Below are 53596 nucleotides of genomic sequence, written 5' to 3' on the forward strand. Positions count from 1 at the left end.
TTTGTTTAGTTCATCTGCTGCAATATTTCCACGGTATCCAGTACCACAATAGGTACAAATTTTCTTATCTCTCAAATCCTCGATCTGCTTCTTTTTTGCATTTCTTATTGCCAATCCAAGCGGCATGTGAACAGAACCATCGACTTTTCCCGAGGCAAGCTCGTCAAGCTCCCTCACATCAATAATTACAAAATCATCTTTTTTTGATTTTAGTTCGCTTGCAGTAATTTTATCAGCCATGAGTTTTCAATGAACATTTTCCTATTTATTCTAATTCTATTTTGTAATTTTAATCCGAATCAAGGCATACCGCAAGTTGCAGTATATTTTGATATAACACATTTGCCATACTGCATCTGGCGAAAACGTAAGAGGCTGACATATCACAGGGATACCCTCGAATCCAGATAGTTGCCTCATTGCGTTTCACCAAAAAGTGATTAAAAATGAAAAAAATGAATTTGAAAAATAAATCGCTTGGAATTCCCTTAGTAGCATTACTGTTTGTGTCTGTTTTTTCAACAGCAGCATATGCTGAAGATGCAAAGGATGTTTACGACCAAGCAAAACTGGCTGCAGAATTAGAGTTCAGTGAAACCATTCTAAAAGCAAAAGAAGAACTAAAAGCAATATCTGAACAATCATCTACTGATCCTGAAATTAAAAAGCAAGCTGAGAAAAATTATGACAAAATAGTTGCAGAGGCTAAGAGCATAAGAGATGAAAAAATTGCTCAAGCTTGGAAGACATACAAGGAAGAATCATCTACTGAAGTCAAGGATTCAAAACAAGCAAGAGATGAATTTACTAAAAAAATCAATGACGCAAAAATAGAATATGAGAAACAACTTGAAGACGCAAAAATTGCACATGAAAAATCCTTGTCTGATGCAACAAATGACCAAGACATCAAAGTGCTAGAAGAAGAATACGAAAAAATACTCGATGAGATAAAACAAGCATACAACAACGCAATAGCTACTGCAAATGAAGAATATCACAAAGCCAAAGAATCTCTAAAAAGCAGCACAAAGAATTCCTGATGATTTAATGATGCACTATCGATTTGATAGTGCATTAAAATCATCTAGAAAACTCAGTTAATTCAGCAATAACACAAGTTTTATTTTTTATTGAAATCCTGCATAATTTTTGGTAATTTATCATCAGGGTTTTTTTGTATGTTGTATTTTTTGCAAAACTCAAAATGATTTGGCCAGTTTGCTTTGGCAATTCTTCCAAAATCAGCACTGACCATTTTATCATACCAATCAATTATGATTATACCATACCCAAAGAAACGGCGAAGATACGTTCCAATCTCAGTTGGGATTTTGTTATTCAGTGTTAGAAAAGCAATTTCATCAAGCGTATTTAGATAATCATTTGCATATCTTTCACAGTCCTCTGTTGTTTGTAAAACGGTATTTTTTTCTAGTCTTTTAGTCAAATCTTCATGAAAAGAACGCAAAAGTTGAGAATATGTTGCCCTGGTGTTTTCTTTTGTAGTCCTCCAGGTAATCCACAAAGTAATTGCAAATATTGTCATAGTTACAGAGCTAATCATTACTGCCAAAACAGGAATCTCTATCGGAAGAGAGATTGATTGGAGATAGGCAGTACTGAAAATATCAAACATGTTTCTCATTGATTTGTGATTATTTGTATATGATCCTGTAGAAATTGTTTTTATTTGCTGATATGCTATGATAATCATGTCTTCTACTGAAATTGAGAATTTAGAGAAGGCATGTCAAAAAGTTTTAGAATTATCAAAAGTTCGATTTGTAGGAGTACTTAACCCGATGGGAAAGAAGATTGCAGGGGGTTTCAAAGAAGGTGTCACATCTTTTCTTCCAGACAAAGACAATCAAAAGATGTATGTTCAATTAATGCTCGAATACATGATGAGAAAAGACTTTGATAAGCAATTAGGTGAAATAGATTATATCGTTTCTAGAAGAAGCAATCTAACAATGATAAGTATCCCAACAAAAGAATACCTCGTCTTAATTTCTTGTCAAAGGGATGCCAGCGCTCAAGAAATAATCAATCACGTAAATTCTGCTTTCACTACACTGCCAGACATTAAACCGTAGATTATTCTTCAGTGAATATCCAAGTTAGGCCTCTAACTTCTTCCCAGGATAGATTTGAATCGTTATTGCTCTCTTTCATGATACAACTAATACAATAATTGTTTATAATATTCATGAATCATTTGTTCAGATCATTGATCCATATTTTTGATTGTATAATCCTAGAACAAAGTATTCAAAAAAGGGTCAGAATAATTCCAGGTTAGAGCATATTATTTTTCAACATTAAAAAAATCAATATGTGTCATCAATGATTGGTTAATCTTTTGAATTACTGTTTTAATAATATCCTGCTTTGAGGTAAAGAATCCTCTAAAGTGGTCTCCTTTCTCAACACCGCCAATGTCTTCAGCGACCAGGCCAAATAGACCATCAGAGCCTTTAGATATTACAATCCACATATTTTGAAGATTTGTGCCTGCACAAGTTAGAATTTCTGCTTTATCAGGAGGGGTCTCTGGTGCAAAAAATGGATTATCAAATCCACCGATTACCCAAGTTTTTGGAATATTTTTCATTAGTTCAAGGTAATGTTTTTCTACGTACTTGTAGAGATGCTCTGTTTCAAATGTAGCAATCAGTGGCTCATATGCACGTTGGGCATGATCTTCAATTAATTTACTCAATCTGTAAAGATCAGGTCTTTTTACATTATCAAACATAATGAGTTTGGCTTTGATGTGATCATCTAGTGTTGCAAATTTATTTTGATCAGTGATGTCTGTTTTTTCAGTTGTTTGCAATACATCAAATTCTTGATAAATTGAATCAAGGAATTTTTCATTGACTTGCATAACTTTCTATAGACTTGACTGTATTTAGAGGATGCCATCATTTATGCAAAAAATAAAAACATAAAATAAAATAAATAAATTTCAAAAAAATAAAAATTGTTTTAAGGATTAGTTGTGTCTTGGAGTAGCTTTTCCAGTAATCTTAACTATGTCAGGATCAGTTGCAATCTTTTCAACATGTCTGACACCCATAAGACCAGAAAATATTACAGCATCATTCCATTTGTTAGTGGTGATTTCTATAGGATACTTGTCTCTACCTTCTTCTTGCTTCTTGTGAATGTCAACCCCCTCCTTGTATGTAACATCTAGATGTACGTGAGGAATATCTGGGCCAATATACCGTTTGAGATTTAATTCAAAGAGCATAATTCTAACTATTAGCTCAGGATCAATTGTTGGATGCGAGTTCATTACATTATTTAGAAATAATCTAAAGTGCCCCTCAATTGTTGATTGTTGACTCATAATGAAAATAAAGTAAAACTGTATTTAAAGAAAGATTAGCAGACAACCTAATGCCAACAATTTTCAGTTAATTGGCACCATGGATAATTTTTTGAAACATTAAATGCAGTTGTTTTGAGAATATAGTTATGAAATCAGTTCTTGTTACAGGTGCAACTGGTTTTATCGGATCTAGACTTGTATCAGCATTGCTTGAAAAAAATTATTCTGTATCAACTCTTATCAGACCAGGGAAAAATACAGATGTAAAGGCAGAAAAAATAGTAGGCGATCTTACCGATTCAGATTTGGATTTTGAAGGAAAAAGCTTTGATTGTGTCTTTCATTTGGCATCTTGTACACCGCTAGAAAAAGACTCAAAAGTTTTAGAAAAGGTCAATCTTACTGGAACCAAAAATCTTTTTGAGGCAATTAATGGAAAGACAAAGTCAATCATCTACATTTCAGGATTGGGAGTGTTTGGCGAACCCGGAGACAAGGTAATTGACGAATCTGCTCCACGTAATCCAAATACAAAATTTGTCAGTATCAGGCTAGAGGCTGAAAAATATCTTGAAAAAAAATGTAGTGAGAATGGAATTGATTTTTCCGTGGTATATTTTGGAGATGTGTATGGCTCAAAGGGCTGGTTTTATGATATTCTAGTTAAAAGATTGGAAAAAAAATCATTCAGGCTTCCTAGTGGAGGCAAGTACTTCAAAGGATTTGTCAATGTAGATGATGCAGTAGGAAGCATGATTGCAGTTTTAGAAAAGCAGGCATTTGGAGAGTCCTTCATTGTTGCAGATTCAGAACCTGCACTTTTCAAAGACTTTGTGAACTTTACTGCAGACCAAATCGGCGCAAAGCATCCAGGAAATGTTCCAACATTTCTTGCAAAAGCAGTTTTGGGTTCTGATTTAGTAAAACTGCTGACAACATCAATGAAGGTATCAAACAAGAAAATTTCAGAGATATATTCATTAAAGTATCCCAGCTATAAAGAAGGGATTCCCAAAGTAATTTCTGAGATTAAAGAAAACGAGTCTTTGTTGCAAAAATAATTTTCATCAAACATATCGTTCGAATTTTGTAGAATTTCATATTTGATAATCTTGATTCAATGAATAAATAGGTCAAATTGACAAAAACAAGATAATAAGACATTGAGAAAAATTGAGGTTATTTGCTATGAGCAGCAAAGTAAAAGCATAGAATATTCATTCAAGAAATACAAGATTCCTTTTCACTCAGAATTAACTATGGCAGACGACGAGAAACTGCTCAGATATACAGGAATTTGTCCGGATTCATTAGCAAATGCGCTATCTAATGAATTAAACAAAATCGTGGATACTAGAAAAAAAGAACTGTATGTGACTAGTTTTGCAATTGAAGCTACATTATCAGATTACTTGTCAAACTATGTCAAAGAGCTTGAATCAAAACAAGTTAAAGTAAAAAAGAAAAAACTAATCGAAGAGTACGATTCCATAATAGATCCTAATGTAAGATTTAACAAAAATCTCCTTTTCATGATTGTAATAGCTGCAGGAGTTGCAACAGTTGGACTGTTTGCAAACAATGCGTCTTTGGTAATTGGTGCGATGCTGATATCGCCATTGCTAGGACCGATTTCTGCATTTTCATTCAATACCGCAGTTGGCAAAACCGAAAAAATGTACAAATCCCTTTATTCAGGACTTATTCTACTAGTATCAGTTATTCTTACAGGTGCTCTTTTGACATTTATCGGAGCTCAATTCATGGAGTTACCATTAACAAATGAGATTTTATCTAGGACAGAAATATCACCCGTGTTTTTGGGAGTTGCAATTGCGCTGGGATTTGCGGGAGGAATTGCAATGTCAACTAACATTCCAGGAATTTTAGTGGGAGTTGCAATTGCAGCAGCGTTGGTCCCACCAGCAACGGTTGCAGGCATTGGAATTGCATTATTGGATTTTGAAATTTTTTCAAGCGCTTTGACACTTACTGCAGCAAACATCATAGGACTAGTTCTTGGAATGATGATAGTATTTTTCATAGGAGGAGTATCTCCAAGAAAGTTTTACGAAAAAGAAAAAGCCCAGAGACACATGATTATTACAATATCAGTATTCATTGGTTTGAGTATTCTATTGGGATTTTTATTGTTCAAACCTTAATCCATTTACTGGAACAAATTTTTTGCCAGAATAAATTAATTTATGATTTTGGAGGCTTGACTATCATCACAGGACATCGTGCTTTTGCCACAACATTAGATGCCACACTTCCAAGTACGACTTTTTTAAAACCAGACCTGCCATGAGAACCCATTACAATTAAATCTGTATTGTTCTTCTCTGCAAATAAAAGAATGCCATCAGAACTTGAAGAATTGTGAACTATTTCAACTGAGATTGACACATTTTCAACAATGTTTGAATTTTTTAGTTTATTCAAATCTTCTTTTGCTTTATTCTCAGATTCATCATGTGCCTCCTCAGCACGTGACAAGGACATTCCAGATGTGTCAATATCACTTCCAATAACTGAAATCAGAGTTAGTTTTGAATCAAATTTTTTTGCAATCTCCATTGCTTTATCAAATGCCAAGTCACCAAAATTTGTAAAATCATAAGGAACTAGGATGTTATTTACCATACTAGACACATAATTTTTTCAAATATTAAGATATACCATAATTGTCATGTTGTTGGTCATCAAAATTAAGAGTCATTTATTGTAGATTTAGCAGACATACCTTCAAAGATTTTCTAATAGTAAATCAAAGAAATGGACCATCAAACAATTTTCTTTAATTGCTGTTCGTGTTTTAATTTGTAAGCAGTTAGACCTACAAACCCAAAAATGATTACCAATCCTAGATATGCCAATCCCTGACTATATTCTATTAGTACAGCAGAAACACCAGTTCCAAAAACTCCTGGAAGTAATGATAAGGCATACAGCCACCAGCCACAACAGCCAAGCGGCACTAGAGAGAAAAATGAGAAAAACGATGTTGTGGCAACACTAGAAGAATTTCCACCAAATGCTTTTTTCTTTACAGATAGTTTGCATCCTAATTGTTTACTTTTTTCAGACAAGAAGACTTGCAACCCAATTCCAATTCCCATTCCAATTATCACTATGGAATTTAGTTGAAATGCGGCATTGATTGCTGCTAATGGTTCTAGTGCAGGAGTTGTAATGACTACAACCAAAAGATAGCCAACTATGGTAATGATTCCAACAATGATTGCTTTTTGAACTGCTTTCATTTACACATCTCCAAAAACTAGTGTGTCAGGATGAAATGCAATCCATGAAAACCAAAACCCAGGTTCTATAGGCATTCGTTCTAATTGCTTTCCTTGGTATTTTCCAGATATTGAGAAACCATCATAATTCCATTCTGAATTTGTTTGCAAATCAAGAATTTTACCATCAGAGTATTCAAAGTCCAACATTTCATCGTCAATTATTCTCTCAAATGCACGAGAGTTTTCAGAAAATAATGAAACAAGAAGAATTGGAGTGTTACCTACAAAATCATTGATCACAACTTTAGATTCAATTTCATTTTGTTTGTAAGCTTTGTAGATGTCATCTTGATGTAAACCAATGACGATTTCTTTTGGATTCATTCTATCATCTCTGTTTTCTACTGGAAACATTATTCTTGGTTCAGTGTAATAATTTCCATAAGGATCTGTTGCATACGAACGAATGTGTCCTGTTTCAGTAGTTAACACCAATGTATCAGGATGAATTTTTTTCCAATCACCCCAAGTAATAACATCAAAAGGAATCAAATTCAATTCATATCCACTCAGCTCTCCAGTTACTGCCATTCCAAGTGCCTGACTCCAATATGATTCGGTGAATCTATCATACATCAACAAATTACTGTTGTATAATTTTCCAGAAGTACCAAATTCTACTTCTTGCCCATCGATAGTTCTCTCAAAAACCTGATTGGTATAACACAGTGGACAATAAGTTACAGATACCGGAGTACCACCAACATTGTCATTTACAATTTCATGCCATACCAAAATAAAGAGAGGGTAGGCTTTTGCCTGACCGTTAATTTCTAATCCAATTACTGTATCAGAGTCAGACATAAAGTGAGAATCAGAAATGCTTGCAAATACAGGGTTATCTATTGATGGAATTCCGTCCTTTGGGGGACCTCCTCCTTTAATTTTATCAAGCGGTATCAGGTGCTTTTCTCCATTTGTTTCCATCAGAGAAAGTTTTGAAGTAACATTGCCAGGCTCTTCAGAATTTTCTATAGTTGATTGATTAGAAGAATACATTCCAAATAAAACGCCAAATGCCAAAAGAGCAATACCTACTATTACAATTAGAAAGAATACCTTAAAGTTCAATTTTGAATAATTTTTGTTTGAAAAATATTAAACGATTATTCCAATTCTTGTGCCTGCCTCAGATTAGCCTCAAAAACAGATAGATTCTAAGAATTGAATTAGATTCTCAAAATGGATCCGATCAAAAAATTTTCTATATAGAATACAGAGTTATCATAATCTATGCCTAGTATTTGTAAATAGAATTTTCAAACCAATTTTATCAATGAAGACAACAACATCGTTACTGATTTTATTGACTGCACTTGGAGCTATAATCACTCCAATGTACGCAGACGCAGCAACATCACCTGATGTACCTGATCCAAACCAAGAGTTTACAATAACAGGAGCAGGAGCAACATTCCCATATCCACTAATTGATTTATGGAGAGTTGAATACAACAAGGAATTCAACAATGTAAATCTAAATTATCAATCAATTGGAAGTGGTGGCGGAATTAAACAGCACATAGAAAAAACTGTGAATTTTGCAGCATCAGACAAACCCATGAGTCAAAAAGAAAGAGACATTGCAGTAGGAACGCTACACATTCCAGAATCAATTGGTGGTGTTACGTTAGTTTACAATGTACCAGAAATTCCAAACAAAGGTCTAAAATTAACAGGTGAAGCTGTTTCAAAGATTTTCTTAGGAGAAATTACAAGATGGGATGATCCCGTAATTGCAAATGAGAATCCAGGATTGAATCTTCCTGATCACGAAATTGTTACAGCACATAGATCAGATGGTTCTGGAACCACTTTCATATTTACAGACTATTTAGCTACTGTTAGCCCAACATGGGATGAGCAGATAGGTAAAGGAAAATCTGTCCCATGGCCTTCAGGTCTTGCAGCTGCAGGAAATGAAGGAGTTGCAGGAATTGTAAAATCTACTGAATATTCTATTGGCTACATTGAACTTGCATATGCATTTCAAACTGGAATGACTTATGCATCAATTCAAAATGGTGACAAAACTGCATTTATCGAGCCTACACTAGACAGCATTTCTGCTGCATCTAGCGGAGTAGCAGACTCATTACCTGCAGCCGAAGAGAGCTGGGTCGGAGTGTCACTAGTCAATGCACCAGGACCTGATTCATACCCTCTAGCTAGTTTCACTTACTTGCTATTGTATGATGATCTAAAATCAGTAACTGACAACAAAGAACAAGCTAAAGCCTTAATTCATTTGGTTTATTGGATGATTACTGATGGTCAACAACACTCTGCAAGTTTACTATACGTTCCACTAGCCGACAAAGTGGTAGAACTTGGCAAACAAGGTTTATCAAAAATAACCTATGATGGAGAAACCATTTGGAATTATGAGGCAGAAGCTGTTGTAGATTTGGGAATTCCGCAATGGATTAAAGATAATGCAAAGTGGTGGTCTGAAGGATTGATATCTGATCAAGACTATATCAACGGATTGCAATATTTAATCCAACAAGGTATACTCAAAGTATAATTTTTTTCTTTTTTTATTTTTTATTAAGACTCTGCAATGACACTTTGCACTGTTTCATCTATTGTAATTTCAGATATATCCCTGGAATATTCTGCGGTTCTTCGCATATCTTCCAGAATTAGTTTGATAATTGCAGTGTTGTTGTTTTGTTTTAGAGAATCCATCAGTTTTTTCTCTTTGTCAATTACCTGAGTCACACTTGCTGCAACCTTTTCTGCCATTTCATAATCTCTTTTAGAAAGAGCAGTTATGGAATTTTCAAAAACGGTAAGGGAATCTTTGCTTATTTGCTCTATTTCTTTGAGGACTTTTTTCTCGATTGCCGAATCCAGATATTTTATTTTCTTTGCAATTAGTCCTGCATGATCTGCAATTCTTTCTACACATTTTACTACAGTTCTATAGCCCAGGCAATCAGATGGTTTTTCGAGCCCAGAATCAAGTAAAACCTGAACATTTTCTAGCGATAAATTCAGATTCCTCAACAAATATAGGCTGAATCTATCTACCTCATCATCCATTTTCAGTACTTCTTCGGCAAACTCTAAATCCAATTCCTTTAATGCCTCAATTGCGTCCTGATGCATGTTTGTTGCAGTAATGTACATTCTTTTTAGCGCAACATCAAATGACAATTGTGCAAGTTGTGTGAGAACTTGCAGTACAATTCTCTCAGAACTTGTCTCAATAATTTCAGTTCCCATAAGAGTGGTTCTAACCAAATCCCTGATTGCCCCCCTATGCATACTAGGAATTTCCATTCCTTTTGTTTTGATCTCTATGGTTTTGTAACCTGATAGGTACATTGCAATAATCTTTCTTCGTATGGATTCTTTTGAATCACTTTTTCCAATAAATGCAATAGCGTTGATTTTTTTATTTTGTTCTTCTTGAAATAGTGTAATTGAATTATTACGATTTTTTATTAGTGTGATATTGGAGTTTTTTTCTAGTTTTAATTCATCAATCCATGTTTTTGGTAATGAAACAGTGTATGTTGAACCGCCAGTAACCTGCAACCGTCTAATCTGTTTAATGTCAGTCAATCTGTCTAACAATATTGTATGATCATTTTTTAGTCATATACTGCTAATGATCATAATCTATATAGATCTAAATCCATATCATACTCTACATATTTTATGATCATTTTTTAGATAACACAACTTTAGCATCAAAATTTATGGCCAGGCCAAAACTTGTACCGAAAAAACCGGGAAGACTTCCAATTTCAGACAAGGTCTTCAAAATCGGTGCAACTCTTGCTGGCGTCTATGTTCTAATAATGATAGCATTGCTTGTCTTTCAATTAGTTTCTGAATCTTATCCAATTTGGGAAGAAGAAGGACTTTCCTTTATTGTTGGTACTGACTGGAACGCAGTTGAGGATCGTGAGTCCTTTGGTGCTTTGCCCTACATCTTGGGAACTTTGGCAACTTCAGCACTTGCCATGGCAATTGGTGTTCCTCTTAGCATCGGAATTGCCATGTTTATCTCAGATGCTCCTGCAAAGATTGGCGGACCCTTAGGATTTCTAGTAGAATTGCTAGCCGCAGTTCCAAGTGTGATTTATGGGCTTTGGGGTCTTTTTGTTTTTAGAGTTTATTTCAAAGATTGGATTGAAACACCACTGCACAATGCTTTTGGGGATTCCATATGGTTATTTTCTGGAACACCATTTGGATTAGACATTATCACTGCAAGTGTAATATTGGCAATTATGATCATCCCAACAGTTTCAGCTGTTTCTCGTGAAGTAATGAAGGCAGTTCCTCAACAACAAAAAGAAGCAGCATACATGCTGGGTGCAACAAAATGGGAAATGTTCAGACTAGCAGTATTTCCATATTCTAAAACGGGTTTGATTGGTGCATCAATACTTGGATTGGGAAGAGCAGTTGGCGAAACCATGGCAGTAACAATGTTAATTGGAAATGCAACAGGGATTGCAGCAATTCCATCGTCATTTTTCAAACCAAGTCAAACAATGTCAAGCATTATTGCAAATGAGTTTGTCGAAGCTTCTCCTGCATCACTGCATCTTCCGGCATTGATTGGAGTTGCACTAGTTTTATTGTTGATTGCAATTGTGATCAATGTTATTGCACATATTCTTGTAACTAGAATGCTCAAAGTTAAGGAGGGAGCAATTAACAATTGACAACTACACTCGAACGAAGACAAGAGTATCGTGCATTATTCAAGTCAAATGTAGCAAAAAGACTTGTAGTCGATAAAGTTGTAAGAATAATTGTTTTTGCATGTGTAATCATTGCAATTATTCCACTTGGAAGTATTCTAGTAGAAGTTTTCAAAAATGGAATAGCTGCAATAAGTTTTGAGTTTTTGACTGAAACACCTGGTTCAATTGGTTCTGGTGAGGGAGGAATTGGTCCTGCAATTCAGGGAACTCTGATAATTATTGGACTTGCAAGTTTGATTGGAGTCCCGATTGGTGTGATGTCCGGCATCTATTTGGCAGAATATGGGGACAACAGACTTGCCCGCTCCATTAGATTCTTCAACGATGTCTTTATGGAATTCCCATCAATCGTACTTGGAATATTTGCATTTTTAGTAATTGTTTTAATTCTTGGCCATTTCTCAGTCTGGGCAGGAGCCTTTGCATTATCTTTGATAATGTTTCCAATTGTAGCTAGAACCACAGAAGAATCCTTGAAGATGGTTCCAATAACTTATCGTGAAGCTGGAACTGCTCTAGGCTTGAAAAAGTGGGTAATTACATTCAGAATCGTAATATCTGCTGCAAAAAGTGGCATGATTACGGGGATTTTACTCTCTGTCTCCAGAATTGGTGGTGAGACTGCGCCATTAATCATGACAATTCTTGGAAGTAGTCAATTCTTTAGCAGTATGGATGTTCCAATGGATGCATTACCTTTGAGAATCTGGAGACTGTCTTTACTTCCATATGATAGTGCGCAGCTTCAAGGTTGGGGATCAGCTCTAGTTTTGATAATAATTATTTTGGGAATCAATTTAGGTGTAAGATACTATTTTGCAAATAAAAAAGGTCACGGTATCATCGGGAGATTAATTAAAGCAGGAGTTACAAGACAAAAATGACTGCATTGAGCATACCTACACCAAAAATTACAAGTTCTTTAAATTCAGATAATTCATCGTCCCCTCCCGAAGTAGAGAAGAAATACAAAATGATTGCTGAAGATGTAACAATTCGCTATGGAGATTTCATCGGAGTAAAAAACATCACAATGAAATTCCCAGAAAAATCAGTCACGGCATTAATTGGTCCTTCTGGATGTGGCAAGACTACTTTTCTCAGATGTCTAAACAGAATGCACGACATGACAAAAAATGCAAAAGTCGAAGGAAGAGTAATGATTGACGAGATTGATCTTTATGACAAGTCAATTGATCCTATTTACCATAGAAGAAAAGTTGGAATGGTTTTCCAAAAACCCAATCCATTTCCAACAATGTCGATTTATGACAATGTAACTGCCGGACTAAAACTCAACGGAGTTAGAGATAAGAAAATTCTTGATGAAATAGTAGAGGACTCTCTAAAGATGGCGTATCTTTGGGATGAAGTCAAAAGTGATTTGAAAAAATCTGCAATCGAGTTATCTGGAGGTCAGCAACAAAGACTCTGCATTGCAAGAGCCTTGGCAATCCAGCCAGAAGTACTGCTCATGGATGAGCCTGCATCAGCACTTGATCCAATAGCAACACAAAAAATCGAAGAGACCATTACAGAGCTAAAAAAAGAATACACAATCATCATAGTTACCCACAATATGCAGCAGGCAGTTCGAGTTTCAGATTATACTGGATTCATGTATCTTGGAGAACTAATTGAGTTTAGAGAGACAAAGAAACTATTCACGGACCCAAAAAATGAGTTGACTGCAAAATATGTACAGGGGCAATTTGGATAATGACTAGATTAATCGATCCTTCACTTGAAAAGCTATCTAGAATAATGTCTGAGATGGGAGATATGGCAATTGAATGCGTATCCCTAGCAGTTGACTCGTATCTTGAAGGCAAAAACACCAATGATCAAGTCTACGAGTTATCAGATTCTATTCGTAACAAGTATTTCGAAGTCGAAGATTTGATTTTCGATATGCTGCTAAAATATCAACCAGTCGCAGATGACTTTAGAATGATTCGCTCTTCAACTGAAATATCATATGCATTTTCCAGATTTGGCAGATATGCATACGACATCACTCAAGTCAGGGATTTGTTTGGAGATATTTCAGAGTGCACAAATGCATCATTACTTGAAATTACAAAAAAAGTCAAGCATATGATAAAAGAGGCCGTCATGTCTTTTGCAGAACTAGACGTTAGAAAAGCTGTAAAAATTCAGGAAGATGAAGCATTCATAGATAAAATATACAAAGAGAGATTACCAAAACTAATCGAATCAAACAATACAAAATGTGCTTTAGCTGAAGCATTACTCTTACGGTATCTTGAAAGAATCGGAGACCATGCAGTTTTCATGAGCGATGCAATCAACTATATCGTTACAGGAAAACACAAACCAAGTGAAAAGAGGATTGCTGATCACACTAAACCTCCATCAAAGGAGACATTATGACCAAAAAAATAACCATCCCAATTCTAGGAATTAATACAAAAGATAGAATATATTCAGGATCATCTAATACAGAATAACTATGAGATGCAAGTACTGTGGAAAAAATATTACTGTAAAAAATGCAATTTTTTGCTCGACTAAATGTAACACATACTATTCCACTGAACTTGAAAGAAAAAATGTGTCAAACTATTCCAGGGTCACCATTACACTGGATAAAGAGATGACAAAGAATCTCAGGGAAATCCAGTCAAAACTAATTAAAAATACCAATGAGGGCATATCCTTTTCTCAAGTTGTAAATCTTGTACTAGAAGAAGGGGTTAAAGTAAAAAAGACAATTCTAAATGACACCTAAAATCAGGATTTCTCCAGAAGAATCATTTGTAATTTAGAGTTAATACTAGAAAAAAATTTTGACTAAAAATGTTGTAACATTTGAACACAATATCTCTTATGAAATTAATCTAGTATGAAAAAACATGCCAAAATGCAGAAACTGTGAGGATGACTTTATTGCAAACAATTCAAGTTTTTGCTCTAGTGAGTGCTCAAATAGTCACTCAAAGAAATTCTTCTTATTCTGATTAACCTGCAAATGCCATTTTATGCCAAAAAATTTTAGTTGATTTAGTGATATGAATGCACATTTGTGAGGTGTTGTAAAAATATTACAAACAATCTGTAATGTAATGTAAATTTCAACATAAATTGATGAATATTGTTCCCAAGGTAATCGTTGTAGATGACGTTCAATCGCATTTGGATGTTTTTTGCGAATTTTTACGCTTGAAAAACATAGATGTTGTTGGAATTGGAAGCGATGGCCTTGAAGCAGTTCAGCTTTATGAAAAGATTCGTCCTGACATCGTACTGATAGATTTGGCAATGCCTATCTATGACGGGCATTATGCACTGGAAAAAATATTGTCGATAAACAAAAATGCCAAAATAATTGTAATGACTGCAATTGAGAATGCAAAAAACAGAGAAATGTTATTAGAAGATGGAGCAATTGATGTTCTCCAGAAACCATTTGAATTAAACCGCGTAGCAGATGTAATCAACAAGGCATTCAAAGATCAAAGAATTATTTCCAAAAGATACGACTAGAAAGAATAGAATTTGGAAAACTCGCTAGTCAAGATAAGTGAAAGTCTAGTTGTTTTAATTCAGAGTAAATGCAACCATTACTTGCTTTAATTAAAAAAGATGAGAGTATATTTTATGAACGAACTAAATATTGTGGATCAAGAAAAATTTCTAAATAGCATTATGAATATTTCAGGAAACATCAGATATGTAATGGTATATGATTTACAAGGAAACATGATACATAAACGAATAATGGATGGAATCACTGATCACTTGACAGAGCAAGAAAACATTACTGCATTAAATCATACAATTGAATCATGGAATTTTAGAAATTCTCTTTCAGAAAAAATTGGCAATGCCCATTATACTTTACAAGTATATGATAATCTAATGAGAGTGATTTTTCCATTCGGTAATGAAATGCTTCTTATCGTTACGTTGGATAATGCAGGCGCACCTAACGACATTATCCATAGAATTCAAAAAATCATAGGATAATTATCATTCCATAATTTTGGTTTTTCAGATTAAAAATACCAGAATAAGTTTTAGTAAATAAGAAAAAACAAATCTAATCAAAAAAGAGTAAGACTAGGATATTTTTTAGGATGGATGGTATTTTGCTTTGGTTGTAATTCCATCAGGAAATGTCTTTCCTGCAGGTAGAACAGTACCAGTTGCAACAGTAGCATTATCTAGAACTGTAGTATCTTTTTCGATGACAATATCATCACCCATTTTGACACCACTGCCGATAACGGCATGTCCTTCGACAATTACTTTTTTGCCAAATACGCAATTATTGCCTACGTTGACTTTGCGTTCAATTACACAACCATCTTCCATGGTGACACCACTACCTATAACGGCATGTTTTTGAATAACTACTTTATTTCCTAATACACAGTTATCTCCAATCTTAGCATCACCTTCAATTACAGTACTTTCTTGGGTTTTAACGCCATTTCCTATAATTGCACTTGAATCTATGTTTGTCATAAAATAATATTCTTGATACATGCATAAGAGTTAGTTCCTAATTGTATTAACTCTGAATCAAAACAATTAGTGGTTCCTTTAATTCATCTAAATCACGAGTAAGACTAGGAAATTAAATTATTATGAAAAAACAAACAAAAAAACCACAAATAAACAAAAACAACAAAACAAAGCCTAAAAATTTAATGAAAAAAGAATACACCGAAGATCTGAACAGATTAAAAAAAGAAATCAAGGAAGAGCATGTATAAGATAGAAGCAGTTGTTAGAAATTCAGTTTTCTATGAGGTAAAAAAGGCCCTAGTAGAAGTTGGCATTTCAACATTCTCAGCATTTCAAGTTCAAATTACAGGAATCCATCATTCTCACAAAGGATTAAGAACAAACTCACACAACTACATCCCAAAATCCAAAATTGAGCTTCTTTGTGCAGATGAAGATAAAGACAAAGTGATTGAGATTATTCAAAAAACTGCAACTACGGGTGAAAAAGGAGATGGTATAGTGTTTTGCTATAAAATTGAGAATTTAGTAAAGATTCGCGATGGTAAAAATGACAAAGAGGCCCTTTGAGATGAGTCTAAAATCACAAATTCAAAATCGTTCAATTTTATTATATTTTGAGAACTTTTTATACGGTATTAGGAGTATCCAATCATAATGTCGGATTTTGTTTTACCTAAATTGCCATATGCATATGATGCGCTAGAGCCATACATCGATGCACAAACTATGGAGATTCATCATTCAAAACATCATCAAGCTTACACAAACGGATTAAACGATACATGGGAAGACATGTCAAAAGACAATCAAGATTTAGCGTTGCTCATCATACTTTCAGATTTGGATCAACTCAAACCAGAAGTTAGAGGTCGAATTAATTTTCATGGAGGGGGATACACCAATCATGAATTATTTTGGAAGAGTATGAAGCCTGGTGGGGGCGGAGAGCCAAGCGGTCCACTAAAAGATGAAATTGTAAAAGAGTTTGGAAGTTTTGAGAAATTCAAAGAAGTGTTTTCATCAAAGACTGCAGCCATTCAAGGGAGTGGATGGGGATGGCTAATTTATGATCCAAAATCAAAGAAAATTAAATTTAAAACAACAGAAAACCAAGACAGTCCAATCACAGAGGAACTCATTCCGCTATTAGGACTGGATGTATGGGAGCATGCTTACTATCTAAAATACGAAAACAAGAGACCAGATTACATTGCAGCTTGGTGGAATGTGGTTAATTGGGAAGAAATTGAAGGTAGATTTGCAAGAGCCCCACAGGATGCAAAAGCATTCTTTACAAGAAATAGAACATAAACCATCGAATCAAATTTTAGATTTAAAATCCACGAATTATCGTACTTAGTTTATTCAAACTATAATGTTTAACGACTACCAATGAATTTAGCAGATACAGGTACGTCTAGCATTAAGGTGGGACAGCGCAATTGTTCCAATAATTTTATTGTAAGCCCACCAACAACAGATCTACTCTCAACTGACCTAGAACCCTTACTTTTTCCCATAACTATCAAATTAAAATTATTTTTCTTTTCATATTCTAAGACTTTTTGTAATGTTGGACCAATTAGTACTACAAGGGAAGTTTTTACTTTATTCTTGTTATATTTTTTAATTTTTTTCTGAAATTCTTGCTCCATAGTTTTTTTCATGTGAAATGCAGTGTCTTGTAATTTTTTTTGTAGTTCAATTCTTTCAAGTTTGTTGGATATACTCTCCATAGGGTATTTCGGAATGTTAACCACATGTAAAATTGTAACAGATCCATTTGATAACTTTGCAAGATTAATTCCATGTGCCAAAGCAGAATCCCCGGCTTCAAACCCACCATGTAAAACGAGTATTTTCTTATAGTTATTTGGTTTTATTGCCAAAATATTTACCTCATTTTAAAGTCAACACGTTGCATTTTACTTCTTCATGTATTGCACTAACAACATCATTGAAATGTTGTTGTTCTGAATTAGACAAGTGTGGATGATCTACAATTAACAAATCAATTTTGTTGGAGTCTACATATTCAACAATGCTATCAACTAGAGATTCTGTTGATTTGAATGAAGTTTTAAGTGAAATGTTTTCTTCATGGGCCTTTGCTTCAAATTTTTTTAGCAAATTCAAGATTTTGGCCTTATGTTTATCTGCCTTTGTCTTGTCTTTTTTGGTTTTAAAGAAGACAAATTGTGGAGACTCATCCTGTGAGAATTCAATAACAGATAATTTTGAGTGGTTGGTTTTTGCCATTGCCAGCCCCATGTTGAATGCAGTTTCCTTGTTGGTGGGTTTTACATAAGTTACAAGAATATTTTTGAAAACATCCGTATTAATGCTAGAATTATTATTCATTTACTGTTCCCATAATGACTATGTTGGAATTACCCAATTCTTTGGTAGGAATTATGATGCTTTCATTATTTTCCGTTGCAACAATTACATGCAGTAATTCTACAGCAGTAAGGGTTCCAGTTACATTTCCAATTCGTACTTTTTGACCAACTTTTAGAACTGAACGCTGTTTTGAAGCAGTGTTAATAATTGCAGGGAATATTTCTTTGAATGTAAATCCAAGACCTATTGCTATTGCAGCTCCAATTCCAATTGCAATACTCCATGAGAATGCAGAGACCAATATTGGAATTATCTGCTGCCCAATTCCTAGTTGCGTTAAACCAACTGCAAAGATTACAGCGTAAATGATTCCTTTAACACCAATCTTAACATATTTTGATCCTCCAAAGTTTGATTTAACTAATTCCTGATCAAGCCATTTACCAATAAAAGTAGCAACTATCAATCCAACTACAATAATTAGAATGAATGCAAGAAGATTTGGAACCCACAACCACAAATCAGTAAGTGCAGTTGATAACTGTTCAAATTCTAATGCATTGATGGCAGCAATTATGAAGAATAAATAGATGAACCATCTGACACTCGAGGCAATTAATTTAGAAGAATCTTGATTAGATGTTCCTGCGGATAAGAGATCATCGTTTTGTAGCTTAGTTTTCTGTAAGAATTTTAATGCTGTTTTTGAAATTACTTTTCCAAATACTTTTCCAACTACTAATCCGATTAACAATAAAATAGATGCTGCAATAATTTTTGGGGCAGTTTCAGCAATACTAGTTGCAAAAGATGTTACTGCCTCAATTCCAGGTTCATACAAAGTTTCAACCGAAAAGCTTGATTGTGCAAACACTTCATGGGTTGAAAATGTTACTAGTAAAGCAATCAACACTACAAATGAAAACATCATTTTTGAATTATGCATGAACGTGTTAATCATTAATCGAAGGACAATATAAACATTGATGACATTGTCTTACAATGTAAGTCATTAACTAGCAATGTCATCATAGTTCAGGCATGATTTTCCAAGAAATTAGATCGCAGATAGCCACAATTAACAAATTATGAATTAGAAAGTTAGATCTCACAGAAATAGCAATTTAGATAAAAATACTAAATCAACCATCAAAGGCAGATAGATTATTTCTTTTTCTTTTTAGATTTTAAACTAAAAGTAATTTCAACGGTATGATCCTCAATATCTTCCTCAATTGAAGCAATTTTGAGTTCACCAAATAATTTTTTCAATATTGTGCTAAAATAGATAGACCACTTGTTTCCGAGATTATGTTTAACGATGAATTCAATTGATTCGTCAGTTTCAATTACTCTTATAGGTATGTTAGAAGTTGTAAGCCATAATTTTATCACATATGTAATTCCGGTAACATCAACCTTACCATCAATAAAGAGTACAGCATCGCGTATTCTTGCATAACCTATAGTATCGGACATTTGGGCAAGATCCTTGTTGGAAACTTTTTCAAATAATGCACGAACTAATGGTTTTTGTACATACATAAACCCAATATCACCAACAAATCTATCCCAAGACGCATGTTTTCGTAAAATATTATTAATTACAGTAGAAACTGTAGAATCATTTGAAGATGCTTCAAATTCAATTATGTCATAAATGTGATTAGGGATTCTAACTGTGGTGCTAGTACTAACAGAATTAGGGAGTTTTTTGACCATATGTTTATGAAACTTTTTTGGTTAATGTGTATTTCTATCAATTGTAAGACATTGTAATATAATGTAATTTTTGAAACACTAAATTATTCGTTATTTTATTTTTCATTGCTGTAAAATTTTTCAAAGGGTAACTCTATAGTAATCTAATTTTTCAGGATTAATCTGCTGAACAAATTCAATCTCATCTTCTCGGTTTATTCTGTTTTGTATTACTTCACGAAGCTGCAAGCTAGTAAGATAAACATAATTTTTTTCTTTGGCTGTTTTTCTAAACAATTTTCTCATTGTAGAGCCGCCCCCATGACCCCAATATCCTGCCTTTATTGCCAATGGTTCAAGAAAAACAGTATTTTTTTTACCAAAATTTTCATCACAGATTTTACTTGGCAAAGAATATCCTTCCAAAGCACCACCTTTTGCAAATCCCACTATCTCACCAGTCGGCGTTCCCAAGCGTAAAGTAACTAGAATTGTATCAGATTCGTTAACAGATTCAAAGAATGTAGTTTTTTTGAATTGTAACGGATCTGGTAACTCATCATAAATATCAAAAAGAATATCACCTAACTTTGAGTTATTTTTATCATATTCCAAAACCGGGATTAGTTGAATTTGTTCATAAGAAATTGCTGCCTTGACCTCTAGCTCTTTCTCACGTAATTTGAAAAAGCCCAGTACATTATCCATGAATATTTTTCGCATGGTCTTAGGGAGTGACCTCATTACCTTGTCAGTCATCTCATGCTCTTCATTTAGCAAGGTCTCAAAAAATATTATACTTCTACGAATTAAAAAAGCAGGATCCCATCCCAGAGAATGAGAATTTTTCTTTGCAAGTTCCATAGCATCTAAAAAATTCCCCAGTGCATAAGATCCAATCCTATCTGCAACAGACATGAACCACCCGAGATTATGGAAATGTTCTTGTTTTTTCAAATCTGTAGAATATGTTGATTTTGAAAAATGTGCTGAGATTAGCGGTTTTAGCTCTGGTTCCCTAAGATTCCACGGATAAGCAGTACGTAGAATCAAGGTTGCAACAAGATGTGCATCAATTCCAGCTTCGTTGAATAGTTTCAAAAGTTTATGATCAGATGTAACAAAGTTGGCAGCCGTTACTTCATGTGGTTTGTCTTGTTCTTTTTCAGGATCATAATCATGAAACAAGGCAGCTGCAAACAAATGTTTGAAATCAAATTGATCAATGTGATTATTAAATTCGACTCCACGTGATGCCAATAAAGTATTGTGTGTAACTACAAGCTCATGACTTAGATTATGATACCCATAATAGTTTTCATTTAAATTTTGTTTATGAAATTTCTCCAAACTGTAATTTAGTATTTCAATATAACATGTGTCTTCAAGATGCTCGTCTTTTAGCATGTCAACTATAACATCTTGTAACTCTGTAAGGGTAGGGATTGTAGAACTGGACAATATCTTAAATTACTTATTTTCCTATATACGCATATACTGGATATATTTTTCCAGTTTTTGCAGATTTGTAACTCCATTGAGATTTATCCAATTTCAAAAGGGCAAAATATTCTTGAATAGAACCATGAATCTTTGTGTAAATATCATTACCCACCATAATTTGATCTGGTTTTGCTAGATTTTGGATTTTTGCAGCCATACTAACAGAGGTTCCCAAGATATCCACATGTGCCTCTTGCAAGTCATCACCATATCGCACAATAGTATTTTCTCCATAATCAATTCCAATTCTCACCTTTAATTCAGGCAGATCATTATTTTTCAGAATTGGATTTATCCCAACTTTTAGAACTTTAAGCATAGATTCAGCACAAGTTACAGCTCTGCTGGCAACAGATGCAGACAAGCCTTCTGCAACAAAATACCCAATTACGGCATCACCTACAAATTTCAATACAAAGCCATCATGCCGTTTTATCACATATGCCATTTCTTGAGCAAATGTAGTAAAAATGGTCGCAAGTTTCTCTTTGGGTAAATTCAATATCATATCTGTGGAACCAACAAGATCAATAAACAGCACTGCCATCTCCATACTTTCTAATACTTTTTTTCTTAGAAATATTTCAGATTCTTCAGTTACTGCAGAATACATGAAATTATGATTAAGTGAATTTGAAACTCGTTCCTTTATTTCTTCAATTAATGTTTCAGAGTCAATTATTTTTTCAGTACCACGTCCCATTAACATATCAACTATGCTAGGGGTTTTTTCAGAGAGTAAATTCTCTACACCCTTTTTTGCCATATCAATGACAATTTTATCATCCATCGCATTGATTGAAATATTCATTCTTTTAAGTTGTATAGAATAATGCAATCATGAATACTGTATATATGATGAAACCATATCAAAAGGAATAAGGAAGATATGAAACAGATTAAAGGATTAGTAATTTGGATAGTAATTACAGTTGGGTTTTGGTTTGCAAATTATTATTTAGTCCATGATTATATTGAAAAAGCATTTTACACATTTGCGGCATTAACCATAATTCACATCGCTTTCAAAATAATTCTAGATAATCAATTTTCTAAAAAAATCAAGGAGAAAAAAACCAGGTATTCTTTTAAAAAAATTACATCCATAATGTATGTAGGATCATTTATTGCAGCACTTGCTGCAATATGGTCAGGAGGAACGCAGGAGGTAACTGTTGCTTTTGGATTAGTAACAGCAGGAGTTGCATTTGCGTTGCAAGATGTGTTAAAAAATTTGGCAGGTGCCATAATTATTTACATCAATAGGCTATACGTAGTAGGCGATAGAATTGAGATAAATTCCAAAACAGGAGATGTTCTTGATATAGGAATCTTTTACACCACTATTTTAGAGATAAGGGAATGGATATCTTCAGATTCTCCTACAGGGAGGATCAGTACCATTCCAAATGGATGGGTAATTGCAAATAATGTCAACAATTACACAAAAGATCATAATTACATATGGGATGAAATTTCTATTTCACTTGATTACAAAAGTGATGCAAAATATGCTCAAGAAAAATTCATGAGTATTGTAACATCACAAACAACACAATTTGTTGAGAAAGCAAAAAAAAGCATAGAAAATATGGGAGAAAAGTATTATCTCGGAGAGGCAAATGCAGAGCCTGTAATTTTCATGTCATTGACAGACAAGGAAATTTTCTTGAAAATCAGATACACTGTAGAAACTCGACAACGCGGATTAGTTAAAGATAAAATCAGTAATCTAATTTTAGAGGAAATTAGAAACTCACATGATAAAATCATGATTTCCACTCAGACATTAAACATTACAGGCTTTCCCGATTTGTCAATTAATGACAATAAACAAAAATAAGATTAAAAAATTAGAAAATCATTTTAGTTTATCTTTATTCTTACCGTGCATTGCAACATCTTTGATTTCATCAAAGCCTTTAGAGCTTAATTCTGCTCCTTTCTCAATGCCTTCTTTTCCAATATCAATTCCTTTTTCAATACTGTTTTCAGCAGCTTCTATGAATTTTTTTAAAAATCCCATTTCTTGTTTCACCTACCAAATTTTCTATTTTTTTATACAAAGATAAAGAATTCAATAATTGTCCTGACACAGGATTAAATCAAATAGAAATAACACGAAATCTAAAAAATTCCTTCAAACAGATTCTTAGGCAGTAGAGCGATGTTAAAAAAACAACACATCACAGTTTACAGATCTAAGAGTTTCTGAATTGTGTTTTTCCTATTTCTCAGTGTAACTGTAGATACACCTGAAACTTCAGAGAATTTTCTTTGATTAACAGATTCCCCCATCAGCATTGATGCCAGGTATAATGATGCTGCTGCCTGACCTATAGGATTTTTTCCTGCAGTTGCGCCTAGCTCTTCTACATCTGCCAAAATCTTCAAGGCATAGCGCTTTGTTTTCTCAGAAATCCCCATATCGCTGGATAGCTTTGATAGAAATGATGAAGTATTATACTGAGGAACATTCAATCTAAATTCATCAATCAATACCCTAACTGCTTTTTGCAGAGATTTTTTATGGATATTGCCAAGTTCAGAAATATCATCTAAGCTTCTAGGAGTCATGGTCTGTCTGCAGGAGACATACAAAGCTGCTGCCATCAAAGAGTTTGCAGTTCTTCCCTTGGTAAGGCGATTTTTTTGTGCTCGTCTAAATAATGAACAAGTAACCTCCACAGTGTTTTCTGATATTCCCAATTTTTCTTTTAATCCGTTCAAGAACGTCAATGATTTAACAAGAGTTCTTTGCGATGATTGTCTCAATTTACTTCTATTATCTAATTGACGTAATCGATTAAACTGAGATTTACTTGCAGAGTTTAGTGGTTTCCCAGTTGCATCACGATCGTTTCCAATAACGGAATTCATTCCTTTATCATACATTGAAAGTGATTGTTTGGATCCAACATGACTCTTTGTCATAAAATCTTCAAGACTGTGAATCTGTGTTTCATTATTGTTATCTAATTTTTCTTCTATTACAGTACCGCAATCTGCACATAAAATTTCACCACTAAAAGAATCAGTAATCAAATTATTTTTACTGCAATTATCTAATTGACATTTTTGCATCATAAATTACAATAGGATTTTCATTTAATAAAGGGGGATCGATATTGACTTGATTCAGAATTAGTTCAAGTAGAGAAATCTTTTTTATTTTTCCAGGCATTAATTCTCATTCTATAGAACAAGAACATTATCAATAATAGTAGAAAATCATACACAGATAAAAAACATCGAATTAATAGTTCAAAAATTGAATTTATTTTGATTCGATGAAAATCACATCAACAAGATCATTGTTACTTCGTTTGGTTACAGTGTCTCTATTTGCATTATGAAAATTCTGTAAATGGGATTTTCTAGTTTTAATCCCATATCCTCGACATAATCTGCAAAAATAGGTAACCTGTCTTTCTGATCTTGGTTTTACTTGGTTTTCATATTCTAAAATCGCAGTTGCCATTGAGAATACTCATTGGAATAGTAGTATTTTAATGTTGTAATATTTATGACATGTTGTCATTAATATACGATTTATGCAAAAAATTTATATTTTGTAATCACCATTACACTAATTCAGTGATTAAAAGATGTTTGATGACCAATTCGAAAGAGCATTTCGAAGATTGTCGAATCCCTTTTTTTCAATGGGCGATGTCTTCGATAGTCCAAGGGGAGGCACAGTCCAAACTTTTGGCCCATACTACTACGGTTACGTAAAGACTGTAGGGGAAGATGGAGTTCCTCATGTAACTGAATGGGGAAATGCAAAACCAGGAAGTTATCTCCCTGATTCGTCAGTAAGAGATCCATATGTCGATGTATCAGTTGACGAAAAAGAACGTACCCTCAAGATAGTATCTGAGATGCCAGGAATTGAAAAATCTGATATCAAACTAAACGTATCAGACAAACTGGTCTTGCTCTCAGCAGAACACAATGACAGAAAGTACGAAAAGAAAATTCCTCTACCAACTAAAGTAGATGAAAATTCTGCCAAAGCAAAATACACAAACGGAGTATTGGAACTGACATTGGCGCTTGCCGAAGAAAAACCTCAAGGTAAGCTGGTGTCAGTAGAATGATTCGGAGGTGAAAAGATGAACGCAAATTCACCACTCAAGCAGATAAAACAATCTGCCAAAACGTGCATGGATAAAATTTCTTCAGAATATGAAGAAGTCGTTTCCAAATGGAAGATTGGTAGGAGAAATTTCCCTTGAGGTGCAAACAATGCCAGATACGCTATGTAGACAATGCGGAGGGGAATTGGATGTAGCAAAGAAATGTTTTCATTGCAGGCATCCAATTCAAATGATTTGCACACAGTGCACAGAGCTAACTGAAATTAGATTCCACAGTCAATGCATGTATCAAGAGGGAATTTTATCTCACACAGTCGCAGCACTGGCATAGTCATAGACACCCGATTCAACCATGTGAGGATGCTTCTCCCCACATGTCAAATTTTTGAGAATCCATATCTTTTAGCAATTAATGTATCAATTTCTTCATTGAGAATCAGATTTACTGTTAATATGGGATGATTCAGGGATTTTTTTAATGGATCTTAATAAAATTCTAGTACCAATTGATGGTTCAAAAAAATCCTTTGAAGCCCTAGACAGAGCAATTACACTAGCTGGATTTACACATGGTCACGTAACAGGCATTTATGTAATCCCCCACGTAATTGATGGAGGCCCAAGAACAAAGGCGTTTGATAAGCAGTTAGAGGAAGATGGAAAGATTATTCTAAAAAAAGCAGCAAAACGCGCTGGAAACAAAAATGTCAAATTTACAACTAAAATTCTAAGAGGATCACCAGGACACGTTACACTCCACACTGCAAAAGCAGGCAAGTTTGATCATATCGTAATGAGTACTACAGGATCTGGTTCTGCCACAAAAGACATGATAGGTAGTGTATCAAACCATGTCCTTCAAAAATCCAAAATTCCAGTGTACCTGATCAAATAATTTTCAAGAATCAAGTAAACTGACGTTGTGAAATGCTCAAAGAGTTTTTCTCAATGCTTCATTTAGTGCCTGAGAGTAACTGTATGAGGATTGGTTCTTTTGAATTACTTTTGCTTGAAACACTCGAAGTTTCTTGTCTAGATCTTCGTCAATCATTATAGTGATTCGTTTCTTCATATAGTATAGTATGAGTGTAAGCATATAAGAAATACTCAAATGTTCCAAAAACGGAATTGATAGATTATGCCTAATAGAGGAATTTTGGAAGTTTCTTAATCAAACTTGCAAGAGATATTCTTCCAGGACCTGCAACAATTATTGCCAACACTGCAGCTAGCATCACAAGATCCCACTCCCATCCTCCTTTTGATACAAAAAATCCATTCTCCCACCTAATATGGAAAATTGCACCAAGCAATATCACTGAAAATACTGCACCAGTAATTCTATTTAGCACTCCAATGATTAGCAGAATACCTCCAATGAATTCTGCAAGTGCAATTGGAAGTTGCATCTCAGGAGGTATGCCAATTCCTACCAGCCACTCCTGCCAGCTAGGATCAAATTTCTTTAAACTATGAACTAGAAATATCGCACCAATTGATGCTCGAATTCCCCAATGAGTGATATCATGAAGAATATTTTGACTCATCTTAGTTTCAGATAGCATTTGAGATTATGCTCGAATTTTTAATTAAAAGGATTTATCCAAATTTGATTTGAACTGCCAGAATAACAAGAGATTCAAAAAAATTTGAAAAACATCAGCCTGGGATTAATTTAGATGGTTTTTGATCGATCAGAGTAAACAAACTATTTTTTATCATCAATATACTAACATAATACTTTATGAGAAAGAGAGTGGTGCCCCAATGATGGCAGTATGCACAAAATGCAGAGAAAAGTATGAAGTGTCATCATCCATGGAATACCTAATCAAAATGGGAATGGTGCCTGAATCTCAGAGATTTTGTTGTGAATGGTGTAGATAAATAGAATCAATGAAGGCAGACCTGCACTGGTATAGGAGTGTGCAGCTGTCTTATCATGAATTCTATATACCATATAGAGCATTCATTCTATTAAGAACAAGGGTTTTTGATTTAATCTCGTACAAAGTCAATTCATTATGGTATACATGGAAAATAAAACTCACGTATCAAATTGGAGTTTAGATGGTGCAAGACTCAAAAACCTAATTTGAGAAACACTAGATACTTTATTTACAGGAAATTGTAAATTTTTGATCATGTATAAAACAATCCTCGTACCTCATGGAGGAACAGATGCAGGAGATGAGGCATTAAAGCATGCCATTAATGCTGCAAGAGAATCTTCTAAAATTATCATTTTACATATTGTAGAGGCAATACAAGCCCCACCATCATTTGCATTATCATCATCTGAACGAGAAGATTTACTGAAAAGCATTGATGATGCAAACGAGGAGATCAGAAAAGACATGGAGAAGAGAATGGAAAAATCAGCTCAACAATGCAAAGATAGTGGAATTGCAGTAGAAGTCAAAGTAGAGATTGGCGATGCAGCTGAACACATTTTGGAGTTTGTTGAAAAAAACAAAGTAGATCTGATTGTCATGTCAAAACGAAGAAAGCTCAAAGGAATGAAAAAACTGCTCTCACTTGGAAGTGTCTCACGCAAAGTTGTTGAGAATGTAACTTGTCCTGTAACTTTAATTGACATAGAAAAAGTTGGGGAAAAATAAGAGACAGAGTATTTCATCTGTCCCAGAAAATAGGTATGAAAACTAAATACTGGTTGCAATAAAGGCACCAATACCCATACCCATGACAACACCAATTCCCATACAAATAAGGTCAAATTTTACGACCTTTCTGAATGGTGCATGTACCATTTTGTCCCATGTGCTGATTTTCTGAGTTTGCATATTTTTCACCTCGGAACGATACTCAGTACTATCGTATAATTAAACAACTAAAGAGTTGATTTGATTCAGATTCAAATCAAAAGACTAGCAGTTTATGAGTTCGATTGTCGTAATGTATCTTGAGTGAATCGTGATAAGACAGCTGCTCTAAATTGTTGTTTTACATCATTTTCAAAAGCAGGTCTGCCTTCATTTGCATTCACTCTACAGATAGTTGGAAATTCTAGCAGTTCATAACAAATTCAAGACTTGCATTTTAGTCATGAATTATTTTGATTTTTTTAATTTCTGAATTATCTTAAAGACTGATTTTCCTACTTTGAGCTGCTTTAGGACTTTCAAGCTTAGTTTCAGTATTTTAAAACCAGCAAATACAGGCATAAAGACAAGCAGTAATATTTCTAGCCAGTATTTTTTTACAAAAGTTTTGGCATCTCGAACTTTAAGATATGCAATGAATAGCTCTACGGTCAAGAGAGACACTATTATCCAAAATATTACATCAAAGAAAACAACAATTTCTTTTGTAATTTCAAATAATGGTTCTGAGATTCCTAATGAAGAGTATTCAATATTTACCAAACCAAAAACATAGACTACCATTAGTGTAAAGGTAGCATAGCTGAGTCCTTTTTTGAAAGATGAGGAAAATATCAAGTTCATAAATTAAAACAATTAAAGTAGATTATATCAAAATAGTTCTCGTGGAGTTAATTTTCAACTTTTTACTTGTAGGGGCAGGATTGGTCATGCTTTACTTTGGGGCAGAATGGCTAGTAAAAGGATCAATTGCAATATCAAACAGACTGGGAGTAAGTCAGCTAGTAATTGGATTGACAGTAGTGGCTTTTGGCACATCAACTCCTGAGCTTGCAGTGAGCATTTCATCTGCAATGCAAGGACTATCAGATGTAGCTTTGGGCAACGTGGTTGGCAGCAACATCGTCAATATCGGTGCAATTCTAGGACTTTCTGCAATTGTTAGTCCGATAATTGTTTCAAAATCTGCCATAAGAAAAGAAGTGCCGATTATGATTGGCATATCACTATTACTCTTGGCGATAATCATTGATGGGAAAATTGATTTTGTTGATGGCGCATTACTTGTTGCAGGAATTTTTGTTTTTACCTGGTTTAGCTATCGCAGCTCAAAAAAAGATACAGACATTCAAAATGTACCAGCATACCAGATTTTAGAAAAAAATGTTTTTTCAAAATCAATAATTTTCATGATTATCGGTCTTGGGTTACTTACTGGTGGTTCGTTTCTTACAGTAGATAATGCTGTGATAATTGGTGCCAGTTTTGGAATATCAGAGTTATTCATGGGATTAACACTAGTGGCAATTGGAACATCCCTGCCAGAGTTAATCACATCCATTGTTGCTGCAAGAAAAGGCCATGCAGATCTTAGTGTCGGAAACATTGTCGGAAGTAACATCTTCAACATCATGGCAATTCTTGGAATATCATCATTAATCTCAGGAATTACAGTTAGTGAAAAAGTGCTAATCGATATTGGGATAATGATTGGTTTCAGCCTGGTACTAATTCCAATAATGCGCAGCGGCTTTGTCATATCCAGAAAAGAAGGAGTGCTGTTAGTTGCAGGGTATGTGGGTTATGTGATATTTTTGTTGTACAGACAATAGATGAATCCTAGATGAAAAATTCTAGGCATCTAGAGTTTCCAAGGTTGGATTTTTGCAATATGTAAAATAAGCAGAATGTGTAATTATAGGCATGGCAACATTAGATGAACTTAGAGTTTGCAAGTCTTGTGGCAATGTATTTTCTAAAAAGGCAGGAGTTACAAACATTACAGAATGTCCGCAGTGCAAGGCTACTAGCTTTGAGCAAATTACAGCAACCCCAATTGAAGGGGAATATCTAGACGAAATAGATTAGCTCAAGAAATATTCCAAAAGTCGTAGTAATCATACAAGCAGATCCATTGACCTTTCCCACAACGATACTCTGATTTCTATCGATGTTTTCTTTGATGATTACTACAAGATAGGTACTGCATTGAGAAATAAAAATATGGCATTAGAAATTATTAACATTTGTTTATTTTTTTTCGATATTTTTTACATCAATAAAGAAATCAAATAATCAAAGTTATCTTTAATATTATTACTAGAAAATCAATGCCCTCAGACATTAACAGTGAGATAAAAAAATTGCAAGACAGTATTTTAAGAATTGAGGAGAGCATTGCAGAATATTTGAGGATGAAGTATTATGAAGGAGTCAAAAAATCACTTCGCTTACTAGAATCAGATTTAAAATATCTGAGCATTCTTGCAAACGGCGCACCAATTAACAAAGAGGAAGACAGGAAGCTAATGGAGTTTTTGAGAACCCATTATGACTATTTACAAAAAATATCCGTTCCAGCATAATTTTTGAACATTTGTTTAGTTTTGCAATGGACATTTTTATTTAATTGACGGTAAATTATCCATTGATGAGTAAAGTTGCTCAGCAACCCAAAGACTTCTTTGCAGCATCTAAAAAAAGCAATTCCAAAATTATTCATGCAACAAAAAATGCCTCGCCGAATTTTCACAAATCACTAGTGAGACTACAGCAAGACTATATTGATGCCTGGAAGATGGTGATAAATTCTGCCATTTCACTAGAAAAAGAGTATGCAGAAAAAGTAGGATTTTTGCCCAAAGTATCAGATTCAGCAATACAAACTATTCATGAGATGACAGAGATGTCGATTCAAGCTTATCTCAAACAAAATGAGATCTTATCAGATACTGTCAGAACAACAGAGCAAGCATTTGCAACATTCAATGATTCGACAAAATCATTTACTTCAATAAATAAGGAGATTATGGAATTATTGATGTCAAAGTACGGCATGCAATTAAAAACATAATTCTTTCTTACATACTTTACAACTATCCAATTTAATCCAAAAAAGAAAACAAATTTTAGAATTTTTTAAAATGTTCTTTTTATTTTAGATACGGGTAGACGTATTATGGTGGATCTTAGGTGTGGTGAATATGGTTTTGGATGCAACTATGTATCCAGAGGAAGTGCTGAGAAAATAGTTTTTGATTTTTGGGAGCATATGAATAAAGAACATGGGATTGATTACTCAAAAGAGACCATTATGGATTCAATAAAGCGAAAAAGTTCAGAGCCAGCCCATAAACCCAAGCAAACATAATTGAGAAACAATGACAATTCAAATTTTATTTCCATTAATTGATCAATTGATGATGTTTCAGTTTATTTCAAATTGGAATGGGAGGACGCAATAGAATGCCAAGATCCTATGTGTTAATGAGCTGTGATTTGGGTTCTGAGAAAGATGTTATCTCATCACTGAAAAAAACTGACGGTGTAAAAGAGGCACGTGGAACACTGGGGCTATATGATATTGTAGTACAGATTGAATCAGATTCTGAAAAGAAGATCAGAGAGACAGTTACAGGTGTGATTCGTAAAATGCCAAAAATTCGATCTACTGTAACTTTGACTCGTTCAGAATCAGGAGAATTATTCCAATCCTCTGAAAAATTAATTGGGGCAATGCTTGGACAAAATCAAGCTCAAGCATATGTGGTGATTCACTGTGATAAGGGAGAGGAATATCCAACTCTGAAAAATCTTAGTCACATACCTGAAGTAAAAGAGGCCGACGTAGTCTTTGGATTCTATGATGTGATTTGTAAAATTGAGACAGCAGATAACAAAACACTAGAAAATATCATCACTAAAGCAATAAGAGCTCTGCCTCACATTAAATCTAGCATGACACTTAATGTAATCAACGAACAAGATTGACGTACACATTATTGTAGTTTATTTCTCAGGTAAATTCTAGCACTTCGCCTTTAGCAATTCGGTCTTTGAGTTTCTCTTTGTCTTTTTCTCTATTTTTTGTCTCTTCCATGCATACAATTAGAAGATCTTTGATTTATCGTTAACCACTCTAATTCTTAATAATTGTCAATTAATTTTGAATTAATTAAACATCTTTTAAGAAAATTTTTTCTTCACTATAATATGACAAATGTATCTTAATAGTATGAATGAAATTAAAAAATGTGAATGCCCTCCAGGCTCTAAAAGTTATGAAAATGAAGACGGGATGAGAATATGCATGTCCTGTGACGGATGGATAGCATGTTAAAACAGGATTTAGAAGAATACACGTGCTGCGAGGCATGTAAAAATCCTTTACCTCACTGCCATTGCAAGTGCCCCTATTGTGGGGAAAGAGACAAATGTGAATGTGCCTTGTTTGATGCAGCTACAGGCGGATAATATCCAACTTTATTTTTGAAATATATTTTTCAAAAATACACATACTCAATTTAAGCAGAATCATTTTCCCATAAATCCACTTAATTTTTCAACGACTATTTTATCATCGCCCACATCAATTTTTAGAACAAACCCATTGCTCCAACCTAGTTCAGAAATATCCTCTTCTGAAATATCTATTTTGTAATCCCCAGATTCTTGTTTGACTAGTTTGGTTGTTTTGACCATATGGGAATATAGACATAATGATATCTAACAATTACTAATATCATAAAGTAAATTCATAAATTAACTCAAGCTTCTCGAACCTTTGGCAAATTCCAGTTAAACTTCATTGCCAATAGTCTGATTCCAGTAGTTGCAACAATTCCAATAATTGATGCCAACTGAATCTCAACGCCAGAAGACAACGTAACATAGAAAATCACAATTCCAATAATTGATGCAATGGCATACACTTCTTTTACAAATACGATTGGAATTTCTCTAACAAAGACATCTCTGAGTATTCCACCGCCAATTGCTGTAATCATTCCGCCAAAGAGCATTGGAAGAAAATTCAATCCAACTATCTGAAATGCAATTGATGCGCCCAAGATGGAAAACACACCCAATCCCACTGCATCAAAGACCAGCCAGACATTCATCTGCTTTTTCATTTTTGTAAACAAGAAAAACATCACAACTCCTGCAATTACAGTCAGAGAGACATAGATTGGATCAGAGAACGCAGTTGGGAATCTACCAAAGATTACATCTCGCGTCACTCCGCCGCCAACACCTACTACAGTTGCCAAAACAATAATTCCAAAAATGTCAGCTTTGTGAGAGATTGCTTTTGAAGCTCCAGTTACTGCAAATGCGATTGTCCCCAAGTAATCTAAGATACTGATAAAGCCATCAATTGGAAAAGAGAAATCTACCAAACAATTCTTTGGCAGAAAGATCACTAATTAAGATTAATGAAAAAAGATCGGATCAAAAAATTAGAAATTAAAAATTATGTTGAAAAAAGTAAAGTTGCTTAGCCAAATAGTGAGGACAGTCCTTCCATGGCTGCTTCTTCGGTCTTGCCTTTTTCTTCAGGTGTTTCTTCTTTCTTTGCTTCACCACCGGCTGCTGCCTCTGCTGGGGCGGCTGCTGCTGCAACTGCTACAGGTGCGGCTTTAACTGCCTCATCGATGTTAACATCGGCTAGGGCTGCTACCAGTGCTTTAACTTGAGCTTCATTAACTTCTGCACCAGATGCTTTTACAACTGATGTGAGGTTTGCTTCGTTGACTTCTTTGTCTAGTTTGTGAAGAAGTAAAGCAGCGTAAACATATTCCATTGTATCGAGATTTTCTTGGGGCATAATATAAAACTATGGAGAAATGACGCCTAGAAAACTCAGTTTAGAATCTTCAGACTTCGACATACAGCATAAAGTGTTCGCTTTAGATTTTTGTCAATTAATGTATCCATTCTGTTTCGGAGTACTCGCTTTGCCTCATCTCTTTCAGAACCTGGTGGCAGTGACAAAACTGCGTTGATAAATTCAGGTAGTGATTCGCGAATCCAACCATCTAGCATATTGTAAATTTTTGGCGGCAGGATATCACACTTGTCAACATCGAGATCTAAAACTGCAGTATAGTTCTCATGCTCTACCCGATACACCAAGGCAAGTACTACATTGTCCGGAGTTGGATGCTCTAGAATTTCTCGGGAGCGCTCACCGGTCTTTCCCTGTTCAATCTTGTTTTTCAGACCAATTGGATTTACAATTACTCCGTTGATTCCAACCTTTCGTCCGTCAACTCCAGTAACAATGGCGAAGATAAAGTCGTTGAATTCACCATTCTTTTTGACTGAAAATATTTGAACGCCTTCTTTCAGAACAGGTTTCTTGCCAAACATGGAATTACTCCAGTATGCATTATATTTTAAGTAATGCAGAATGTTTTTTGTGACTAATGTCTAGTACTTCAAGGATTCTAACCATAATCCAAATTATTATCAAAATCAAGTAGAAAATTTAGAGGAAATAGTATGATTAATCTTCAATCAGAATAGAGTTCAAATTAAAAATTATAGAACATTTTACGATATAGTAATTTCAGAGATTAAACAATGAGTATCATTAAATAATTTACAAAATTAGCTGTTTTAAGGGAATTTATGAGTTGAAGCCATTACTAAAAATCACTTTACTTGTGATAATTCAAATAATTATTATTTTAGCTAGTTTTCTTACTCTAGTATCTATTGAAAATGAAAAAACAAATCTGGGTAATTTAGTTAACATATCTGGAAAAACCCGATTTCTAGCACTATCTGCCCAGCTAGACTTTGATCATTATGTTAGAGAAAACCCATCCCATACAGACATCACGGCCAGTTTGAAAGAGCTTGAGAAAAACATCCTCATTGTAAAAGATGGGGGCCTTGTAGATAGATTGTATGTTGCACCATTACCATTGAATTTTAATGAACAATGGAATGAAATGTATTTTCACTTTACAAACTATGAAAAAGAAGTATTAGGTTTTATGGAGTCAGACGAAATTAATCAAAACCAATTACTAAAAATTCAATCTATTAATAATGAATTGATTCATTCAGCAAACACTTTGACAAATTCCATATCTTCAGATTTGAGTGAGGCTACAACTGATTTGATATATTTGCAAATATTTTTTGCAATAATTAACATCGTGGCACATGTTGGTTTGATTTTTCTAATATTACGAATATTTGAGGCGCATCAAAAAGAGTTATTGAAATTAGAAAAATTCTCAACCATTGGAGAGATGACTGCCACATTTGTACATGACATTAGAAATCCCTTGACTATCATTCAGCATTCTTCAGACATACTAAATGCACGCAACTCCCAGCACTTTTCTGATTCAGATAAGAAGGCTATTGAAAAAACAAATCAGGCAATTAAAAGAATTGATTCACATCTTACGGATACTCTAGATTATTTGCGTGAGCGACGTATTAGAAAAGAGCATGTAAAATCATCTTTGTTAATTTCAAATATTTTGGAATCTATGTTGATCCCACCATCTGTTCAAATCATTATGCCTGCCAAGGATTTGACGATTAATTGTGATAAATTTCAGTTTGAGCGCGTATTGACTAACCTTGTAAAGAATTCTATTGAAAGCATGTCAGAAAAAGGCAAGATGACAATAAGCATTGAAGAAGATGAAAAAAATACCACCATCAAAATTATGGATTCTGGGATGCCAATTCCACCTGCAGAAATTGAGAAATTATTTGAGCCGTTATTTACTACAAAACAAGAAGGGACAGGGTTGGGCTTACCTATCTGTAAAACTATTGTTGAAAGTCATGGTGGAACTATTGAATATCAGGATTCACCAAAATCATTTATCATAAAATTGCCAAAATAGCATTAGCATAATTCCTCAATGACTAGCATTTACTAAAACTTGAGAAACAAATCAGATAAATTGAGACGTTATTTTCTCTACTAGATAATTATTCTTTAACATAGATTATTGGTTAGAATCTTGTTTTAATCGACAATTCTTAATATCGGGATAGGGCAGGCTTCATCGTTGGATAAAAAAGAGATTCTAAAAGAATTTTCAGCAGATCCTGACAGACATTACAATGTCAAGCTATTCTCAGAGCAAGGATTTGTAAGAAAGTCATGCACAAAATGTGGCAGATTCTTTTGGACGCTTGATTCTGGACGAGATTTGTGTCCTGATGATGGAGCAGACACTTATTCATTTATTGGAAATCCTCCAACTACAAAGAGATTTGATTATACTCAAGCTTGGAGACAAGTCGAAGAGTTTTTTGTAAAAAATAACCACAAGTCAGTTAGTCGTTATCCTGTGGTGTGCAGATGGCGAGATGACTTGTTCTTTACTATTGCATCAGTTGTTGACTTTCAAAGAATCATGGGTTCAAAGGTAGTCTTTGAGTTTCCTGCAAACCCATTGGTAGTTCCGCAGACTTGTCTGAGATTCAAGGATTTAGAGAATGTCGGAGTTACAGGACGACACTTTTCGAGTTTCTGCATGATTGGACAGCACAGCATTCCAGAAGGGGACGGATACTGGAAAGACGAGTGCGTTGATTTGGATTATAGGTTACTAACTGATCAGTTTGGAATAAAGAAAGAAGAAGTTGTTTTTGTTGAAGACGTTTGGGCAGGCGGTGGCTCTTTTGGTCCGTCACTGGAATATTTTGTAAATGGACTAGAGCTTGGCAATGCAGTCTTTACTGAATTTCAAGGGGAATTAGGACAGCACACGACACTAGACCAGCGAGTAATTGACATGGGTGCAGGCCTTGAGAGATTTGCATGGATTACCATGGGAACACCTACTGCATATGACTGCTGCTTTGGTCCAATTAACCAGAAATTATTTAACACAATAGGAATTGATTCGGATTCAGAAATTCTAAGAAAATACTTTACAGAGATTGCAAAGGCACTTGATGACTTTGAGGATCTAAATGATGTAAGGAGACATGCAATAAAGAAAGCAGGACTTACAGACGACCAGCTAAACAAAATGATTACACCACTTGAAGGGATTTATCTTATTGCAGACCATCTGAGGACTTTGATATTTGCAATTACTGATGGTGCACTGCCAAGCAATGTTGGTGGGGGATACAATCTCAGAATGATGCTGCGAAGAATCAATGCAACAATTAGCAAATTAAATCTAAAACTTGACATTGATGACTTGATTGACACTCACATTGACTATCTCAAGGATACGTATCCAGAGCTTGATGAGAAAAGAGAGGATGTCAAGAAAATTCTAAAGATTGAAGCTGGACGATACGAGGATTCCAAAGTCCACATGAAGAAAAAGGCTGAAAAGATTCGAGAGAGAGGTGTGCCATCAGTTGATGAGTTAATCACGCTATACGAATCAGACGGAATCACGCCTGAATATCTCAAAGAAGTCAATGCGATTGATGAGGTGCCATCTTCATTTTACTCCAAGTTATCAGATTTGCACCAGTCTGAAAAGAAAAAAGCAATTGCAGAACTGCCACTAGATGATTTGCCAGAAACTGAAACTCTGTTTTACAAAGACGACCCAATGGAGTTTGATGCAAAGGTAATCAAGGTGTTCGATGATCATGTGGTACTAGATAGAACTTCATTTTATGCAAGAGGTGGAGGACAAGAACCAGACCACGGTACCATTGCAGGATTCAAAGTTACTAATGTAGACAAGCATGCACACGTTATTGTTCACAAGTTAGAAGGCGGAGTACCAAAAGAAGGAGAGACTGTAAAGTGTGTAGTGGATGAAACAAGACGTGCAAACATTACAAAGAACCATACAAGTACCCATATCATTAACGCATCATCTAGAGGAGTACTTGGTTCATGGATTTGGCAACACTCTGCATTCAAAGACGATGATCATGCCAGACTGGATATAACTCACCACTCATCATTGACTGATGAGCAAGTAAAACAAATCGAAGATGCTGCAAACAAGATGGTAAAAGAAAACCTTACAGTAAACATTGATTATTTTGATAGAGGGACTGCAGAGCAGACATATGGATTTAGAATTTACCAGGGCGGTGTAGTTCCAGTAAAGTCTGTTAGAATTGTATCAATTGAAGACAAAGATGTCGAAGCTTGTGGTGGAACACATGTAAAGAAAACTGGCGACATTGAACTAATCAAAATCACAAAAACAAAACGAATTCAAGACGGTGTGGTAAGATTGGAATTTGTCTCAGGTCCCAATGCATACGAATATGTAAAGAATCAAGAGATTGTTCTAAAACAAAAAGAGCAAGAAGCTAAAGACAAGGCAGAACTAGAAAAGAGAAGAGAAGAAAACAAGCAAAAGGCAAGAGAGCAGATTCCTGTTTTGCTAGAAAAGATTCTAGATGGGGAATCAGGGGATATTGATGGTATTAGCATCAAAAACAAATTGTGCTTTACAGCTAGCGAGAATTATGACGAATATTTTCATCTCAACTTTGGCAAAAAGCTAGTAGCAAAAGATAACACTGCAGCATTTTGTGGGATTTTTGAGGCAGGCCCAACAATTCGAATTATGGTGTATGCCGGAGAGCAATCAGGTATTGATGCAGGCGTGATTGCCAAGGAGATTGCCGCAATTTTAGGTGGTTCAGGTGGCGGGGATGCCAAATTTGCCCAAGGTGGAGGAAAAGACACATCTAAAATGGAGCAGGCAATAGCCAAAGCAAAATCAATGATTTTAGGATGAATGAAACATGGAAATTAACTGGAATGAAATTGAAAGTAAATGGCGAAACAAGTGGATAGAAAACAAAGACTTTGAGACAGAGCCCAATGACAAACCAAAAAAATTCATTACAGTTGCATATCCGTATCCAAACTCACCACAGCACATAGGACACGGAAGAACATACACACTAGCTGACGTTCATGCTAGATTTTATCGAATGAAAGGATACAATGTATTGTTCCCAATGGGATTCCATTATACTGGAACACCAGTACTTGGCATGGCAAAGAGAATAGAGGCAGGTGAGAAAGAGATTCTTGATGGATTAAGAAACATTTACCATGTTCCAGAAGAAGACATCAAAACATTTGTTGAACCAATAAAGATTGCAGATTATTTTCATGAAGAGATAAAGTCTGGCATGATAGAGATGGGCTACTCCATTGATTGGAGACGAGAGTTTACAACCATAGTTCCAGGTTATCAGAAATTCATCGAGTGGCAAATAACTACACTCAAAGAGAATGGTAAAATAATTCAGGGCAGCCATCCAGTTGGATGGTGTCCAAAAGACAACAATCCAGTATCACAGCATGACACAATGGGGGACGTTGAACCAAAGATTGATGACAAAAATTATCTTGTAAAGTTCCAGTTCGGTGACTTGGTATTTCCAATTACAACATTACGTCCTGAAACAATTTTCGGAATAACAAATTTCTGGGTCAATCCAAATGTTACTTACAAAAAAGTTACAGTGGATAATGAAAAGTGGATAGTCTCTGAAGAATGTGCACACAAGCTAAAGTTTTTCGAAAAAGAAATTTCAATTGAAGGTGACATTCCAGGAAGTCAGCTAATTGACAGATATGCAACATCACACAATGGAAATGAGATTCCAATATTGCCAGCTGACTTTGTAGAGCCGGGGATGGGAACAGGACTAGTAATGTCAGTGCCAGCTCATGCTCCAAAAGACTATCAGGCATTGATGGATCTCAAGGCTAAAAATCACAAATTAGCCTCGAAAATTGACCCTATTCCAATAATTACCACAGAAGGGTATGGAGTAATTCCTGCAAAAGAGATTTGCGAAAAGATGGGAGTTGCAAACCAAATAGACCAAAAGCTAGATGAGGCAACAAACGAGCTATACAACAAAGAGTTTACCACAGGAAAACTAAACGAGCGATGCGGAGAGTTTGCAGGGATAAAGGTAGAGTTTGGACGAGATAAAGTAAGGGAATGGTTGGAAATAAATGAACACCTAGAAAAATTCCCAGTACTAGAGAATGGTCCTGTTCGTTGTCGTTGTGGGGCTGAATGTGTTGTAAAGATACTATCAAACCAGTGGTTCCTCAATTACGGAGACGAGGATTGGAAAACATTGGCAAGAAAATGTTTTGATGAGATGAACATTCTACCTAACAAAATAAAGACAGAGTTTCATGATGTTGTTAGTTGGCTGCATGAGCGAGCATGTGCAAGACAGCAGGGACTTGGAACTAAACTACCATGGGACAAGGACTGGATTGTAGAGTCATTGTCTGATAGTGTAATTTACATGGCATACTATACCATTTCACGATTTGTAAATGAGGGTAAGGTTAATCCGGAGAATCTCACAAAAGAATTATTTGATTTTATTTTACTTGATATTGGAGACTTGGACTCTGCTGCCAAATCATCAAAACTTTCAGAAAATCTAGTCAGTGCAATGAAAAAAGAGTTCACATACTTTTATCCGGTGGACTCACGTCATTCAGGTCGTGATTTGGTTCAGAATCACTTGACATTTTTTGTCTTAAATCACGTTGCAATATTTGATAAAAAGTATTGGCCGCAAGAAATTGTTGTCAATGGCAGTGTCATGATGGATGGCGCTAAAATGTCAAAGAGCATGGGAAATATCATTCCACTACGTACTGCAATCAGAGAGCATGGTGCAGATCCTATTAGACTTGCAATAATTTCATCAGCTGAATTACTGCAAGATGCTGACTTTAACATGGAGTCAGTCTCAGGAATTCAAGGAAAATTGCAATCACTATTAGATGATTGCAGTAAGGTAAAACAAGGCGAAATTAATAATTTGGAGCCTGAGGATAGGTGGATTTTATCAAAAACCCAGAATCTAATCGGACAGGTAACTGAAGCTGTTGAAAAAATGAGATTACGAGAGGCACTGCATGATATTTTGTTCTCATTTGAGTCAGACTTGAGCTGGTACAACAAGCGAGTGCAAGCTAAAGGCAGGGAGAACAATTCAGCAATATTACACAAAATAAATTCAGACAGAGTTGCAATGTTATCGCCATTTGCACCACATGTAGCAGAAGAGATGTGGGCAGCATTAGGGAACAATGAACTGGTATCAAAGTCAGCATGGCCTGAATTTGCAAAAGGATTAGTTGATGCTACTGCAATTCAATCTGAAGAGTTACTAAAATCAACCATTGATGATATTGCAAACATTCTCAAAGTTACAAAAATTACTCCGAAAAAAATTGTAATCTATGTAAATTCTGACGAGATGAAATCCAAAGTTTATCGCAAAGTTTTAGGAATTATGGTAGGCGGTCAAAACAACATGGGAGTAGTGATGAAGGAACTCATTGCAGATCCAGAAACAACTGATGCCAAAAAGATGCCTGATTTCATTCAAAAAGTAATCAAGGACTTGCATTCTGAATCTGAGGAAATAAAACAGATGAAGCTAGAATCTGATTCATTTAATGAAAAGGAATTTTTAAAATCAGAGTTATCGGATATTGGCAAAAAGGAATTTGGTGTGGGGGTTTTGGTTTATTCAGAGAATGATTCAGATATCTATGATCCAAAAGGTAAAGCTAGACATGCAAGACCTTTCAAGCCTGCGATATTGATTGAATAGAAAGTTGTTTTTATTAGAAATTCAGCCGAGCTAGTATCATCATGAGATAACTGCTGAGAAAATCTTTGTAGATAAATGTACATGTTATTTTTTAAGGGATTGACAAGGATAACATATCCCAAATGGATCAGTTGATCATTGTTCGTAGAGATTCAAATATATTCATAATTTTCAAACTTTCCGAGATTTGACCATTTTTCGTGCCTGAGTTGAGAATGATATTCCGATTTTTTCAATTACTCAAAGAATGCAAGAACAGAGATATTCTAGTCTAGCTTGGACCAGGAATCATCACACTGGCCGCACTTTGATTTCTCGCTCCACTTCTCAAATGATTTCCCAGATGGAATCTTGACTACGGTAATTCTATGGCATCCAGAGCACTGGACCTTGACGGAGTAGCTCCCACTGTTATCATCTACAAACCAGTCCTTGAATCCCATTTACACAAACCCTATAGCGTTTAGAGCATACATTTTCTTTTATAAAATTAGCCCATTGTGGCATAGGATACAACAAGGTAAATGGCAATTGAGACCAGCATAAATCCACTGATACCTATTGCTTTTTTGTCATTGAGTGATACTTTCATGATGAGGCTCGTAAGGTAGCGTCTTAAGCGTTTGCAGTATCGTATCTATGAATTCTCAAATTAATCATATTCTAAACAACTGAAATCCTAGTATTTCGGGGTTTTTCGTTTCTTCTTTTTTTGCTGCGCGCTTTTGTATTTTACAACTCGCTGTCTTGCCTCAGCTGCCTTTTGCCCTTTCTGCTTTCGCCCGTCTTTTTTCTTGGGTTTTTTCTCACTCACTATTTTTCTAGAAATTTTTCAAACTTAAGCCTGTTGGAATGAATTTGCCAGTCCTTTATCTATGAGAAATAACTAACAATAACATGTTATCAAAACAAGAAAAACTAGAAATTTTTCAAAGTACATTTGCAGGGCTAAAAAAGATAGCCACTACAAACAAAGAGAGATTAGCAGAGAATTATCGAAGACTGCCTTTGGCATAAAGAGATCATTCTTTAGTCAGATAAAGTAATGAATGGTATCGTAGTGGTGTGAGTTTGCATATCCGTTTTGGAAGGACTGAATTAACTACTCAGCTACGAAAAAGAAAAAAAGAGGTTATGCCCCTCGTAGTGATTTTAGTTGGTCTCTAAGATCTTTTGCTGTATCATAGTCGCCGTTACTTAATGCATCTCTAATCTCTAACAACATTCCTAGAAACTCTGCCTTTTTATCATCAGGATTCTCAGCTAGTCTCTCTGTGATTTTCTCAATCTTTTGGTCTAGTCTGTCAATCTTTTTTTGAATTCTATCAGTGTTGTCTATTTCGTGTGTTATGGTAGTAACGTTGTCAATGTCTGCTGCATCAACTACATGAAAGTATTTTACACCAGTAAAGGTCTCAGGGTTGTACTCTCTTTCAATTACAATCCATGCCAGGAATTTATCGTCATTCTCATTTACCACCACACCAATTCTTGCTCTGTTGGCATCAGGGTATAGTGCAGATGCTTCACTTAATGATACTGTAACTTGTTCTCTAAGATCTGCTCGTTTGGTATCCTCTGTAATTTGGATTCCACCAACAAAATCAGCTACCTCGAGGTGTCGTTTCTTGAATTGATCAGAGTCGGCCATTGCTGCTGGCAGTCCAACTGATACTATTGCAAGCATTGCAATTAGTGATGTCATTGCTAGTTTTGATTTCATTATACGACTAATTGAAAAATTGCATATAACGCTCACGTAGAACTTATCAGTTCTACTAAACCCCAAAGGTCTTGTTGCATTTGGGACACATCATACCGCCAGTCTCAGTTCCGCACTTTTTGCATCTCATATCCATGCCGGCAATCTCGCGTGGGTTGGTCTTTTTGGCCTTTACAATCAGAACAGCTACAATCAAGATTCCAACTGCAATTGCAATCCACACAAGTACCATGAATACAGTATACATCATCAGCATAAAAACCACAAGAATAACAAACCAAAAGAACACCATTTAGTCAAGAAATATTTTTTCACAGGCTCTAATTTTTCAAATTAAATCAAAACAGTGCAAGTACAAAGACTAGAAAACAGGTTATGTGGGGAATTTCTTGGCATTGATGAGTCCATCAGGTTTGTAGGGATTTTATGCAAATGTGGAAGACTCAAGGCCTATGACAGAAAAAAAGGAATAACTCCCCAGCTGACAGTTCCTGAGACAAAGCTGGTACACCGAGAGGCGCTACTCAAGGCAAAGATGAACAAGGTCTTTGATGGCAAGTTGGGCAAGACAAACTGGTCAGTTGAATCAAGGGGTAGTGTAAAGTGGATTACCGTTTATCATGGAAAAGACCTCGTACTGTTATCGGCTGAGATTTCATCAAACCATGACAGCATAGTGCAAAAGATTCTCTCAATTCTAAAAATTTAAAATCTTATTTTATAATCATTACAGGGCATTTTGCCATTTGGCTTACCTTGTTGCTGACACTGCCCAAAAGAAATTTGTTAAATCCACTTCTTCCATGAGAGCCAATAACGATTAGATCAATTTTATGACTAGTTGAAAATTTGATAATCTGGTTTGATGAAGATTTTGTTTCAAGAACATTAAAGGAGATTGGAACGTTTGCATCTGATGCAGGCTTTTCTAGTTTTGAAAGAAATTCTTTTGCAAATTTTTTGGCATCGCCCATTATCTTTTTGTTTGTTCTTTTGTCAATGTACCATGCGCCAACGTCTTCTTTTTGAAGACATGTCAAGACATGTATTTTGGCATTTTTGTTTTTTGCAATATCAAGTGCGGCTCTAAATGCTTTTAGTGAATGAGATGATCCATCAACAGGTACAAGAATTTTAGTTATTGCCATTTTACTTTACCACCATTACTGGACATTTTACTTTTTGTATAACACTATTTGCAATGCTTCCAAGAATCATCTTGTTGAGTCCAGTTCTACCATGAGAGCCTATCACCAGTAAATCATACTTGCTTGAGTGGACATGCTTTACAATTGCAGTAGATACTGAAGGGTTTTGTAAAATTTTCAAGGTTACACTGATGTTCTTTTTCTTTGCAAGGGATTCAAGCTTTGAAACAGTTTTTCTGATAACTTTGGTATATTTGGCTAGCTCTTCCTTATTGTATTTCATTGAAAATCCAATAGATGGCTGATATATTCCTGTAAGGACAGTAGTTACTGTGATTTTACTTTTTGCCTCTGCAACATCTAGTGCAGCATCAAATGCCCTGTATGAGTAGCTTGAAGAATCAAATGCCACCATGATGTTTTTAAAATCCATCTTATATCAAATCAGACTTTCTCACTAATAATACCCATCATTGTTTTTCTTTAGAGAGATTCAGATAGTCTAATTAGACTTTTTTGGCGGCGTAATGCCGAGAATTCTTTCATGGAATTCGTAGATAAATTCGTCTACTTCCTCAATGTCCATAATTTTCCAAAATAATTTTTAGTATATAGGAAATGTTCTGTTCAAATTTTACACACTAATTTACAGCATTCTTGATATACTGTAAAATGATTAATGATTTGATGGATGAGCAGGTTTTTTCTTGTGGACACAAGCCCATAGTGTTTACGCGACAGTCAAAACAATTCCCACAAATCACAATGAGATTGTGTCAGGACTGTCTTGACATGGATTGTGACAACGATTAGACGCAAAGCGTTGCTGCCTGCAGCTGGACAGTTTTGGTTGAGAGCAAAGAGTACTGGTTTGACATTACAATGTAATAGTCACCTGATCCTAACATCAAATCAAATTCTCCAGACTTTACCTTGCCGCTATCAAAAAATGATATGGCACTTTGGTTATTTTCAAATTTGTCAAAATTGTAATCATCCATTAGTATGACAATAATGTCATCGCCCAGTATGTCACTTGCAATGAATCCCCCTTGCACTCGGGCATCGCAGGGTAAAGTAAATGAGACATATGTGTAAGCCCCAGGACCCACCTCATACATAGAGTCTGCAAACTTTTGGCCAGACAAATCCAGGTCCAGTTTCTCCCCGCCAAAGATTTCATTTACAATGCTGCCAAGTGCACTCCCAATTGATTTTCCAACAGAAGATATCACAGAGTTTTGCATCTTGTTTTTCTGAATCTCCTCATTGATTCTTTCTCGTACCTCGTCATAGATTGAGATGGTTCTATACGACTCAAATGGAACAGGAATGCCAAGACCGAAGAACTGGAAATATGCGATTCCTTTTACTCTAATCTCCATTACTCCCTGAGATTCTATTACAGAAGATATGGCAGGCATCATGCTATCTTTTGTGATGTTTTGAAATGATGAAATGACTTTGATTTGTCCGGGATTAATTACAAGATCAACATCACTATTCCCCTTACCAATTGAAATTCCATTAATCAAGACATCATATGACAAGTCAGGAATGTATACTGGCAAGAGCCCGTTATTTGCAATTCCAAAGAATAGATTCAGATTAATTCCCTCTATTAGCTCAAATGCAGCACCAAACCACTCACCAGTTAAAGTAGACAAGCCAAGATTGAGCAGCTTATCCCATGTCAAAGTAGCCCAATCAATGCTGTGAAATTTTACATCATTGAGATTAACTGAGAGCTGGGTGTATGAATAGACAAACATCCCCACAATAATCAAAAATATCACAAGAAGAACAATCCCTATTGCAACTAGTTTGCCCATCGATATCATGAAACAATTCTCAAATTAAGTATGTTTATGAAATGATGAAATTCATTCTCAAGTGTGGTTCTGAGCTCACAGTGTATTATTAGCATAATTTAGCATTGATTTGTAGTTGAATCCAATACGCTTTAGCAAAATTTTGATAGTCGATGATTCTGAATCATTTCGAATTAAAGTAAAGAGGCTCCTTATAGATGCACAAGTCGGTTATTATCATTATGAGGCAAAAGATGGAGAAGAAGGCATTTCCATGTACAAGAAATACAAACCACACATAGTGATAATGGACATAATGATGCCAAACGTTGGTGGAATTCAGGCAATTAATGAAATTATGGAGTTTGATCCTGATGCCAAAATAATAGTTGTGTCAACTAGGGAAAATAAAGAGATCATTGATGCGGCAGTAAAATCAGGGGGAGCAAAGGACTACATCATCAAGCCTTTTAGCTCAGGTGCAGTTGTAATGACAGTCTCAAAACAGTTGAGCATGAACAGAGATTACAAACGCTCATCAACTTCATTTAAACAAATCAAAGATCTTAAACGGAAATAACAATAGATTATCTGCGACTAAGTGACAGCTTATTTTTGAGTTTTCGAGCTCTGGGCTTTGTTCTCAATAATCTTCCACAACAAGGACACCAGAGTCCTTCCCAAAAAATAAAAACCTCACATTCAGGGCATCGCTTTTGTCCCTGCTCATATCTTCCACCTTCTGCAGAGTTGCTCTTTGCGATGTATTGTTTGCAAGCACTGTTACAATGCACATAAAGTTCACACATGTCTCATAGAAAATATTGTCGGTTAAAGTCAGAATAATTTCTGATTCTTCATCTTTGCTCTGTTTCTATATGTGATTAGATGATAGCGAATGATGTTTTTTAGCTTATCCTCAACTGATAATTCCTCTTCAATGCAGATGCTCAAAAAATCCAGATAGTCCCGGTCTTTTACATCAAGATTTATCTTTCTCAATTCATAACTTGAACCCGAATTATGCTGTAATCTCGTGAAATCAGTTTAGCGTGAATAATACAAAACCTCATGATCTGCTTGCAGTATGGTTTTCGACTCCCCTCTTCGAAATGGTAAAACATTACTTGGGCATATGCCTCAGTGTCGCACCCCAACATATTGCAAATCATGAGAGAGTATCTAGGAAGAATCGAGCCTAAAAGGGCAGGTTATAGTGATAATAAAAAAACAAAGACAGGCTGTTAACTAATGGTTTACAGATTTTGCAAAGCCAACATTATCAGAACCAAAATCACACCAACAATATGAAGACTGCAAAAGAGATCTATGAATTTAAAAAAGAATTGATAAAGACATTAGAAACTGGAGATAAACAGTACTATGGATTATCACTTGAGAGTCTAGTCAAAAATTAATTTTTATAAGAATTGTAATTATTTGAGAAGTCTTTTGAGTTCAGTGTTAATCACGTTTGAAAAACTCACAGAATTTGCAGATTTACTAATCTTCTTTGCTTGAATGACTCTTAATTTTTTTACAATCTCATCATCCAATACAATTGTAAGTCTTTTACCCATAAAAAGTCGGGATTCCTAACAGTATATAATCTAATTACACATGAATGCAATTTCATACTTGCATCAAAGATGAAAAAATTAAAATTTAGATTTGGAATTAATTGCTTTGGTTATTCCATCACGTTTTTTGTATTCAATTTGTAAATTGTGATCTAATCGCTTCATGGTTTCATCAGATGTTGGGTTTTTTAGTTCTGCATCCTTGTGTTTTAGTAATTTTTTGATTCGTCTGTCATTGACTTTTTTTTCTTCATATAGCAAGTCTAGCTGAGTCATACAATCAAGACAAATTAGTTTCCCATCAATATGAGTTGAAAATTCAGAATCGCATCTCTCACAAATCAATTACAAATCATATGAAAATATAATAGACTTAAGGATATTGGAGTTTGATTTGGGTTTTTTAAAACTAAGGAAATTGTAAATTAACATTTTCAATGCATTCATCAATTTGAGTTTGGTTTGACCACTGTTCATTACATTCTTGGATTTTAGTATTTTTCATTATTTGATCAATTTGAAAGCGTAATGGATTTTGTTGTTTCTTGGCTTCCCAAATTTCTTTTTGTTCAATAGTGCCATACAGATCTATGGCATTATTAATGCAATATTCCCAGTTAGTCCCTGCAACTAACAATTCTGATTCACTAAAGGTAGATGCATCAGTCATGATTAAATCACATTGGAGTAATGCACTATCAAGATTTTCTTTGTTTTCAAGAATGTAAGATTCTGAATTTTCAAGAGTATTTTGATCCTGAGGCATAATTGTAACTAGTGAAATAATTCCAACTAATACTGCAATTGCAATAATAATGTAGAATTTCATAAATTTTCTGTATAAATTAGGAAATTAAGCGTTATTAAAACAGGTTCGTCATATTGAATTTCTGAAAAATTCTAATTAATTTAATTATATCAAAACGAATTCTCAAAGACCACATCAGATAGAGGTAATTGCCCACCACGTGGTGCAGGATCCTTTGCAGATTTTCCAATCACTACCATCATTGTAACTATATGATCATCAGGTAGATTGATCAATTTTCCAACCTTGTCATAATCAAAGCCCTCCATAGGACAGCTGTCATATCCGATAGATTTTGCTGCAAGCATGATAGTTTGAGCTGCAATACCACAGGAGCGAATTGCCTGGTCTTTTTCAAGCTCAGGATTTCCTGAATATGCTTGCTTAATTCCATTGACTAGATAATTTCGGGATTCTTCTGAAACATTTTTCCAGTAACGCTCAGGGTTTTTCTCCCAGGCCTTCAAGTCAGCACACAGTACAATGACTAGAGAGGCTTCTGAAACTTGCTTTTGTCCATATGATAGTTGAGCCATTTCATCTTTGAGTTTTTGTTCTGTAACAATTACAAATCTCCAGTTTTGGATATTGTATGAAGTTGGAGACAAAATAGCACATTGAAGAATCTGATCAATCTCATCTTTAGTGATTTCATGATTTTTAAAACTCTTAATTGAACGACGGGATTTTATCGCATCAATTGTATCCATAATAACAGACACAGGTTACCAAATTTAACTTTATGAAAAGGTGATTGAGCTTAAGATCAACTCCCGAAAGGATGTTGATGACAGCTCGTCGCTTAAGATCAGAAACATCTGTTACCTGATGACAGCGATTGTCTTTAGGCCTGAAACTATTGTAATCAGACGAAAGACTTACCTTTCAAAATCAATATGGAAATTTCATATTTAACCGGTACTACTTTTTCCTACTAGTGGCAATTAGGTTAACACTAGCAAAATTTCCAGATAGTGTATTTATTAGGCAAAATGAAATTTCAATACATCTTGAAGATTGCAGTAATGGGAATGGGTGTTGCAGGATCTTATCTTATGGCCAGACTAAAGGACTCAGAGCACGAAGTTGTAGGGTATGAAAGAAATGTTGAAGAAAAACATGATTCAATTTGTGCATGGGGAACAATAAAATCGGTACTGGCAGATTTTTGCAAAAAAACGGGAAGAGATTTCAATGACTTTTTGATTCATGACGGCAAAAACATGCATGTGAAAATGAACAACGATGTAAAGTTTGACATTGGATTAAAGGGATTGTGCACGTATAACAAATTAGGACTAATCAAGGATTTCATCAAAGATTCAAAGATAATTTATGGACAAGCCCCAAAGCTTGAAGAATTAGAAAAAGAATATGACATGATAGTTGACTGTACTGGATTTAACAGAGTCTATCTTCCAAAGCTAAAGGAGGATTTCTTTTTGCCAACATACGAGTACAAGGTAGAATATGAAAACGGGGTTCCCTATGATGACTTTTACATAGAGCCATTTCCTGGAATGTCCGGATACTTTTGGTATTTCCCACTAGGTGAGAAATGGGCACATATTGGAGCAGGAGATTACAATAAACAACACATCAAGGCAACTGATGAATTTTTGCAAAAGCACGGAGGCAAAGTAATTACAACAAAGGGAAGACCAATCAGACTTGCAACACCAGATAGATGCAAGCCATACTATTCAGGAAAAGTTGTAGGAGTTGGCGAATCAATTGGAACAGTTTATGCACTATTAGGTGAAGGAATAATTCCCTCAATGCAATGCGTTGAGATATTCCTAGAAAACATGAATGATTTCAAAGCTTATGAGAAAGCAGTAGAAGAGCATTACAAAGTATATGCCAAAGTGTTTAATTTTGTTCGAGCAAAAATTCACAAGGACTTTAGTTTCTTCAAGGCATTACCTGATTTCATTGCAATATTTCGCTACATGAAAAAGCACGAAGACAGATTTGGAATGAATATCAAAATTGCAGACTTGATGAAAGTAGCTAAAGCCTAGCTAAAACTAACAGAGCCAAACCCTTCTCTATTTGTCCTATTTGATGCCATGTTGTAATCATAAATTGTTTTAGAATAGTCCTTGAATTCATCTTTCATCGGATCCAAGGAATCTGCCAAGTAAAATCCAGGACAATCCCCTGTAAACTGATAGGTGGCATGAACACGTGCAGTGCCTTTTTCATTTTCAAGCCAGCTAGAGAAGGGATAGAGATAGCAAACACCAGGTCTATCTGGATGCATACTGCACCCACCTTTTTCATCTAAGAATCTACAGGAGATGTGCGTTCCATCATCAGATGTTGTCTCATCTTTTTTTCTTTTCAGATTAATTGTAGTCATTGTAGTTAGTTGTCCTGAGGGCCCAGGTTCTTGATACGTTACAGTAAGTGTTTCATTTTTAATAAAATCAGAAGGCTTTTGATATTTCAAGCCTTTTCCAATTGTTATCAAGTCATCAGAAGTTAGCGGAAGTCTTCCTTGTCGGTCACAGCAGTTATGACAGTCAGGCCAATAACATTTCCATAAAATGAATTTTTTCTCAGAGTTAAGATAGGGCACATGAAAGACTACATCTTTGACTTTGAGCGGATAGTCAGATACATCAGTAATTTTGCCAAGCATGAATTTACGTAAAATTGGATCAACATCCCAGTCTTTTTCTAGCAAGTTTAATGATTCTTCAATTTCGTTTTGAGACAACTATTAAGATATAACATCTGTGAGTCATGTTATTAATGTTGAGTGAAAAAGGAAAGTATGCCTCAGCTACTCAAAACAGAAGATGGGTATGGAGTGAAATAATTTGGCCTCTAGTTTTAGAAGTCAATGACGTATCATTTACATTAAAACAATTTCAAAACAAACGTAAAAAAATTTGTCAAGAACAAAATGTTTCAATCAATGTTCCCTCAAGAGGACTTGTGTCATTGATGCAAAAAGGAATTTTGTTAAAGGAAGGAGAAATTTATTCGATTCATTATAGACTAATACCATACATGCGATTAAAAGCAGAATGTGATTATTCAACTGCAATTCATGAAGTTAGGATAAAGTAATCATAGCATTTCAAAAAATCCATAAAAATTATTCATTATAGAAATACCAAACATAACAACAAATGATTATATTCTTAAACAGAAAAATTTCTTCAAGTAGCCCGATAGTCTAGCGGTCAAGGATTCTGCCCTCTGGATCTCAAGAGTGGATAGGCGGAGACGGCAGTTCGAATCTGCCTCGGGCTACTGAAAATTTCTAAAAAATCTATCTTGATGCTTGTGCTATTCTTTCTAGCTCATTTTTCTTCTTTACAGAAGGTGCATTAGGATCATTTACAGCTGCAAGCATTATTTGCTCGGCCATATGTTCCTCGATTGGTTTTGGATTGGAAAATGTTGCCTCTTTGATTGCATCAGCTATGAACTTTAGTGCCAAGTCAACTCGTCTGATTGGAGCAACATCAACAGATACGTGATAAACAGTACCACCATAAACGATTCTAGTAGTGTCTTCATTTGGTGCAGAAAACTCGATTGCTCTAACTAAGACTTCAACTGGGTTTTGTCCAGTCTTTAGCGCAATAATATCAAAAGAAGTTTTTACAGTGTTTAGAAGTTTAGTTTTCTTTCCAGTCATTCGTCCTGTGTTCTTTGCATATTTTTTTCCAAAATGCATTGTTTTGTTGATTAATCTCTCAACAATGTTAACATCTGCTTTATTGAATCGTTTTAATGCAGAACGACCATAAGTGTAAGGTAAAATTTGTTTTCTCAAAGAGATGGCAGTTTTTAGTCCAGGATCTTTGATTTCAATATCAGATAAATCCCATTTTCTAAATAATAACAAGTTTTTAGTTTGTGCCATTTCTATCTCCTTGGTTTCTCTTTCTTTCCAATTACTAGTTCATGAAGTGATGTACCATTTACTTTGAAAACTTTGAATCTAACACCAGGGATATCTCCCATTGCACCACCTTGTGTTGCACCCATTCCTTGAATATGAACTTCGTCGTGTTCATCAATAAAGTTCATTGCACCGTCTCGTGGCAAGAATGCAGTAACGGTTTTACCATTTTTAATTAATTGAACTCTAACACATTTTCTAATAGCGGAGTTTGGTTGTTTTGCAGCAATTCCTACTTTTTCTAAAACAATACCACGGCCTTGAGGAGCACCTCCAAGTGGATCTGCTTTTTTATCAATTCCAAGTTTTCTTCTCTTGTATGTTGAAATTGCCCACCTCTGTTTTTTCTTTTTAGTAGTTAAAACTCTGCCAGCAAATAATCCAAGTGGTGATTTTCTCATATCTTACATCTCCATAGTAGCACGTTCAGGACTGTTAATCAGTACGCTGGTAATATCAAAATATCGTTTTGCAAGAAGCCTTGCTTTCTCAGCATTTCTACCTTCTCGTCCAACTACAATTCCTTTCTTTCTTGGATCCACCATTACGATTGCCTGTTTTGTCCCATCTGCTCGTGTATTTATTTTTACTTCAGAAATTAGTTTTGAATTAAGCAAAGAAGACAAGAATTTTGCTGGATCTTCATCATATTCTACTAATTCTACATTTCTTTTAACAATATTTTGTAATGATTTGATATGAACACCACCTTTTCCAATTGCCAATCCCATTTTACCAGTATTAACTACAAAAATTACTCTATCTTGCTTTTCATCCTCAACGCAATCACGTGCAGTTGCACCAGTTACATTTTGGAAAAGTGACATCATACGCATTTGATCTGTTGAGAGTTTAATTG

At 35.0% G+C, this 53596-nt stretch carries 75 protein-coding genes and 1 tRNA gene (2 of these 76 running past the window's edge); 35 read left to right on the top strand and 41 right to left on the bottom strand.

Annotated elements, in window-relative coordinates; translation table 11 throughout:
* A protein-coding gene (locus tag NADRNF5_RS08670; RefSeq protein ID WP_048117503.1) for a rhodanese-like domain-containing protein crosses the window boundary here: on the bottom strand, window positions 1–240 show its 5' portion. It extends 57 nt beyond the left edge of the window; the window shows 240 of its 297 coding nt (coding positions 1–240); it begins with the start codon at window positions 238–240; its stop codon lies off the left edge, out of view.
* 206 nt (window positions 241–446) lie between these two features.
* Here NADRNF5_RS08670 and NADRNF5_RS08675 point away from each other — a divergent pair, with 206 nt between their 5' ends.
* Window positions 447–1043: a hypothetical protein gene (locus tag NADRNF5_RS08675; RefSeq protein ID WP_148313091.1), complete on the top strand. Its 597-nt coding sequence runs from the start codon at window positions 447–449 to the stop codon at window positions 1041–1043.
* Between the two features lie 80 nt (window positions 1044–1123).
* Here NADRNF5_RS08675 and NADRNF5_RS08680 read toward each other — a convergent pair whose 3' ends face one another.
* Window positions 1124–1717 carry a hypothetical protein gene (locus NADRNF5_RS08680; RefSeq protein ID WP_237089256.1) on the bottom strand — a complete coding sequence of 198 codons (594 nt, stop codon included), beginning with the start codon at window positions 1715–1717 and terminating at the stop codon, window positions 1124–1126.
* On the opposite strand from NADRNF5_RS08680, the gene NADRNF5_RS08685 reads away from it, so the two are divergent.
* Complete coding sequence (locus tag NADRNF5_RS08685) at window positions 1716–2099, top strand: DUF6659 family protein (RefSeq protein WP_052661921.1); 384 nt, start codon at window positions 1716–1718, stop codon at window positions 2097–2099. The two genes, NADRNF5_RS08680 and NADRNF5_RS08685, sit on opposite strands and share 2 nt — an antisense overlap.
* A 212-nt stretch (window positions 2100–2311) precedes the next feature.
* On the opposite strand, the gene NADRNF5_RS08690 is transcribed toward NADRNF5_RS08685, so the two are convergent.
* Entirely contained in the window at window positions 2312–2893 is a 582-nt protein-coding gene (locus tag NADRNF5_RS08690; protein WP_048117516.1) for a hypothetical protein, read from the bottom strand.
* Between the two features lie 108 nt (window positions 2894–3001).
* Window positions 3002–3361: a hypothetical protein gene (locus NADRNF5_RS08695; RefSeq protein ID WP_048117518.1), complete on the bottom strand. Its 360-nt coding sequence runs from the start codon at window positions 3359–3361 to the stop codon at window positions 3002–3004.
* Window positions 3362–3489: 128 nt separating this feature from the next.
* Between NADRNF5_RS08695 and NADRNF5_RS08700 the strand changes: the two genes are divergently transcribed.
* Together NADRNF5_RS08700 and NADRNF5_RS08705 are read left to right on the top strand one after the other, a co-directional pair.
* Entirely contained in the window at window positions 3490–4404 is a 915-nt protein-coding gene (locus NADRNF5_RS08700; protein ID WP_048117521.1) for an NAD-dependent epimerase/dehydratase family protein, read from the top strand.
* Window positions 4405–4506: 102 nt separating this feature from the next.
* The gene (locus NADRNF5_RS08705; protein ID WP_048117524.1) at window positions 4507–5508 is read left to right on the top strand and encodes a TIGR00341 family protein; all 1002 of its coding nucleotides are present in this window, start codon (window positions 4507–4509) and stop codon (window positions 5506–5508) included.
* Window positions 5509–5548: 40 nt separating this feature from the next.
* Here NADRNF5_RS08705 and NADRNF5_RS08710 read toward each other — a convergent pair whose 3' ends face one another.
* The 3 genes from NADRNF5_RS08710 to NADRNF5_RS08720 all read right to left on the bottom strand — a co-directional run bounded on the left by NADRNF5_RS08710 (window position 5549) and on the right by NADRNF5_RS08720 (window position 7722).
* Complete coding sequence (locus NADRNF5_RS08710) at window positions 5549–5989, bottom strand: universal stress protein (protein ID WP_048117532.1); 441 nt, start codon at window positions 5987–5989, stop codon at window positions 5549–5551.
* 140 nt (window positions 5990–6129) lie between these two features.
* Window positions 6130–6609, bottom strand: coding sequence for a hypothetical protein (locus NADRNF5_RS08715; RefSeq protein WP_048117535.1), 480 nt, complete (start codon window positions 6607–6609; stop codon window positions 6130–6132).
* Entirely contained in the window at window positions 6610–7722 is a 1113-nt protein-coding gene (locus tag NADRNF5_RS08720; RefSeq protein ID WP_048117537.1) for a DUF3179 domain-containing protein, read from the bottom strand. It abuts the gene before it with no gap.
* Window positions 7723–7927: 205 nt separating this feature from the next.
* Here NADRNF5_RS08720 and pstS point away from each other — a divergent pair, with 205 nt between their 5' ends.
* Complete coding sequence (pstS, locus tag NADRNF5_RS08725) at window positions 7928–9178, top strand: phosphate ABC transporter substrate-binding protein PstS (RefSeq protein ID WP_048117540.1); 1251 nt, start codon at window positions 7928–7930, stop codon at window positions 9176–9178.
* A 23-nt stretch (window positions 9179–9201) separates the two neighbouring features.
* Here the strand turns inward: pstS and NADRNF5_RS08730 are convergent, their stop codons facing one another.
* Entirely contained in the window at window positions 9202–10224 is a 1023-nt protein-coding gene (locus NADRNF5_RS08730; RefSeq protein WP_048119471.1) for a PhoU domain-containing protein, read from the bottom strand.
* A gap of 137 nt (window positions 10225–10361) precedes the next feature.
* Between NADRNF5_RS08730 and pstC the strand changes: the two genes are divergently transcribed.
* The 7 genes from pstC to NADRNF5_RS08765 all read left to right on the top strand — a co-directional run bounded on the left by pstC (window position 10362) and on the right by NADRNF5_RS08765 (window position 15371).
* On the top strand, window positions 10362–11339 hold the full coding sequence (pstC, locus tag NADRNF5_RS08735) for a phosphate ABC transporter permease subunit PstC (RefSeq protein WP_048117542.1): 978 nt from the start codon (window positions 10362–10364) through the stop codon (window positions 11337–11339).
* Complete coding sequence (gene pstA / locus NADRNF5_RS08740) at window positions 11336–12265, top strand: phosphate ABC transporter permease PstA (protein WP_048117545.1); 930 nt, start codon at window positions 11336–11338, stop codon at window positions 12263–12265. The genes pstC and pstA overlap by 4 nt, the downstream gene beginning before the upstream one ends.
* Window positions 12262–13101, top strand: a complete 840-nt coding sequence (gene pstB / locus NADRNF5_RS08745) for a phosphate ABC transporter ATP-binding protein PstB (RefSeq protein ID WP_082052005.1) — start codon at window positions 12262–12264, stop codon at window positions 13099–13101. The genes pstA and pstB overlap by 4 nt, the downstream gene beginning before the upstream one ends.
* A complete protein-coding gene (locus NADRNF5_RS08750; protein WP_048117548.1) occupies window positions 13101–13775 on the top strand; it encodes a phosphate signaling complex PhoU family protein in 675 nt (224 codons plus the stop codon). Before pstB ends, NADRNF5_RS08750 begins: the two co-directional genes overlap by 1 nt.
* Window positions 13776–13854: 79 nt before the next feature.
* Window positions 13855–14133 (top strand): hypothetical protein, encoded by a 279-nt coding sequence (locus NADRNF5_RS08755; RefSeq protein ID WP_048117551.1) that lies wholly within the window; start codon window positions 13855–13857, stop codon window positions 14131–14133.
* A gap of 356 nt (window positions 14134–14489) precedes the next feature.
* Window positions 14490–14888 (top strand): response regulator, encoded by a 399-nt coding sequence (locus NADRNF5_RS08760; protein ID WP_048117554.1) that lies wholly within the window; start codon window positions 14490–14492, stop codon window positions 14886–14888.
* A gap of 114 nt (window positions 14889–15002) precedes the next feature.
* The gene (locus NADRNF5_RS08765; RefSeq protein ID WP_048117557.1) at window positions 15003–15371 is read left to right on the top strand and encodes a hypothetical protein; all 369 of its coding nucleotides are present in this window, start codon (window positions 15003–15005) and stop codon (window positions 15369–15371) included.
* A gap of 105 nt (window positions 15372–15476) precedes the next feature.
* Here the strand turns inward: NADRNF5_RS08765 and NADRNF5_RS08770 are convergent, their stop codons facing one another.
* Window positions 15477–15893 carry a hypothetical protein gene (locus NADRNF5_RS08770; protein ID WP_082052006.1) on the bottom strand — a complete coding sequence of 139 codons (417 nt, stop codon included), beginning with the start codon at window positions 15891–15893 and terminating at the stop codon, window positions 15477–15479.
* A gap of 101 nt (window positions 15894–15994) precedes the next feature.
* Between NADRNF5_RS08770 and NADRNF5_RS11820 the strand changes: the two genes are divergently transcribed.
* The 3 genes from NADRNF5_RS11820 to NADRNF5_RS08780 all read left to right on the top strand — a co-directional run bounded on the left by NADRNF5_RS11820 (window position 15995) and on the right by NADRNF5_RS08780 (window position 17189).
* Window positions 15995–16123, top strand: coding sequence for a hypothetical protein (locus NADRNF5_RS11820; protein ID WP_257719697.1), 129 nt, complete (start codon window positions 15995–15997; stop codon window positions 16121–16123).
* Window positions 16116–16445, top strand: coding sequence for a P-II family nitrogen regulator (locus NADRNF5_RS08775; protein ID WP_048117562.1), 330 nt, complete (start codon window positions 16116–16118; stop codon window positions 16443–16445). The genes NADRNF5_RS11820 and NADRNF5_RS08775 overlap by 8 nt, the downstream gene beginning before the upstream one ends.
* 87 nt (window positions 16446–16532) lie before the next feature.
* Window positions 16533–17189, top strand: coding sequence for a superoxide dismutase (locus NADRNF5_RS08780; protein ID WP_048117566.1), 657 nt, complete (start codon window positions 16533–16535; stop codon window positions 17187–17189).
* Window positions 17190–17257: 68 nt separating this feature from the next.
* Here NADRNF5_RS08780 and NADRNF5_RS08785 read toward each other — a convergent pair whose 3' ends face one another.
* From NADRNF5_RS08785 to NADRNF5_RS08810, 6 genes are all read right to left on the bottom strand, one after another.
* Window positions 17258–17767 (bottom strand): universal stress protein, encoded by a 510-nt coding sequence (locus NADRNF5_RS08785; RefSeq protein WP_048117569.1) that lies wholly within the window; start codon window positions 17765–17767, stop codon window positions 17258–17260.
* 10 nt (window positions 17768–17777) lie between these two features.
* On the bottom strand, window positions 17778–18239 hold the full coding sequence (locus tag NADRNF5_RS08790; RefSeq protein ID WP_048117573.1) for a universal stress protein: 462 nt from the start codon (window positions 18237–18239) through the stop codon (window positions 17778–17780).
* The gene (locus tag NADRNF5_RS08795) at window positions 18232–19167 is read right to left on the bottom strand and encodes a mechanosensitive ion channel family protein (protein ID WP_048117582.1); all 936 of its coding nucleotides are present in this window, start codon (window positions 19165–19167) and stop codon (window positions 18232–18234) included. The genes NADRNF5_RS08790 and NADRNF5_RS08795 overlap by 8 nt, the downstream gene beginning before the upstream one ends.
* A 218-nt stretch (window positions 19168–19385) precedes the next feature.
* Window positions 19386–19943: a hypothetical protein gene (locus tag NADRNF5_RS08800; RefSeq protein WP_048117583.1), complete on the bottom strand. Its 558-nt coding sequence runs from the start codon at window positions 19941–19943 to the stop codon at window positions 19386–19388.
* Window positions 19944–20063: 120 nt separating this feature from the next.
* Window positions 20064–21383: a hypothetical protein gene (locus NADRNF5_RS08805; RefSeq protein ID WP_052661923.1), complete on the bottom strand. Its 1320-nt coding sequence runs from the start codon at window positions 21381–21383 to the stop codon at window positions 20064–20066.
* Window positions 21384–21396: 13 nt separating this feature from the next.
* Window positions 21397–22215 (bottom strand): adenylate/guanylate cyclase domain-containing protein, encoded by an 819-nt coding sequence (locus tag NADRNF5_RS08810; protein ID WP_048117585.1) that lies wholly within the window; start codon window positions 22213–22215, stop codon window positions 21397–21399.
* Between the two features lie 99 nt (window positions 22216–22314).
* On the opposite strand from NADRNF5_RS08810, the gene NADRNF5_RS08815 reads away from it, so the two are divergent.
* Window positions 22315–23268 carry a mechanosensitive ion channel family protein gene (locus NADRNF5_RS08815; RefSeq protein ID WP_048117588.1) on the top strand — a complete coding sequence of 318 codons (954 nt, stop codon included), beginning with the start codon at window positions 22315–22317 and terminating at the stop codon, window positions 23266–23268.
* An 18-nt stretch (window positions 23269–23286) separates the two neighbouring features.
* On the opposite strand, the gene NADRNF5_RS11445 is transcribed toward NADRNF5_RS08815, so the two are convergent.
* From NADRNF5_RS11445 to NADRNF5_RS08825, 3 genes are all read right to left on the bottom strand, one after another.
* Entirely contained in the window at window positions 23287–23451 is a 165-nt protein-coding gene (locus tag NADRNF5_RS11445) for a hypothetical protein (protein ID WP_192828317.1), read from the bottom strand.
* A 167-nt stretch (window positions 23452–23618) separates the two neighbouring features.
* On the bottom strand, window positions 23619–24509 hold the full coding sequence (locus NADRNF5_RS08820; protein WP_237089258.1) for a transcription initiation factor IIB: 891 nt from the start codon (window positions 24507–24509) through the stop codon (window positions 23619–23621).
* A gap of 193 nt (window positions 24510–24702) precedes the next feature.
* Window positions 24703–24906 (bottom strand): hypothetical protein, encoded by a 204-nt coding sequence (locus NADRNF5_RS08825; protein WP_048117599.1) that lies wholly within the window; start codon window positions 24904–24906, stop codon window positions 24703–24705.
* 127 nt (window positions 24907–25033) lie between these two features.
* On the opposite strand from NADRNF5_RS08825, the gene hsp20 reads away from it, so the two are divergent.
* The 3 genes from hsp20 to NADRNF5_RS08840 all read left to right on the top strand — a co-directional run bounded on the left by hsp20 (window position 25034) and on the right by NADRNF5_RS08840 (window position 26423).
* On the top strand, window positions 25034–25528 hold the full coding sequence (gene hsp20, locus NADRNF5_RS08830; RefSeq protein ID WP_048117602.1) for an archaeal heat shock protein Hsp20: 495 nt from the start codon (window positions 25034–25036) through the stop codon (window positions 25526–25528).
* Window positions 25529–25616: 88 nt separating this feature from the next.
* Window positions 25617–25859 (top strand): hypothetical protein, encoded by a 243-nt coding sequence (locus tag NADRNF5_RS08835; protein ID WP_237089259.1) that lies wholly within the window; start codon window positions 25617–25619, stop codon window positions 25857–25859.
* Between the two features lie 147 nt (window positions 25860–26006).
* Window positions 26007–26423, top strand: coding sequence for a universal stress protein (locus NADRNF5_RS08840; protein ID WP_048117605.1), 417 nt, complete (start codon window positions 26007–26009; stop codon window positions 26421–26423).
* Between the two features lie 36 nt (window positions 26424–26459).
* Here NADRNF5_RS08840 and NADRNF5_RS11450 read toward each other — a convergent pair whose 3' ends face one another.
* Window positions 26460–26600, bottom strand: a complete 141-nt coding sequence (locus tag NADRNF5_RS11450; RefSeq protein ID WP_192828318.1) for a hypothetical protein — start codon at window positions 26598–26600, stop codon at window positions 26460–26462.
* 70 nt (window positions 26601–26670) lie between these two features.
* Window positions 26671–27093: a DoxX family protein gene (locus NADRNF5_RS08845; RefSeq protein WP_048117609.1), complete on the bottom strand. Its 423-nt coding sequence runs from the start codon at window positions 27091–27093 to the stop codon at window positions 26671–26673.
* Window positions 27094–27672: 579 nt separating this feature from the next.
* Between NADRNF5_RS08845 and NADRNF5_RS08850 the strand changes: the two genes are divergently transcribed.
* On the top strand, window positions 27673–28149 hold the full coding sequence (locus tag NADRNF5_RS08850; protein WP_048117612.1) for a universal stress protein: 477 nt from the start codon (window positions 27673–27675) through the stop codon (window positions 28147–28149).
* Between the two features lie 42 nt (window positions 28150–28191).
* Here the strand turns inward: NADRNF5_RS08850 and NADRNF5_RS11455 are convergent, their stop codons facing one another.
* Complete coding sequence (locus NADRNF5_RS11455) at window positions 28192–28332, bottom strand: hypothetical protein (RefSeq protein ID WP_182130103.1); 141 nt, start codon at window positions 28330–28332, stop codon at window positions 28192–28194.
* Window positions 28333–28599: 267 nt separating this feature from the next.
* Window positions 28600–28995: a hypothetical protein gene (locus NADRNF5_RS08855; RefSeq protein ID WP_048117615.1), complete on the bottom strand. Its 396-nt coding sequence runs from the start codon at window positions 28993–28995 to the stop codon at window positions 28600–28602.
* 41 nt (window positions 28996–29036) lie between these two features.
* Here NADRNF5_RS08855 and NADRNF5_RS08860 point away from each other — a divergent pair, with 41 nt between their 5' ends.
* The 7 genes from NADRNF5_RS08860 to NADRNF5_RS11465 all read left to right on the top strand — a co-directional run bounded on the left by NADRNF5_RS08860 (window position 29037) and on the right by NADRNF5_RS11465 (window position 32625).
* The gene (locus tag NADRNF5_RS08860) at window positions 29037–29984 is read left to right on the top strand and encodes a calcium/sodium antiporter (protein WP_052661927.1); all 948 of its coding nucleotides are present in this window, start codon (window positions 29037–29039) and stop codon (window positions 29982–29984) included.
* A 91-nt stretch (window positions 29985–30075) separates the two neighbouring features.
* Entirely contained in the window at window positions 30076–30240 is a 165-nt protein-coding gene (locus NADRNF5_RS11460) for a hypothetical protein (RefSeq protein WP_192828319.1), read from the top strand.
* A gap of 242 nt (window positions 30241–30482) precedes the next feature.
* Window positions 30483–30737, top strand: a complete 255-nt coding sequence (locus NADRNF5_RS08865; RefSeq protein WP_048117619.1) for a hypothetical protein — start codon at window positions 30483–30485, stop codon at window positions 30735–30737.
* 65 nt (window positions 30738–30802) lie between these two features.
* Window positions 30803–31225: a hypothetical protein gene (locus NADRNF5_RS08870; RefSeq protein WP_148313092.1), complete on the top strand. Its 423-nt coding sequence runs from the start codon at window positions 30803–30805 to the stop codon at window positions 31223–31225.
* A gap of 105 nt (window positions 31226–31330) precedes the next feature.
* On the top strand, window positions 31331–31522 hold the full coding sequence (locus NADRNF5_RS08875; protein ID WP_048117623.1) for a DUF1059 domain-containing protein: 192 nt from the start codon (window positions 31331–31333) through the stop codon (window positions 31520–31522).
* Window positions 31523–31617: 95 nt separating this feature from the next.
* Entirely contained in the window at window positions 31618–32142 is a 525-nt protein-coding gene (locus tag NADRNF5_RS08880) for an Lrp/AsnC ligand binding domain-containing protein (protein WP_048119485.1), read from the top strand.
* A gap of 342 nt (window positions 32143–32484) precedes the next feature.
* A complete protein-coding gene (locus tag NADRNF5_RS11465) occupies window positions 32485–32625 on the top strand; it encodes a hypothetical protein (protein ID WP_192828380.1) in 141 nt (46 codons plus the stop codon).
* A gap of 60 nt (window positions 32626–32685) precedes the next feature.
* Here the strand turns inward: NADRNF5_RS11465 and NADRNF5_RS11175 are convergent, their stop codons facing one another.
* From NADRNF5_RS11175 to NADRNF5_RS08895, 4 genes are all read right to left on the bottom strand, one after another.
* Window positions 32686–32853, bottom strand: a complete 168-nt coding sequence (locus NADRNF5_RS11175) for a hypothetical protein (protein WP_160289405.1) — start codon at window positions 32851–32853, stop codon at window positions 32686–32688.
* A gap of 65 nt (window positions 32854–32918) precedes the next feature.
* Window positions 32919–33551 (bottom strand): trimeric intracellular cation channel family protein, encoded by a 633-nt coding sequence (locus NADRNF5_RS08885; protein ID WP_192828320.1) that lies wholly within the window; start codon window positions 33549–33551, stop codon window positions 32919–32921.
* 98 nt (window positions 33552–33649) lie between these two features.
* Window positions 33650–33955 carry a 50S ribosomal protein P1 gene (gene rpl12p / locus NADRNF5_RS08890; RefSeq protein WP_048119491.1) on the bottom strand — a complete coding sequence of 102 codons (306 nt, stop codon included), beginning with the start codon at window positions 33953–33955 and terminating at the stop codon, window positions 33650–33652.
* Between the two features lie 59 nt (window positions 33956–34014).
* Window positions 34015–34524 carry a hypothetical protein gene (locus tag NADRNF5_RS08895; RefSeq protein WP_048117628.1) on the bottom strand — a complete coding sequence of 170 codons (510 nt, stop codon included), beginning with the start codon at window positions 34522–34524 and terminating at the stop codon, window positions 34015–34017.
* A gap of 266 nt (window positions 34525–34790) precedes the next feature.
* On the opposite strand from NADRNF5_RS08895, the gene NADRNF5_RS08900 reads away from it, so the two are divergent.
* The 3 genes from NADRNF5_RS08900 to leuS all read left to right on the top strand — a co-directional run bounded on the left by NADRNF5_RS08900 (window position 34791) and on the right by leuS (window position 41742).
* Complete coding sequence (locus NADRNF5_RS08900; protein ID WP_048117631.1) at window positions 34791–36029, top strand: sensor histidine kinase; 1239 nt, start codon at window positions 34791–34793, stop codon at window positions 36027–36029.
* A gap of 168 nt (window positions 36030–36197) precedes the next feature.
* On the top strand, window positions 36198–38867 hold the full coding sequence (gene alaS, locus NADRNF5_RS08905) for an alanine--tRNA ligase (protein WP_048117634.1): 2670 nt from the start codon (window positions 36198–36200) through the stop codon (window positions 38865–38867).
* A 7-nt stretch (window positions 38868–38874) separates the two neighbouring features.
* Complete coding sequence (gene leuS / locus NADRNF5_RS08910) at window positions 38875–41742, top strand: leucine--tRNA ligase (protein WP_048117637.1); 2868 nt, start codon at window positions 38875–38877, stop codon at window positions 41740–41742.
* Between the two features lie 679 nt (window positions 41743–42421).
* Here the strand turns inward: leuS and NADRNF5_RS11825 are convergent.
* The 3 genes from NADRNF5_RS11825 to NADRNF5_RS11470 all read right to left on the bottom strand — a co-directional run bounded on the left by NADRNF5_RS11825 (window position 42422) and on the right by NADRNF5_RS11470 (window position 43697).
* Window positions 42422–42556: a hypothetical protein gene (locus NADRNF5_RS11825; RefSeq protein WP_257719698.1), complete on the bottom strand. Its 135-nt coding sequence runs from the start codon at window positions 42554–42556 to the stop codon at window positions 42422–42424.
* A 318-nt stretch (window positions 42557–42874) separates the two neighbouring features.
* Window positions 42875–43465, bottom strand: a complete 591-nt coding sequence (locus NADRNF5_RS08915; protein ID WP_048117639.1) for a hypothetical protein — start codon at window positions 43463–43465, stop codon at window positions 42875–42877.
* Between the two features lie 55 nt (window positions 43466–43520).
* On the bottom strand, window positions 43521–43697 hold the full coding sequence (locus NADRNF5_RS11470) for a hypothetical protein (RefSeq protein ID WP_048119494.1): 177 nt from the start codon (window positions 43695–43697) through the stop codon (window positions 43521–43523).
* A 114-nt stretch (window positions 43698–43811) separates the two neighbouring features.
* Here NADRNF5_RS11470 and NADRNF5_RS08925 point away from each other — a divergent pair, with 114 nt between their 5' ends.
* Window positions 43812–44174, top strand: coding sequence for a hypothetical protein (locus NADRNF5_RS08925; protein WP_237089261.1), 363 nt, complete (start codon window positions 43812–43814; stop codon window positions 44172–44174).
* Between the two features lie 4 nt (window positions 44175–44178).
* Here the strand turns inward: NADRNF5_RS08925 and NADRNF5_RS08930 are convergent, their stop codons facing one another.
* The 3 genes from NADRNF5_RS08930 to NADRNF5_RS08940 all read right to left on the bottom strand — a co-directional run bounded on the left by NADRNF5_RS08930 (window position 44179) and on the right by NADRNF5_RS08940 (window position 46445).
* Window positions 44179–44613, bottom strand: coding sequence for a universal stress protein (locus NADRNF5_RS08930; RefSeq protein ID WP_048117645.1), 435 nt, complete (start codon window positions 44611–44613; stop codon window positions 44179–44181).
* Window position 44614: 1 nt separating this feature from the next.
* A complete protein-coding gene (locus tag NADRNF5_RS08935; protein WP_048117648.1) occupies window positions 44615–45046 on the bottom strand; it encodes a universal stress protein in 432 nt (143 codons plus the stop codon).
* 376 nt (window positions 45047–45422) lie between these two features.
* On the bottom strand, window positions 45423–46445 hold the full coding sequence (locus NADRNF5_RS08940; RefSeq protein WP_048117651.1) for a hypothetical protein: 1023 nt from the start codon (window positions 46443–46445) through the stop codon (window positions 45423–45425).
* Window positions 46446–46560: 115 nt separating this feature from the next.
* Between NADRNF5_RS08940 and NADRNF5_RS08945 the strand changes: the two genes are divergently transcribed.
* A complete protein-coding gene (locus NADRNF5_RS08945) occupies window positions 46561–47004 on the top strand; it encodes a response regulator transcription factor (protein WP_082052008.1) in 444 nt (147 codons plus the stop codon).
* A gap of 7 nt (window positions 47005–47011) precedes the next feature.
* On the opposite strand, the gene NADRNF5_RS10955 is transcribed toward NADRNF5_RS08945, so the two are convergent.
* The 5 genes from NADRNF5_RS10955 to NADRNF5_RS08960 form a co-directional block, all read right to left on the bottom strand.
* Window positions 47012–47218: a hypothetical protein gene (locus NADRNF5_RS10955; RefSeq protein ID WP_148313093.1), complete on the bottom strand. Its 207-nt coding sequence runs from the start codon at window positions 47216–47218 to the stop codon at window positions 47012–47014.
* 642 nt (window positions 47219–47860) lie between these two features.
* Window positions 47861–48004 (bottom strand): hypothetical protein, encoded by a 144-nt coding sequence (locus NADRNF5_RS11475; RefSeq protein WP_192828321.1) that lies wholly within the window; start codon window positions 48002–48004, stop codon window positions 47861–47863.
* Window positions 48005–48082: 78 nt separating this feature from the next.
* Window positions 48083–48280: a hypothetical protein gene (locus NADRNF5_RS08950; RefSeq protein WP_048119500.1), complete on the bottom strand. Its 198-nt coding sequence runs from the start codon at window positions 48278–48280 to the stop codon at window positions 48083–48085.
* 133 nt (window positions 48281–48413) lie between these two features.
* The gene (locus NADRNF5_RS08955; RefSeq protein ID WP_048117653.1) at window positions 48414–48833 is read right to left on the bottom strand and encodes a hypothetical protein; all 420 of its coding nucleotides are present in this window, start codon (window positions 48831–48833) and stop codon (window positions 48414–48416) included.
* Between the two features lie 89 nt (window positions 48834–48922).
* Window positions 48923–49522 carry a nitroreductase family protein gene (locus NADRNF5_RS08960; protein WP_048117657.1) on the bottom strand — a complete coding sequence of 200 codons (600 nt, stop codon included), beginning with the start codon at window positions 49520–49522 and terminating at the stop codon, window positions 48923–48925.
* A gap of 282 nt (window positions 49523–49804) precedes the next feature.
* Here NADRNF5_RS08960 and NADRNF5_RS08965 point away from each other — a divergent pair, with 282 nt between their 5' ends.
* Window positions 49805–50836, top strand: coding sequence for an NAD(P)/FAD-dependent oxidoreductase (locus NADRNF5_RS08965; RefSeq protein ID WP_237089262.1), 1032 nt, complete (start codon window positions 49805–49807; stop codon window positions 50834–50836).
* Here the strand turns inward: NADRNF5_RS08965 and NADRNF5_RS08970 are convergent.
* Entirely contained in the window at window positions 50833–51537 is a 705-nt protein-coding gene (locus tag NADRNF5_RS08970) for a YkgJ family cysteine cluster protein (RefSeq protein WP_048117662.1), read from the bottom strand. The two genes, NADRNF5_RS08965 and NADRNF5_RS08970, sit on opposite strands and share 4 nt — an antisense overlap.
* A gap of 35 nt (window positions 51538–51572) precedes the next feature.
* Between NADRNF5_RS08970 and NADRNF5_RS08975 the strand changes: the two genes are divergently transcribed.
* A complete protein-coding gene (locus NADRNF5_RS08975) occupies window positions 51573–51893 on the top strand; it encodes a hypothetical protein (protein WP_048117665.1) in 321 nt (106 codons plus the stop codon).
* A gap of 98 nt (window positions 51894–51991) precedes the next feature.
* A tRNA-Gln gene (locus tag NADRNF5_RS08980) sits at window positions 51992–52079 on the top strand.
* A gap of 19 nt (window positions 52080–52098) precedes the next feature.
* Here the strand turns inward: NADRNF5_RS08980 and NADRNF5_RS08985 are convergent.
* The 3 genes in view from NADRNF5_RS08985 to NADRNF5_RS08995 are tightly spaced (at most 3 nt apart) and all read right to left on the bottom strand, a layout consistent with a single transcriptional unit that may run on beyond the window.
* The gene (locus NADRNF5_RS08985) at window positions 52099–52698 is read right to left on the bottom strand and encodes a 30S ribosomal protein S7 (protein WP_048117669.1); all 600 of its coding nucleotides are present in this window, start codon (window positions 52696–52698) and stop codon (window positions 52099–52101) included.
* 2 nt (window positions 52699–52700) lie between these two features.
* Complete coding sequence (locus NADRNF5_RS08990) at window positions 52701–53138, bottom strand: 30S ribosomal protein S12 (protein WP_048117671.1); 438 nt, start codon at window positions 53136–53138, stop codon at window positions 52701–52703.
* A 3-nt stretch (window positions 53139–53141) separates the two neighbouring features.
* On the bottom strand, window positions 53142–53596 hold the 3' portion of the coding sequence (locus NADRNF5_RS08995) for a NusA-like transcription termination signal-binding factor (RefSeq protein ID WP_048117681.1). 10 nt of this gene lie beyond the right edge of the window; 455 of the gene's 465 nt are visible here — the last part of the coding sequence; the start codon falls outside the window, past its right edge — the gene reads right to left on this strand; its stop codon occupies window positions 53142–53144.

Source organism: Nitrosopumilus adriaticus, from assembly GCF_000956175.1.
GTDB classification, from domain to species: Archaea; Thermoproteota; Nitrososphaeria; order Nitrososphaerales; family Nitrosopumilaceae; genus Nitrosopumilus; species Nitrosopumilus adriaticus.

What these genes read in the sequence shown, in the direction of transcription:
- NADRNF5_RS08930 (WP_048117645.1), bottom strand. Translation starts at nt 44,613, where the DNA reads ATGGCAATAACTAAAATTCTTGTACCTGTTGATGGATCATCTCATTCA.
- NADRNF5_RS08870 (WP_148313092.1), top strand. Translation starts at nt 30,803, where the DNA reads ATGAGTAAAGTTGCTCAGCAACCCAAAGACTTCTTTGCAGCATCTAAA.
- pstB (WP_082052005.1), top strand. Translation starts at nt 12,262, where the DNA reads ATGACTGCATTGAGCATACCTACACCAAAAATTACAAGTTCTTTAAAT.
- NADRNF5_RS08955 (WP_048117653.1), bottom strand. Translation starts at nt 48,833, where the DNA reads ATGAAATTCTACATTATTATTGCAATTGCAGTATTAGTTGGAATTATT.
- NADRNF5_RS08685 (WP_052661921.1), top strand. Translation starts at nt 1,716, where the DNA reads ATGTCTTCTACTGAAATTGAGAATTTAGAGAAGGCATGTCAAAAAGTT.
- NADRNF5_RS08950 (WP_048119500.1), bottom strand. Translation starts at nt 48,280, where the DNA reads ATGACTCAGCTAGACTTGCTATATGAAGAAAAAAAAGTCAATGACAGA.
- NADRNF5_RS08765 (WP_048117557.1), top strand. Translation starts at nt 15,003, where the DNA reads ATGAACGAACTAAATATTGTGGATCAAGAAAAATTTCTAAATAGCATT.
- pstC (WP_048117542.1), top strand. Translation starts at nt 10,362, where the DNA reads ATGGCCAGGCCAAAACTTGTACCGAAAAAACCGGGAAGACTTCCAATT.
- hsp20 (WP_048117602.1), top strand. Translation starts at nt 25,034, where the DNA reads ATGTTTGATGACCAATTCGAAAGAGCATTTCGAAGATTGTCGAATCCC.
- NADRNF5_RS08940 (WP_048117651.1), bottom strand. Translation starts at nt 46,445, where the DNA reads ATGGGCAAACTAGTTGCAATAGGGATTGTTCTTCTTGTGATATTTTTG.
- NADRNF5_RS08825 (WP_048117599.1), bottom strand. Translation starts at nt 24,906, where the DNA reads ATGGCAACTGCGATTTTAGAATATGAAAACCAAGTAAAACCAAGATCA.
- NADRNF5_RS08760 (WP_048117554.1), top strand. Translation starts at nt 14,490, where the DNA reads ATGAATATTGTTCCCAAGGTAATCGTTGTAGATGACGTTCAATCGCAT.
- NADRNF5_RS08800 (WP_048117583.1), bottom strand. Translation starts at nt 19,943, where the DNA reads ATGGTCAAAAAACTCCCTAATTCTGTTAGTACTAGCACCACAGTTAGA.
- NADRNF5_RS08820 (WP_237089258.1), bottom strand. Translation starts at nt 24,509, where the DNA reads ATGCAAAAATGTCAATTAGATAATTGCAGTAAAAATAATTTGATTACT.
- rpl12p (WP_048119491.1), bottom strand. Translation starts at nt 33,955, where the DNA reads ATGGAATATGTTTACGCTGCTTTACTTCTTCACAAACTAGACAAAGAA.
- NADRNF5_RS08680 (WP_237089256.1), bottom strand. Translation starts at nt 1,717, where the DNA reads ATGATTATCATAGCATATCAGCAAATAAAAACAATTTCTACAGGATCA.
- NADRNF5_RS08975 (WP_048117665.1), top strand. Translation starts at nt 51,573, where the DNA reads ATGTTGAGTGAAAAAGGAAAGTATGCCTCAGCTACTCAAAACAGAAGA.
- NADRNF5_RS08715 (WP_048117535.1), bottom strand. Translation starts at nt 6,609, where the DNA reads ATGAAAGCAGTTCAAAAAGCAATCATTGTTGGAATCATTACCATAGTT.
- NADRNF5_RS08990 (WP_048117671.1), bottom strand. Translation starts at nt 53,138, where the DNA reads ATGAGAAAATCACCACTTGGATTATTTGCTGGCAGAGTTTTAACTACT.
- NADRNF5_RS11475 (WP_192828321.1), bottom strand. Translation starts at nt 48,004, where the DNA reads ATGGGTAAAAGACTTACAATTGTATTGGATGATGAGATTGTAAAAAAA.
- NADRNF5_RS08855 (WP_048117615.1), bottom strand. Translation starts at nt 28,995, where the DNA reads ATGAACTTGATATTTTCCTCATCTTTCAAAAAAGGACTCAGCTATGCT.
- NADRNF5_RS11465 (WP_192828380.1), top strand. Translation starts at nt 32,485, where the DNA reads ATGTTAAAACAGGATTTAGAAGAATACACGTGCTGCGAGGCATGTAAA.
- NADRNF5_RS08965 (WP_237089262.1), top strand. Translation starts at nt 49,805, where the DNA reads ATGAAATTTCAATACATCTTGAAGATTGCAGTAATGGGAATGGGTGTT.
- NADRNF5_RS11455 (WP_182130103.1), bottom strand. Translation starts at nt 28,332, where the DNA reads ATGCAAACTCAGAAAATCAGCACATGGGACAAAATGGTACATGCACCA.
- NADRNF5_RS11470 (WP_048119494.1), bottom strand. Translation starts at nt 43,697, where the DNA reads ATGGTACTTGTGTGGATTGCAATTGCAGTTGGAATCTTGATTGTAGCT.
- NADRNF5_RS08770 (WP_082052006.1), bottom strand. Translation starts at nt 15,893, where the DNA reads ATGTATCAAGAATATTATTTTATGACAAACATAGATTCAAGTGCAATT.
- NADRNF5_RS08865 (WP_048117619.1), top strand. Translation starts at nt 30,483, where the DNA reads ATGCCCTCAGACATTAACAGTGAGATAAAAAAATTGCAAGACAGTATT.
- NADRNF5_RS08915 (WP_048117639.1), bottom strand. Translation starts at nt 43,465, where the DNA reads ATGAAATCAAAACTAGCAATGACATCACTAATTGCAATGCTTGCAATA.
- NADRNF5_RS08810 (WP_048117585.1), bottom strand. Translation starts at nt 22,215, where the DNA reads ATGGATGATAAAATTGTCATTGATATGGCAAAAAAGGGTGTAGAGAAT.
- NADRNF5_RS08850 (WP_048117612.1), top strand. Translation starts at nt 27,673, where the DNA reads ATGTATAAAACAATCCTCGTACCTCATGGAGGAACAGATGCAGGAGAT.
- NADRNF5_RS08840 (WP_048117605.1), top strand. Translation starts at nt 26,007, where the DNA reads ATGGATCTTAATAAAATTCTAGTACCAATTGATGGTTCAAAAAAATCC.
- NADRNF5_RS08675 (WP_148313091.1), top strand. Translation starts at nt 447, where the DNA reads ATGAAAAAAATGAATTTGAAAAATAAATCGCTTGGAATTCCCTTAGTA.
- NADRNF5_RS08985 (WP_048117669.1), bottom strand. Translation starts at nt 52,698, where the DNA reads ATGGCACAAACTAAAAACTTGTTATTATTTAGAAAATGGGATTTATCT.
- NADRNF5_RS08875 (WP_048117623.1), top strand. Translation starts at nt 31,331, where the DNA reads ATGGTGGATCTTAGGTGTGGTGAATATGGTTTTGGATGCAACTATGTA.
- NADRNF5_RS11445 (WP_192828317.1), bottom strand. Translation starts at nt 23,451, where the DNA reads ATGGGATTTTTAAAAAAATTCATAGAAGCTGCTGAAAACAGTATTGAA.
- NADRNF5_RS08780 (WP_048117566.1), top strand. Translation starts at nt 16,533, where the DNA reads ATGTCGGATTTTGTTTTACCTAAATTGCCATATGCATATGATGCGCTA.
- NADRNF5_RS08695 (WP_048117518.1), bottom strand. Translation starts at nt 3,361, where the DNA reads ATGAGTCAACAATCAACAATTGAGGGGCACTTTAGATTATTTCTAAAT.
- NADRNF5_RS11460 (WP_192828319.1), top strand. Translation starts at nt 30,076, where the DNA reads ATGGCAACATTAGATGAACTTAGAGTTTGCAAGTCTTGTGGCAATGTA.
- NADRNF5_RS08880 (WP_048119485.1), top strand. Translation starts at nt 31,618, where the DNA reads ATGCCAAGATCCTATGTGTTAATGAGCTGTGATTTGGGTTCTGAGAAA.
- NADRNF5_RS11175 (WP_160289405.1), bottom strand. Translation starts at nt 32,853, where the DNA reads ATGGTCAAAACAACCAAACTAGTCAAACAAGAATCTGGGGATTACAAA.
- NADRNF5_RS08960 (WP_048117657.1), bottom strand. Translation starts at nt 49,522, where the DNA reads ATGGATACAATTGATGCGATAAAATCCCGTCGTTCAATTAAGAGTTTT.
- NADRNF5_RS08750 (WP_048117548.1), top strand. Translation starts at nt 13,101, where the DNA reads ATGACTAGATTAATCGATCCTTCACTTGAAAAGCTATCTAGAATAATG.
- leuS (WP_048117637.1), top strand. Translation starts at nt 38,875, where the DNA reads ATGGAAATTAACTGGAATGAAATTGAAAGTAAATGGCGAAACAAGTGG.
- NADRNF5_RS11820 (WP_257719697.1), top strand. Translation starts at nt 15,995, where the DNA reads ATGAAAAAACAAACAAAAAAACCACAAATAAACAAAAACAACAAAACA.
- NADRNF5_RS08775 (WP_048117562.1), top strand. Translation starts at nt 16,116, where the DNA reads ATGTATAAGATAGAAGCAGTTGTTAGAAATTCAGTTTTCTATGAGGTA.
- NADRNF5_RS08700 (WP_048117521.1), top strand. Translation starts at nt 3,490, where the DNA reads ATGAAATCAGTTCTTGTTACAGGTGCAACTGGTTTTATCGGATCTAGA.
- NADRNF5_RS11450 (WP_192828318.1), bottom strand. Translation starts at nt 26,600, where the DNA reads ATGAAGAAACGAATCACTATAATGATTGACGAAGATCTAGACAAGAAA.
- NADRNF5_RS08835 (WP_237089259.1), top strand. Translation starts at nt 25,617, where the DNA reads ATGAAGAAGTCGTTTCCAAATGGAAGATTGGTAGGAGAAATTTCCCTT.
- NADRNF5_RS08790 (WP_048117573.1), bottom strand. Translation starts at nt 18,239, where the DNA reads ATGAATAATAATTCTAGCATTAATACGGATGTTTTCAAAAATATTCTT.
- pstS (WP_048117540.1), top strand. Translation starts at nt 7,928, where the DNA reads ATGAAGACAACAACATCGTTACTGATTTTATTGACTGCACTTGGAGCT.
- NADRNF5_RS08795 (WP_048117582.1), bottom strand. Translation starts at nt 19,167, where the DNA reads ATGCATAATTCAAAAATGATGTTTTCATTTGTAGTGTTGATTGCTTTA.
- NADRNF5_RS08935 (WP_048117648.1), bottom strand. Translation starts at nt 45,046, where the DNA reads ATGGATTTTAAAAACATCATGGTGGCATTTGATTCTTCAAGCTACTCA.
- NADRNF5_RS08845 (WP_048117609.1), bottom strand. Translation starts at nt 27,093, where the DNA reads ATGCTATCTGAAACTAAGATGAGTCAAAATATTCTTCATGATATCACT.
- NADRNF5_RS08710 (WP_048117532.1), bottom strand. Translation starts at nt 5,989, where the DNA reads ATGGTAAATAACATCCTAGTTCCTTATGATTTTACAAATTTTGGTGAC.
- NADRNF5_RS08815 (WP_048117588.1), top strand. Translation starts at nt 22,315, where the DNA reads ATGAAACAGATTAAAGGATTAGTAATTTGGATAGTAATTACAGTTGGG.
- NADRNF5_RS08895 (WP_048117628.1), bottom strand. Translation starts at nt 34,524, where the DNA reads ATGTTTGGCAAGAAACCTGTTCTGAAAGAAGGCGTTCAAATATTTTCA.
- NADRNF5_RS08755 (WP_048117551.1), top strand. Translation starts at nt 13,855, where the DNA reads ATGAGATGCAAGTACTGTGGAAAAAATATTACTGTAAAAAATGCAATT.
- NADRNF5_RS08690 (WP_048117516.1), bottom strand. Translation starts at nt 2,893, where the DNA reads ATGCAAGTCAATGAAAAATTCCTTGATTCAATTTATCAAGAATTTGAT.